Origin of the sequence: Pseudomonas sp. yb_5 (assembly GCF_043103865.1) — a bacterium.
Taxonomy (GTDB): Bacteria; Pseudomonadota; Gammaproteobacteria; order Pseudomonadales; family Pseudomonadaceae; genus Aquipseudomonas; species Aquipseudomonas putida_Y.
This window is the reverse complement of record NZ_JBICKE010000061.1, coordinates 54,845-97,383: the sequence shown is the minus strand read 5'-3', so window position 1 is coordinate 97,383 and position 42,539 is coordinate 54,845. Positions and strand designations below refer to the sequence as shown.

The window sequence follows — 42,539 nt, the reverse complement described above, 5'->3', positions numbered from 1 at the left end:
GAGTCCGACCCCAGATGCGTGTCCACCACCGATCTGCGTAGGAGCGGGTTTACCCGCGAATACGGTGGCGGCGGCAACGGTGAACGGCGGATGGAAATTGGCCAGCAGGCCCTGCCCTCTCGCTCAGGGTCACCACCTGTAGCGAATAGGCTGGAATGGGTAACGCTTCAGGCCGTTTCGGGATAGCTGTACTCGAACACCCGAACCACCTCAGAGGCATGCCACGAGGCGGCCTCCATGCCATCGACCGGCCCGGTAAACCGCCCCAGGCGCTCGACACACTCAAAGAAGCCAGTACGCGGCAAACGGCTGGCGCCTTGGCTGATCACCAGCGAACTGCGTAATGGCTGCTCGGCACGGGCATCCAGCACCGCCAGGTATTCCAGCGCGGCAGTCAGCGTCTGCATGGCCGGGCTGGGCAACTGCAAGCGCTCGATCAGTGCGCGGTATGTCAACAGGTGACGTTGACGACGGGCCAGGTCAAGCTCACCCAGCAGGTTATCCCAGTGCTGACGGCTGATCCTGACCTGGCTCATGATGGCTCGCTCCAGCCAGCCACCCCCAGATGCCAGGCCAGGGCGCGGCGGATGGCAGCATCTGGCTGGCGCTCACCCGATTCGATCATGGCCAGATACGCCGGGCTCACCCCGACATTGCGCGCCAGTTGCTCAGGGGCAATGCCCTTGGCCTGGCGAATCTGGGCGACTTCGTTGAAGGCTGGCAGGGGGGCACTGGCAACAACGCCCTGCGCCTCACCGGAAACCGCCTCGGCAGGTGCCTGCCCTGCAGCCTTGAGCAACGCCTGGTATTGCTCCCAGGGAACGACGGCGTACTCGGGTTGACCGTCCCGGCTGATGACCTGAATACCCATTACAAACCCCTTTAAAAAGGATTACAGCATGTAATCCGTAGGCATAACCCTTATGCCAATTATATTACCAACTCCGAGGTCTGTGCAGTTGAGGTGATATTCAGGCCAGTTTGATTAGCTGTTGCGCTCCAGCCGCAGTGCTTCCGGGGTAGCCGGCAGGCGCTCGACCGCGCGCAGCCGTTCGGGTGCCTGGTTATCGCGCCAGGCCTTGAAACGCGCCAACTCGTCGGCCACGGTTTTCAGCACCCAGCCCAGCACCGCGATGTCATCGAGGAAACCCACCCCCAGCAACCAGTCCGGGATAGCATCGATGGGGCTGACGAAATACAGCAGACCAGCCACGACAGTGACCAGCGCCTTGGGGCTGATGGCGCGGTACTCACCCCTCCACCAGGCCAGGCACAGCGACTGCAGCAGCTTCACATCTTCACGCAGTTGTCCCAGGCGCGGGCCTTTGCGCGCCACCGCGAACAGCAAGGCCGGCAACCGCCCGCGGCTGAGCAGGCGCTCGGCCAAAGGCAGGAAACGAGCAAAATTCCAGGGTGCGCTCATGGAGCCTCCGAGAGGAAAAGGTTATCCACATTTATTGTGGATAACCTTGTGAACAGGGCGAGGTTTCCGACCCCAGGTGCCTGCCAGGCAAGGGGCCCAGTCAGATCGGGCGTTTTTTACACAGTCGTTTCACGCCATGGCTACCTGCGCCGCAAACGATTTGCGTCAGAAACATCCTACTTCTTCACGCTGCATTTCTTCGGACAGTATCAGCTGTTGCTGGTTCGTCCAATCGGCACAAACGAAAACGCCCCATCAATGTGGGGCGTTTTCGACAACCAGCCAATGTTACTTGGCAGGTGCTTCTTCAGGGGCTTCGGCTTGCGGCTCGGCGCCTTGCAACTGGGCCGGGTCCTTGATGGCGATCAGTTCCAGATCGAACACCAGTACCGAGTTGGCCGGGATCAGCGGGCTTGGGCTTTGTGCGCCATAGGCCAGTTCAGCCGGGATGAACAACTTGTACTTCTCGCCGACGTGCATCAGCTGCAAACCTTCGACCCAACCTGGGATCACACCGCTGACCGGCAGGTCGATCGGGCTGCCACGCTCGACGGAGCTGTCGAATACCTTGCCATCGATCAGCTTGCCTTCGTAGTGGACAGTGACCACGTCAGTCGGTTTGGGCTGCGGGCCGTCGGCCTTCTTGACCACTTCGTACTGCAGGCCCGAGGCAGTGGTAACCACGCCTGGCTTCTTGGCGTTTTCTTCGAGGAATTTCTTGCCGGCGGAGGCGGCTTCTTCGCTGGCCTTGGCCAGGCGCTCCTCGGCGCGTTTCTGCAATGCGGTGAAGGCCTCTACCAGCTCTTCGTCCTTGATGCGTTGTTCTTTCTTGCTAACGGCGTCTTCGATGCCGAGGGCGACTGCTTTCGAATCAAGGTCTTCCATGCCTTCCTGAGCCAGGCTCTTGCCCATGTTCAGGCCGATACCGTAGGAGGCTTTCTGCGCCGGAGTCTTCAGCTCGGGGCTGCTGGCTTGTTGATCGCAGCCAGCCAGTACCAGGCCTACCAGGGCAACCGCAGCCGCCAAACGATGCTGTTTCATGCTATTTCCTTGTTCATGCGCCATAAGGGCAATCAGGGTAAAGCCGCGAGCTTAGCAGGCGGCCATGACCAATGGCTACCGGCATAGGAGCGGGTTTTCGTAAGGAAGTTCAGTCGTTAAAAGCTTCTTCATCGAAGGCTTTACAGCCATTGGCCAGTATTGACCCTTTGTGCCGGATTTGCCGTTTTTTTGTGGCCTTTTATTTCTGCGGGTTCTGAGGTCGGAAACACCAGGGCAGGCAGGCCACCGAAAACCTCAAGGATAACGCCCCTCCCGATATTCCCCCGCCACCTCCCGCAGCACCTCACCCACCCACTGCGCCGGCAAACTCATCGGCAAGGCGGCATTGCGGCAAATCCCCACCGACCCTCCCGGCTCACGCACACCCAGGTCAAGCTCGACCAGTTCGCCACGGCGCAGGTCGAGCAGCACAGCATCACGCGGCGCCACCCAGAGGCCATCGCTGCCCAGCAGGTAGCGCCGGCTCAGGGCCAGCGACAGGGTTTCCAGGCGCTGCGCCGGCATCTGGATGCCGCATTGCACGAACAGGCTGTCGGCGTGCTGGCGGATGGTGGTGCCGGCCGGCGGCAGCACCAGCGGGTAACGCCCCACCTGCCCTCGCTCCACGGGCGTGCTGGCCAGCAGCGGGTGACCCGGGCGCACCACCAGGCTCATCGACTCGCTGTACAGGTGCTCGAACGACAACCCCTGGATTTGCGGACTGTCGGTCATGCGCCCCACCACCAGCTCCAGCTCCCCCAGGTGAAGTTGACCAAGCAACTGCGCGCTGACCCCGGTGACCACGCTGATCACCAGCGCTTCATGGCGCTGATGCAGGCGGCACAGTACCTCGGGCATGAGCAGGCCTTCGACCGTGGACAGCACGCCAATGCGCACCTGCGACGGCGCCCGCGCTTCACCGCGCAGGCTGCTGACGCCATCGCGCAGCGCCTGCACACTGGGCCCGGCGTAACGCATGAAGCGGGTGCCGGCTGGGGTCAGCTCGACACCTTGGCGGCTACGCTCGAACAGGCGCGCCTCGAGCAGGTCCTCAAGCTCCTTGAGGGTCTTGGAAATCGCCGGCTGGCTGATCGACAGGATATCGGCCGCCCTGGCCAGGCTGCCCTGCCGGGCAATCTCCAGGAAGCACAGCAAGTGGCGGTATTTGATGCGGGTGTCGAGGTTCATGGCAGCAAGCTTACCGCATCGCTACTTGCGGCGTATCCGGGTCGCGCTGCTGGCGGCGGGATGACCCGAGCGGCAGTCCGAGGATCTGGCGGAAATACCGAGAAAAGCAGGCTTCGTCGGCAATTCAACAAAGCCGCGCCAGCTCGCCCACCGGGGGGGCTGCCATTGAGCAGTTCCCCTGCCGATGGCCCCACAGGTGCAGCGCCGTATTTGAAGGCGGTGCAGACTCTGTGGGAGCGGGCTTGCCCGCGAAGAGGCCGGCACAGGCAGCAAAGGGTTGTCAGGCCAAAGCCAGCTCCACCGCCTTACCCTTCATCCGTACCGGCCATACCCGCAACCGCTGCGCGCTATCCTCCAGGCACTCCCCGCTCAGCAGGCTGAAGTGCTGCTTGTAGAGCGGCGCGGCCACCACCAACTCACCTTGCACGCTGCCCACCAGCCCGCGGCCGATGATGTTGGCGCCGGAGCGCGGGTCGCGGTTTTCCACCGCGTACAGCGGCTGCGCCTGCCCCGGCAGGTAGAACAACGCCACCTGGGCCCCATCGACCCAAACCACGACCCCGGAGTCGGCCACCAGGTCTTGTGCCTGGCACACCGTCTGCCAGTTTTCCTGCGTGTTCACAGCAGCATTGGCCAGGTTCATCAGACAGCCTCCTCGACAGTTGGGATCAGGTGCAGTGGTGCAGCGGGCCGGCGTTGCTCGCGTTCGCGCACGAAGTGCACGTCCGGGTCGCCGCGTCGGTCGTTGACGAAGGTGCGGAAGCGCTTGAGCTTCTCCGGGTCGTTGAGGGCATTGGCCCATTCGCATTCATACTGGTCGACCACATGCTGCATCTGTGCTTCCAGCTCGCTGGCCAGGCCCAGGTTGTCGTCGATGATCACCTGCTTCAGGTAGTCCAGCCCGCCTTCCAGGTTTTCACGCCACACCGAGGTGCGCTGCAGCTTGTCGGCCGTGCGGATGTAGAACATCAGCACGCGGTCGATCAGGCGTACCAGGGTTTCGTCGTCCAGGTCGGTGGCGAACAGCTCGGCATGCCGTGGGCGCATACCGCCGTTGCCGCATACGTACAGGTTCCAGCCCTTGTCGGTGGCGATAACGCCGATGTCCTTGCTCTGCGCCTCGGCGCATTCACGGGTGCAACCCGATACCGCGAACTTGAGCTTGTGGGGGCTGCGCAGGCCCTTGTAGCGATCTTCCAGGCGCAGGGCCATGGCGACACTGTCCTGCACGCCATAACGGCACCAGGTACTGCCCACGCACGACTTCACCGTGCGGGTCGACTTGCCGTAGGCGTGGCCGGTTTCGAAACCGGCCTCGATCAGTTCGCCCCAGATCAGCGGCAGCTCGTGCAACTGGGCGCCGAACAGGTCGATGCGCTGGCCACCGGTGATCTTGGTGTACAGGTCGTATTTCTTGGCCACCTGGCCGATGACAATGAGCTTGTCGGGGGTTATTTCACCGCCGGGAATGCGCGGCACCACCGAATAGGTGCCGTTTTTCTGCATGTTGGCCATGAAGGTGTCGTTGGTGTCCTGCAGCGGCACCAGCGCCGGGTCCATGATCGGCTGGTTCCAGCACGAGGCGAGAATGTTGCCCACCGCCGGCTTGCAGATGTCACACCCCAGATGGCCCTTGCCATGGCGCTCGAGCAGTTCGCTGAAGGTGCGGATACCCTCCACCCGCACCAACCCGTACAACTCCTGCCGGGTGTAGGCAAAGTGCTCGCACAGGCTCTTGTCCACCGCCACGCCGCGGGCCGTCAGCTCGTGCTCGAAGACTTGCTTGAGCAGGGCCGCGCAACCGCCGCAGCCGGTCGCGGCCTTGGTGCAGCCCTTGACCGCAGCGAGGTCGCTGCAGCCGCTGTCGATCGCGGCGCACACCGCCCCCTTGCTGACGTTGTGGCAGGAGCAGATGGTCGCACTGTCGGGCAGCGCATCGGCGCCCAGGGCCGGCGCACCACCGCCTTGCGGCAAGATGAGCGCTGCCGGGTCGGCCGGCAGGGCGATGCCGTTCTGGGCATACTGCAACAGGGTGTCGTAATAGCTGTTGTCGCCGACCAGCACCGCGCCGAGCACGTGCTTGCCGCTGGCATCCACCACCAAACGGCGGTAAGCGCTGTTGGCTTCATCGATGAAGCGATAGCTGCGCGCGCCCTGGGTGGCACCGTGGGCATCGCCGATCGAACCGACATCCACACCCAGCAGCTTGAGCTTGGTCGACATGTCGGCGCCGGTGAACGCCACCGCCGCCTCGCCCATCAGCAGCCCGGCCAGGTTGCGCGCCATGCTGTAGCCCGGGGCGACCAGGCCGAACACGCTGCCGTTCCACGAGGCGCACTCGCCGATGGCGAAGATGCGTGGGTCGCTGCTGCGGCAGTGGTTGTCGATGACCACGCCACCGCGCGCCGCAATGTCCAGACCGCAGCCCCGGCCCAGTGCATCCTGTGGGCGGATTCCGGCGGAGAACACGATCAGGTCGGTTTCCAGGTACTCACCGCCGTCGAAGTTCATGCGGTAGCGGTAGGTTTCACCGGCACTGACCGACTGGGTGGCGCGTGACAGATGCACCCCCACACCCAGTGCTTCGATCTGCGCCTTCAACGCGGCACCGCCCTCGCCGTCCAGCTGTACCGGCATCAGCCGTGGGGCGAATTCCACCACGTGGGCTTCCAGCCCCAGCGACTTGAGGGCGTTGGCCGCTTCCAGACCAAGCAGGCCACCGCCGACCACCACCCCTCGGCGGGCACCGGCTGCGGCAGCACGAATGCCATCGAGGTCGTCCAGGGTGCGGTAGACCAGGCGGGCATTGCCGCTGGAGCCTTCGATCGGCGGCACGAAGGGATAGGAGCCGGTGGCCAGCACCAGTTGGTCGTAGCCATAGCGACCTTCGGCAGTGACGACTTCGCGGCGCTCGCGGTCTATCTCCAGCACGGCCTCACCCAGGTGCAGGAGCACGCCATTGGCGTCATAGAAATCGTGCTCACACAGGGCCAGGGTTTCGGCACAGCTGCCGCCGAAGTATTCGGACAGGTGCACGCGGTCGTACGCGCGTTGGCGCTCTTCGCCGAATACCCGCACCTCGAAGCGCTGCAGGGCGCCGCGACTGACCAGTTGTTCGACGCAATGGTGGCCGACCATGCCGTTGCCGACGATGACCAGTCGCTCTCGTTGCCCGCTGCTCGCTGTTGCCTTCATAAGCCGATCCTCGATCAAAAAAAAAGCGCCTGGAGCCGAAGCTCCAGGCGCCTTTGCCTGTATTCATCACGGTAGGGGGCCCGGGTTGATCGCCGTTGATCAGTGGGCTTTGTTGTATCCGAGGTTAAGCAGGGAGCGTGCCAATCGGGTTGTCTGGGATGCGTGGCTTGCCTGGGTTGCCTGTGTCGGCCTCTTCGCGGGTAAACCCGCTCCTACACTTGCGCTGGGCCCGCCCAGCCAATGCACATTCAAGGTGCACAACACCCCATCTTGGAGCACTTCAGTACACATCGCGCCGATAACGCCTGGCCTTGCTCAAGCCTTCGACATAAGCCGCAGCCGCCGCCGCATCCATCCGGCCATGCTCGGCGACGATCACCCGCAACGCCGCATCCACATCCCTGGCCATGCGCTGCGCATCGCCACACACATAGAAATACGCCCCCGCCTCCAGCCACTGCCACAGCTGCGCACCCTGCTCGAGCATGCGCTGCTGCACATAGATCTTCTCGACCTGGTCCCGCGAGAACGCCGTGTCCAGCCGCAGGTGCCCCGCCGCCTGCCAGGCCTGCAACTGCTCCTGGTAGTAGAAATCGGTCGCTGCGTACTGCTCGCCGAAGAACAGCCAGTTGTCGCCTTTTGCCCCCCGTGCCTCTCGCTCCTCGAGGAACGCCCGGAACGGTGCAATGCCGGTACCAGGGCCCACCATGATCACCGGCACGTTGTCGTCCTCGGGCAAGCGAAAGTGCTTCGACACCTGCGGGAAGATCGCCACCTTCTGCACCTGCGCACGGTCGGCAAGGAAGCTTGAACACACGCCTTTGCGTTCGCCATAACGCACCGTCGATACCGTCAGATGCACCTGACCTGGGTGCGCCAGCGGGCTGGAGCTGATCGAATAGAGCCGCGGCTGCAATGGCTTGAGCAGTTGCAGCCAGCTGGCCAGCGACAACTGCTGGGGGAAGGCGCGCAACACGTCGACCAACTGCCGGCCCCACAGCCAATCTTGCAGCTCGGCCTTGCATTCGGGCTGCAGCAAACGCTGCAGGTCAGGCGCATCGCTGGCAAATGCCTGCAGTTGCTGCGCAGTGACCTTGGCAATTTCCAGGTGTGTTTGCAGGGCTTCGGCCAATGGCATGGCGCAATGACCTTCAAGCTCGACCATCGCCTGGCCATCGAGCTGCATCAGCGTCAGCAGCTCTTCTACCAGGGCCGGGCAGTTGCGCGGCCATACGCCCAGGGCATCGCCGGCCGCATAACTGAAGCCGCTGCCGCTCAGGTCGAAGACCAGCTGGCGGGTTTCCTTGCTGGCGCCGGGGCCATTGAGCAGGCGGTTTTCCAGCACGGTGGCCATCCAGGGTTGCTGCTTGCTGAAGGCCGACACGGGTGCAGGTTCACTCGCCGATGGTGGCGCCGCGGCACTGCCCAGTGCAGGCAACAACGCTTCGAGCCAGCCGGCAAAGGCTTCGTCGAAGTCTGGCTCGCAGTCCACCCGTTGCAGTAGGCGCCGCCCTCCCAGCTCGGCCAGGCGCTGGTCGAGCTTGCGGCCAAAACCGCAGAACTGGTCGTAACTGGAGTCGCCCAGGGCCAGTACGGCATAGGGCAGCCCGTCACAGTGGGTGCCCTCCTCGCCCTGCAAGGCCTGCCAGAAGGCCGCGCCGCTGTCGGGCGCGTCGCCATCGCCAAAGGTGCTGGCGATCAACACCACACTGGCAGCGCCCTGCAACTGGCTTGGGCTGACCGCCTCCAGGCAACTGAGTTGCACGTTCAGACCGGCACCGCGCAGGCGCGCGGCACAGCGTTCGGCCAACTGCTCACCATTGCCGGTCTGCGAGGCCCACAGCACCTGATGCCATGGCGCGGTCCGTGCCGCACTGGGCGCAGTTGCAGGCTGGGCGAACAGCCCGGCCAGCAAACCGTCGACAAACAAACGACGACTGGCAGCCAACGGTGCACTTGCCGGCAGGCGGGGTACGCCCTCGGCGCGGGCCTGCTCCAGGCCCAGCAGGAAACCTTGCAGGTAATGGCGCTCTGCTTCGGCCAGCACCGGAACCGGCAGGGTGTGCAGGCCAAGCAGACGGGACAGGGTGGCGGTCGGCATGCGGACAGGCTCTACAGTGGCAGTGTTCAGATCAAGGGCGTCAATGCGCTCACCTGCGACCCGCTCCAGGGCTACGGCGCAGTGCTTGAAGGCAGGCTGCAGCGACAGCGGGTCGACCGCATCGCAGGTCGCGGCGTTGATCGCCAAGTGCTCGCCGATCAGGTCATTCCAGTGAAACGGCGCAAAACAGTTACCCGGCATGACCCGGTCACTGATGCGCGCCGGCAACACGGCGTGCCCCCGACGCGAGCGAACGGCCACCTGGTCTTTTTCAGCGACACCCAGCCGGGCGGCATCCTCGGGGTGAATCTCAAGGTAGGGGCCGGGCTCCAGTTTGTTCAGCGCCGGCACCTTGCCAGTCTTGGTCAACGTGTGCCATTGGTGCTGCACACGGCCAGTGTTCAGCACCATGGGGTAGTCATCGTCCGGCAATTCCGCTGCCGGTAACCAAGGCCGGGCGAAGAAACGCGCCTTGCCACTGGCGGTGGGAAAAGCCAGTGCCGGCCGCCCACCTTGGGCATCGAGCAAGAGCGCCTGGCTGCTGCCGTCGTTGAGGTAGCGCAGCGGGCTGCGTTGCTGTTGGCTGCCCGGCGCACAGGGCCACTGGCGCGGCTGCGCACGCAACTCGGCATAGCCGATACCGCGCAGGTCATAACCGGTTGAGGGGTTGTGGAAGCGGCGTATTTCCTCATACACCGCTTCGGCATTGGGGTAGTCGAAAGCGTCGGCATAGCCCATGGCACACGCCACGCGGGCAATGATCTGCCAGTCCGGCAAACTTTGCCCGGGCGGCTCGACAGCGCGCGGCATCAGGGTCAGGTTGCGCTCGCTGTTGATCATCACGCCCTCGCCTTCGGCCCACAGCGCGGCCGGCAGCAGGATGTCGGCGTGGCGATTGGTTTCGGTGTCGAGGAAGGCGTCCTGGGTAATGACCAGTTCGGCCTTGCGCAGGCCGTCGATCACTTGCTGGCGGTTGGCGACACTGGCCACCGGGTTGCTGCAGATGACCCAGCAGGCTTTCACTTCACCGGCTTTCATCTGCCCGAACAGGGCCACCGTACCCTCGCCGCCCTCGCTGCGCAGGCTGCCGGGTGGCAGTTGCCACTGTCGTTCGACGAACGCGCGGTCATCTTCCACCAATGCTGAGCGCTGGCCTGGCAAGCCGGGGCCCATGTAACCCATGTCGCGGCCGCCCATGGCATTGGGCTGGCCGGTCAGCGAGAACGGGCCGCTACCGGGGCGGCAGATGGCACCCGTGGCCAAGTGCAGGTTACAGATGGCGTTGCTGTGCCAGGTGCCATGAATGCTCTGGTTCAAGCCCATGGTCCAGCAGCTCATCCAGTTGTTGGCGCTGCCGATCCATTCGGCGGCCTTGATGATATCGGCCTCGGCCAGGCCGGTGATGGCGGCTACACGCTCGGGCGTGTAGTCGTCGAGGAAGGTCGGCAGTTCGTCCCAGCCTTCGGTGTGGCGGGCAATGAAGTCGGGGTTGGTGTGGCCGTTGCGATGCAGCAGGTGCAAGAGGCCGTTGAGCAAGGCCATGTCGCTGCCGGGACGCACCTGCAGAAACAGGTCGGCCTTGTCGGCGGTGGCGCTGCGCCGCGGGTCGACGACGATCAGCCTGGCGCCGGCCTTGACCCGGTCAAGCAGGCGCAGGAACAGGATCGGGTGGCAGTCGGCCATGTTGGCGCCGATCACCAGAAATACGTCGGCGTGCTCGAAGTCCTGGTAACTGCCAGGTGGGCCATCGGCGCCAAGCGAAAGCTTGTAGCCACTGCTGGCGCTGGCCATGCACAGGCGCGAGTTGGACTCGATGTGGCGCGTACGGATAAAGCCCTTGGCCAGCTTGTTGGCCAGGTACTGGGCCTCCAGCGACATTTGCCCGGACACGTACAGCGCCACGGCATCCGGGCCGTGCTGGTCGATGATGGCGCGCAGACGCTCGGCGGTGGCGGCGATGGCCTGGTCCATGCTGGTGCGCACCGGCGGCTGGCTGCGTTGCTGGCGCAGGTAGGCGTCGGCCATGCGCCCGCTGGCACTCAGTGGCAGGTGGGCGGTGAGGCCTTTGGTGCATAGGCGGCCAAAGTTGCTCGGGTGCAGCTTGTCGCCACTGATCTTGCCAACCTTGCCATCGGCAACGCTCATGACGATGCCGCAGCCAACGCCGCAGTAGGGGCAGACGCTGCGTACTTCGCTGTTGGCCATGGGCGGGCTCCTGTGGAAAACGCAAAAAGGCGCCGGCTGCCCCGGCATGCTGATGCAAGCGGGACAACACGGCGCCTTTGTCGTGAAGTGGTGAGGGCTGTCGACGTTGACAGCCCGGGATGAGGGTAGATCAGCAATTTATGGGCCAGCTATACCGGCCCTTTCGCGGGCATGCCCGCTCCCACAGGGATATCGCAAGGCCTGAGAGCGGCGCCGTACCTGTGGGAGCGGGCGCGCCCGCGAAGAGGCCTGCACAGGTTACGCACCATGCGGTGGCAAGCCGGTACCCGCTGGCGCTATGCTGGGGCAATTTCCAGCATGAGCAACTGCCCTCCCCCCATGTCCCAGGTGATCCTCAAGACCCCCGCCCAACTCGACCTGATGCGCCGCGCCGGCCAGTTACTGGCCCAGGTGTTCGCCGAACTCGACAGCTTCATCCGCCCCGGTGTGACCACGATGCAGATCAACGACCGCGCTGAGGCGTTCATCGTCGATACGCTCAAGGCACGGCCGGCAAGCAAAGGCCAGTACGGTTTCCCTTACTCGCTCAATACGTCGGTGGACCACGTGGTATGCCACGGCATCCCCAAGGTCGATGAGGTGCTCAAGGAAGGCGCGATCATCAACGTCGACATCACTTTGGAACAGGGTGGCTACATTGCCGATTCGTCGAAGATGTATGGCATCGGCAAGATCAGCGAAGAAGCCCGGCGATTGGTCGACACTACCTATGACGCGCTGTGGAAAGGCATCGAGCAGGTGCGCCCCGGAGCCACGCTGGGCGATATCGGCCATGCCGTGCAAGCCCATGCCGAGGCGGCGGGTTACAGCGTGGTGCGCGAGTATTGCGGGCACGGTATTGGCCAGCAGATGCATGAAGCGCCAGAGGTGCTGCACATTGGCCGACGTGGTATGGGCATGAAGCTGAAGCCGGGCATGGTGTTTACCATCGAGCCGATGATCAACCAGGGTGGGCGTGGGACGCGCACGCTGAAGGATGGCTGGACGGTGATTACCCGTGACCACAGCCTGTCGGCGCAGTGGGAGCATACCGTGGCGGTGACCGAGGACGGGTTTGAGGTGCTGACGCTGCGGGAAGAAGAGTGCCGCAGCTAGCCCCTTGTTGCAGAGGGGCGGAGACGATTGCATAAAGCAGAAATAAAAAAAGCGACCCTAAGGTCGCTTTCTTTTTTACTTCCGGGTGTTCAGTGGGCCCTGGAAGTGGAATATGGCGCAGCGGACGGGACTCGAACCCGCGACCCCCGGCGTGACAGGCCGGTATTCTAACCGACTGAACTACCGCTGCGCTATACATCGAGTGGTGGGTGATGACGGGATCGAACCGCCGACCCTCTGCTTGTAAGGCAGATGCTCTCCCGGCTGAGCTAATCACCCTTCGTCTCGGTGTGGCGCGCATTCTACGGAGCGCCCCGCACCCTGGCAAGCACTTTTTAAACTTTTTGCAAAAAAAACCTCTGCCCTTTCAAAGACCTAGCGTTGTCGGGCGATTCTTTCATGCATAAGCCACTGCTGGCCCTCTGACAGGGCTGGCCTCAATTCACCGCTCGGAGAATAATGCCCGCCTTATGCATTAAGGAGAGATTGCCCCTCATGTGGTTCAAGAACCTGCTGACCTACCGCCTGACCCAGGAAGTTCCGTTCGAGCCTGAAGCGCTGGAAGCCGCCCTGGCCAGCAAGCCGGCCCGCCCCTGCGCCAGCCAGGAGCTGACCACCTATGGTTTCGTCGCGCCGTTCGGCAAAGGCGAAGACGCTCCCCTGGTGCATGTCAGCGGCGAGTACCTGCTGATTGCCGCGCGCAAGGAAGAACGCATCCTGCCGAGCAGCGTGGTCAACGACGCGGTCAAGGAAAAGGTCGAAGAGATCGAGACCGAGCAAATGCGCAAGGTCTATAAAAAGGAGCGCGACCAGATCAAGGACGAAATCATCCAGGCGTTCCTGCCGCGTGCATTCATCCGCCGCTCGATGATCTTCGCTGCCATTGCCCCGCGCCTGGGCGTGATCCTGGTCAACTCGGCCAGCGCCAAACGGGCCGAAGACCTGCTGTCGACCCTGCGTGAAGTGATGGGCTCGCTGCCGGTGCGCCCGGCCACGGTGAAGATTGCGCCGGTGGCCACCATGACCGACTGGGTCAAATCGCAGCAAGCGGCCGAAGGTTTCTATGTGCTGGACGAGTGCGAACTGCGCGACACCGCCGAAGATGGCGGTATCGTGCGCTGCAAGCGCCAGGACCTGACCGGCGAAGAGATTCAGCTGCACCTGAGCACTGGCAAGGTGGTGACCCAGCTGGCACTGGCCTGGCAAGACAAGCTGTCGTTCGTTCTCGACGACAAGATGGTCATCAAGCGCCTGAAGTTCGAAGAACTGCTGCAGGAGCAGGCCGAGCAGGACGGTGGCGATGAGGCTGCGCAGCAGTTCGACGCCAGCTTCCAGCTGATGATGATGACCTTTGCCGAATTCCTGCCAGCGCTGTTCGAGGCACTGGGTGGGGAAGAGATTCCGCAAGGGGTCTGACGGGTATGAGATGCGGGTGCTGGCTTGGATCGTTTCCACCAGCACCCGCGAATGCGGTGGCGGCGGCAATGGTGAACGGCGGGTGGAGATTGGCCAGCAGGGCCGGCCCTTTCGCGGGTAAACCCGCCCCTACACGACGGCCTGCGCCCAATCACCAATGTGTGTCCACCCCCGATAGGTGTAGGAGCGGGTTTACCCGCGAATACGGTGGTGGCGGCAACGGTGAACGGCGGGTGGAAATTGGCCAGCAGGCGCGGACTTGCCCGGAAGGCCGCAGACAGGCACCATGGTGCCCACTGTGAGGACGACCTCACGACGCACCGCGTGACCACTCCGGGGACGGCCCCATCATTCAAACGATGGAGACACACTCATGTCCTGGATCATCCTGTTTTTCGCCGGCCTGTTCGAGGTCGGCTGGGCCGTCGGCCTCAAATACACCGACGGTTTCACTCGACCGCTCCCCACTGTCCTTACCGTCGGCGCCATGGTCATCAGCCTGGGCCTGCTGGGCCTGGCCATGAAGGAGTTGCCGCTGGGCACCGCCTATGCCATCTGGACCGGCGTAGGCGCAGTCGGTACGGTCATCGCCGGGATCATTCTGTTCGGCGAGTCCATGGCCCTGGTGCGGCTGGTCAGTGTGGCGCTGATCGTCTGCGGCCTTGTCGGCCTGAAAGTCAGCGCCAGCTAACCCCTATCGCAGGTGGCCGCGCAGGCGGCTGACCTGTTCGCGCAACACCTCGGGCTGCGCCGCCTCCACCGGGACGGCGGCGCCCGCCACGATGGTCACCCGCGACCACAGGCGCTTGAAGAAACCTTTGGCCGGGTCACGGCTGAAGAAGCTTCCCCACAACCCCTGCAAGGCCAGCGGAATCACCGGTACCGGCGTTTCTTCGAGGATGCGGCTGACCCCACCCTTGAAGACATCGATTTCGCCATCGCCCGTCAGCTTGCCTTCCGGGAAGATGCACACCAGTTCACCATCAGCCAGGTACTCGGCAATCCGCGCGAAGGCCCGCTCGTACGTCGCCTGGTCTTCGTTACGCCCGGCAATCGGGATGGCACCGGCGGTACGAAACACGAAGTTGAGCACCGGCAGGTTGTAGATCTTGTAGTACATGACAAAGCGGATCGGCCGGCGGATAGCCCCGCCCAGCAGCAACGCATCGACGAACGACACGTGGTTGCACACCAGCAACGCTGCACCCTCATCGGGGATGCGCTCAAGGTCTCGGTGCTGCACGCGGTACATCGAATGGCTGAGCAACCAGATCAGGAAGCGCATGGTGAACTCGGGGACGATCCTGAAGATGTAGGTGTTGACCGCGATATTGAGCAGCGACACCACCAGGAAAAGCTGCGGAATGCTCAGTTCGGCCAAGCCTAGCAGGATGATGGTGAGCACCGCCGACACTACCATGAACAAGGCATTGAGGATGTTGTTGGCAGCGATCACCCTGGCGCGCTCGTCCTCGGCCGTGCGGGCCTGGATCAACGCATACAGCGGCACGATGTAGAAGCCGCCGAACACCCCCAGGCCAACGATCGACAGCAAGATCCACCACGCCTGGCTCATGCCCAGCAATGCCAGCCAGTCGTGCGGCGCTGCTGCAGCCGGCACATCACCAGAGTGCCACCACCACAGCAGGCCGAACAGGGTCAGGCCGAAGGAGCCGAACGGCACCAGGCCGATTTCCACCTTGCGTCCGCTGAGCCGCTCGCACAGCAGCGAGCCCAGGGCGATGCCCACCGAGAACAGTGTCAGCACCAAGGTCACCACCGTGCCGTCACCGTGCAGCCAATCCTTGGCATAGGCCGGGATCTGCGTGAGGTAGATGGCGCCGACAAACCAGAACCACGAGTTGCCGACGATCGAGCGCGACACCGCCGGCGGCTGGCTCAGGCCCATGCGCAAGATCACCCACGACTGCTTGAGGATGTTCCAGTCCAGCGGCATTTGTGGCGAGGCGGCAGCCGCCCGTGGGATCCAGCGGCTGGCGAGGTAGCCGAGCACAGCCGTGCCGACCACGCCACCGGCCACCACCGTTGCGTAGCTGTCGGCCGACATCATCACCCCGGCGCCGATGGTGCCGACTAGGATGGCGAGGAAGGTGCCGGTTTCCACCAGCCCATTACCGCCTACCAGCTCTTCCTCGCGCAGGGCCTGCGGAAGGATCGAGTACTTCACCGGGCCGAACAGCGCCGATTGGGTCCCCATACCGAACAGCGCCACCAGCATCAGCGCCAGATGGTTGGTGACAAAGCCTAGCGCACCAACCGCCATGATCACGATTTCGGCCAGTTTGATTGCACGGATCAGCGCATCCTTGGCGAACTTCTCGCCAAACTGCCCACCCAGTGCCGAAAACAGGAAAAACGGCAGGATGAACAGCAAGGCGCACAAGTTGACCCAGATCGATCGGTCACCATCGCCCAGGCTGAGCTTGAACAAAATCGCCAGGATCAGCGACTGCTTGAACAGGTTGTCGTTGAAGGCACCCAGCGACTGAGTGATGAAAAACGGCAGGAAACGCCGCTTGCCGAGCAAGGTGAATTGCGAAGAGTGACTCATCGTCCTTGGTCCTGAGGGCTTTTCAATTGGAGGCTCGCCAAGCGCGCCGGGCCACAAATCTGCATGGGAAATGCGCTGACTGGCAAGTATCGGCTCAGGCCTGGCCAAGCGAGCGGCGCCATTCCAGAGGTTTGCCAGCGTAGTCTCGGGCCAGGCGCTCGATCACTACCACCGGGCTGTCGGCCGGCAGCTGCAGCAAGCGGCCATGCACCGCGTCGGCCGCTTCGACGGTCAGTGTCTCTTCGGCGTAGGCGACTACCTGACCGCACAGCGCTTTGGAAAACGGGTAGCCAAGGCTGCCACGGCTGTGCACTGACCGCCAACACGCACAGCAAGCCATGGCACCGCGTGATTTGATACACGAAGTCACAAATGATGTAACTCACGGCATATTTATCAATTCGCTCTGAGTTCCTAGAGTTTCTCCATCAGCTGCTCATCACCCAATGCACACTTGATAGAGGAACTTACAATGCCATTCATCAGCGTCCGCATCACTCGTGATGGTGTAACCCGGGAACAAAAGGCTCAGGTGATAAAAGAAATCACTGAAACGATGGAGCGCGTGCTTCATAAAGATCCGAAGTTGACGCACATCGTAATCGAAGAAGTCGACACCGACAATTGGGGTTACTCCGGTATTACAACAACCGAGTACCGAAAATAATTGTCGCCATCACAATCATGAGGCAGACAATTAAACTTAATCCATTGTAGAGAACACATCATGAGCGACTCTCAAAAGGTAATCATCGTAACTGGCGCATCTCAAGGCATCGGTGCTGGGGTGGTGAAAGGGTTCCGAGCCCTCGGCCACAAGGTGGTAGCGACCTCGCGCTCCATTCAACCATCGACCGACCCAGACATCCTGACTGTTGCCGGTGATATTGCGGATCCGGCCACTGCGGAACGAGTGGTGCGCGACGCAGTGGCCCGCTTCGGGCGCATCGATACTCTCGTCAACAACGCCGGGATTTTCGTCGCCAAGCCATTCACCAGCTATACCAAGGAAGACTATGCGCAAGTCGTTGCGACCAATATGAGTGGCTTCTTCTACATCTCCCAGCTCGCCATCGCGGAAATGGTGAAGCGTGGTAGCGGGCATGTGGTCAGCGTCACCACCAGCCTGGTTGATCATGCTATCGACGGCGTTCCGTCGGTAATGGCATCGCTCACCAAAGGTGGCATCAACGCTGCCACCAAATCGATCGCCATTGAATTTGCCAAGCGAGGCATCCGCGCTAACGCCGTGTCGCCTGGCATCATCAAAACTCCGATGCACGGCGCCGAAACTCACGATGCCCTGGGCAAGCTGCATCCCGTCGGCCACATGGGTGAGATCAACGACATCGTTCAAGCGATCCTCTACCTGGACAGCGCTTCATTTGTCACCGGCGAGATCCTGCACGTCGACGGCGGTCAAAGCGCAGGCCATTGATCGACAGTATGCTCATCACCGGCCCGTACGGGTGATGGGCAGATTCACTGTACTATCTGGCCGGGACTACCCACGAGACGACCTCGACGCCAGTTGTACTTTTCCATGCCGGTGCGCGACTCTACCGCAGAGTCCGACGCTCAGCCTCCTGCTAGGCCCTATACGGTGCAAGCCCTATGAAGCGGCATTTTGACGATCTGCAGCTGGGAAGTATCGAGCTGTTTTGCCTGTCTGCGGAAGCGGGCAGCTTTTCTGCCGCTGCTCAGCTCGCTGGTGTTACTCCGGCCGCAGTAAGCAGGTCGATCCTTCGCTTGGAAAAAAGGCTGGGCTCTCGGCTGTTCGCAAGAACAACCCGAAGCATTCGATTGACCGATGCAGGAAAGGATTTTTTCGAGCAGTGCAGCCAGGCGCTCACGCAACTGGTGGAGGCCCAGCAGGCAGTCATGGGCGCTCAAGCAACTCCGTCAGGGCGTCTTCGTATCAGCCTGCCCACGACGTATGGGCACCACCGGATCCTGCCGTTGCTTCCTAAATTTCGCGACCTATACCCTGAGGTGACCGTTGATATCCACCTCGGTAATCGAAATATCGACTTCGTTGCGGAAGGATACGACCTGGCGATTCGAGTACGAGCTCAACCTGATTCCACGATGATTGCCAGGTTGCTGGAAGATGCAAAGCTGGTTGTCGTAGCGTCTCCGCCCTACCTGGAGAAGGTCGGGGCACCGCAGGCACTGGAGGACCTGGACCAGCATGAATGCATCCAATTCGAGCTTCCGAGTAGCGGTAGGCGTATCTCTTGGCTGTTCCGAGAGAACGGCCGAGACCGTGAGGTGTTCACCGCTGGAAGCTATTCCTGTTCCGACGACGTGTTGGGCGGAGTCACACTCGCAAAAAATGGTGCCGGATTGTTCCAGACCTACAAGTTCATCGTGGAACAAGAGCTGGCTGACGGGCGACTCGTCGAAGTATTGACGCCGTTTGGCGGGCGGTCGAGGCCGTACACCTTGTTGTACCCCCACGGTCGTCATGTCCCGCAGAGGGTGCGCGCTTTTGTGGATTTTCTGGTTCAGTATCGTGAAGAGTGGGCCTCGCTCTAGCGCAGAACAGATGTTCCCCCTTTTTTCCCAGCACGCGCTCTCGATGACTTGAGCGATAACCCTACGACAGGGCCAGGTGGCCACTCCTCTTCGAGACATAAATTGCAAGGGCTGTGAAGCAGCCCGAGAACTCCCCACATTCACTCGAACGTGGCCGGTGCTGCCGAAGGGACCGCATGTGGCTTATGCTTGTGCTCGGCACCCCCACAACAAGGACGTGGTAATGCTCGCCGCCATAAAACGCTACCCGCACACCGTTCGCCTGCTGCTCACCACCACCTTCACGCTTACCGTCGCCCGCGCCCTCACCCTGCCCTACCTGGTGGTTTACCTGGCCGACAATTTCCAGCTGCCGATCAGCCAGATCGGTCTGCTGATCGGTGGCGCGCTGATCATCGCCTCACTATTGAGTCTGTATGGTGGCCATCTGGTCGACACCTTGCGCAACCACACGCTGGTCAGCGCCAGTACCCTGCTGTTCGCCCTGGCCTTCGTCGGCGCGGTCGCCAGCCGTTCGGCGCTGCCGTTCTTCTTTTGTCTGGTGTTGATCAACCTGGCCCTGGCAGTGGTCGACATCGCCGCCAAGGCAGGCTTCTGCGCGTTACTGCCGGTGGATGAGCGGGCGGAGGTATTCGCCATCAAGTACACCCTCAGCAACGTCGGCTACGCCGCCGGCCCGTTGCTGGGCGTGGCCATGCTTGAACTGAACGATCATGTGCCGTTCATCGCTTCTGCCACGCTTGGCCTGGCCATGTGCCTGGCTTATTGGCGCCTTGGCGATCGCAGCCTGCAGGCCAGCGTACCGGACAAACCCGCGGCCGGCTTCGGCCAAGTGGCGCTGGGGCTGGCGCGGGATCATCGGCTGGTGTGCTTTACCGTGGGTGGGGTGCTGAGCGCGGTGGTGTTCGGCCAGTTCACCGCCTACCTGTCCCAGTACCTGGTGGTCACCAGCAACCCGGCCGAAGCCGCACGGCTGATCGGCTATCTGGTCACCACCAACGCCGTGACGGTCATTGCCTTGCAGTACCTGATTGGCCGGCGTATCAGCCGCCAGCGCCTGATGCCGTGGCTGTTGGCCGGCATGGGCCTGTTCATCGCCGGCTTGCTGGGTTTTGCGCTGGCGGGCTCGGTACTGGCCTGGTGCCTGGCGATGCTGGTGTTCACGCTGGGCGAAATCATCGTGATTCCGGCCGAGTACATGTTTATCGACCTGATCGCACCGGAGCACTTGCGCGGGGTGTATTACGGCGCGCAAAACCTGTCCAACCTGGGGGCAGCGCTGGGGCCGGTGATGGTGGGGTTCGCACTGGTACACCTGTGGCCGGGGGCGGTCTTCTACCTGCTGGTGTTGTCGGTGATACTGGCAGGGGTGTTCTACGGGTTGGGTACCCGCAGGGGTTGATGTGGCCTGCTCCGGCCTATTCGCGGGTGAACCCGCTCCTACAACCATCGTCTGCGCTGACGAAGCGGCACTTGCGTGCCAGACTGATTGATCGGGACCGCGTTACCTTTTTGCTTCGGAGTCTTCATGTCGTTGTCCAGCGGGCTGATCGCCGTGGTCGCCCTGGCCTATATGGCCATCATGTTCGCCATCGCCTTCTATGGCGACCGCCGCAGCACGCCATTGCCGCCAAAGCTGCGTGCCTGGGTGTACAGCCTGTCGCTGGCCGTATACTGCACCAGCTGGACCTTCTTCGGCGCGGTCGGCCAGGCCGCCGAACAGCTTTGGGCGTTCCTGCCAATCTACCTGGGCCCGGTACTGCTGCTGATCTTCGCCCCTTGGGTGCTGCAGAAGATGGTGCTGATCAGCAAGCAGCAGAACATCACCTCGATCGCCGACTTCATCGCCGCGCGCTACGGCAAGTCGCAGACCCTGGCAGTGGTGGTGGCGCTGATCTGCCTGGTCGGCGTGCTGCCATACATCGCCTTGCAGCTCAAGGGCATCGTACTGGGCGTGAACCTGCTGATCGGGGCCAACGCCGATGCCACCGGCACCCGCGTGCAGGACACTGCGCTGGTGGTGTCGCTGGTACTGGCGCTGTTCGCCATCGTCTTCGGCACCCGCAGCCTGGATGTGACCGAGCACCACCGCGGTATGGTCCTGGCGATTGCCTTCGAATCGCTGATCAAGCTGCTGGCGTTCCTTGCCGTGGGCATCTTCATCGTTTTCAACCTGTATGACGGCTTCGACGACCTGTTCAGCCAGGCCCGCCAGTCGATCCACTTGCAGGACTATTGGAAAGAAACCATCAATTGGCCGTCCATGGTGGTGCAAACCGCCGTGGCGATGATGGCAATCATCTGCCTGCCCCGCCAGTTCCACGTTACCGTGGTGGAGAACATCGAACCGCAGGACTTGCGCCTGGCGCGCTGGGTATTCCCCATGTACCTGGCACTGGCCGCGCTGTTCGTGGTGCCGATTGCCCTGGCCGGACAGATGCTGCTGCCAGGCACGGTGATCTCCGACTCGTTCGTCATCAGCCTGCCGCTGGCCGAGGCGCACCCGAGCCTGGCCCTGCTGGCGTTCATCGGCGGTGCCTCGGCGGCTACCGGCATGGTGATCGTCGAGGCCGTGGCGCTGTCGACCATGGTGTCCAACGACATGCTGCTGCCCTGGCTGCTGCGCCGCAATAACGCCGAGCGGCCTTTCGAAGCGTTCCGTCACTGGATGCTTTCGGTTCGCCGGGTAACCATCGTGGTGATCTTGCTCCTGGCCTATGTCAGCTACCGCCTGCTGGGTTCCACCGCCAGCCTGGCGACCATCGGCCAGATCGCCTTTGCCGCTGTGACCCAGCTCACCCCGGCCATGCTTGGCGCGCTGTACTGGAAGCAGGCCAACCGACGCGGCGTGTTCGCCGGCCTGGCCGCCGGCATTTTCCTGTGGTTCTACACCCTGGTGCTGCCGATTGCCGCGCACAGCCTGGGCTGGTCGTTGCAATTGTTCCCTGGCCTGGCATGGCTGCACGGCAACCCGCTGAACCTGCCGATCAGTCCACTGACCCAAGGCGTAGTGCTGTCACTGGCGGGCAACTTCACCCTGTTCGCCTGGGTTTCGGTATTGTCGCGCACACGGGTTTCCGAGCATTGGCAGGCCGGCCGGTTCATTGGCCAGCAGACCAGCGCGCGACCCAGCAGCAAACCGCTGCTGGCGGTGCAGATCGACGACCTGCTGACCCTGGCCTCGCGCTTTGTCGGTGAAGAGCGCGCACGGCAGAGCTTCATCCGCTTTGCCTACCGCCAGGGCAAGGGCTTCAACCCTAACCAGAACGCCGACGGCGACTGGATCGAGCACACCGAGCGCCTGCTGGCCGGCGTACTCGGTACCTCGTCGACCCGCGCGGTGGTCAAGGCGGCCATCGAAGGCCGCGACATGCAGCTGGAAGACGTGGTGCGCATCGCTGACGAAGCCAGTGAGGTGCTGCAGTTCAACCGCGCCCTGCTGCAAGGCGCCATCGAGAACATCAACCAAGGCATCAGCGTGGTCGACCAGAACTTGCACCTGGTGGCCTGGAACCGCCGCTACCTGGAACTGTTCAACTACCCGGACGGACTGATCAGCGTTGGGCGACCGATTGCCGACATCATCCGCTACAACGCCGAGCGCGGCCTGTGCGGCCCTGGCGAAGCACAGGTGCATGTGGCGCGGCGGCTGCACTGGATGCGCCAGGGCCGCGCGCACTCCTCCGAGCGACTGTTCCCCAATGGCCGGGTGATCGAGCTGATCGGCAACCCGATGCCGGGCGGCGGCTTTGTCATGAGCTTCACCGACATCACCCCGTTCCGCGAGGCCGAGCAGGCACTGCGCGATGCCAACGAACGCCTTGAGCAACGCGTGGCAGAGCGTACCCAAGAGCTTTCGCAGTTGAACCAGGCGCTGTCCGAAGCCAAGAGCCAGGCCGAAGCGGTGAGCAACTCCAAGACCCGCTTCCTGGCCGCCGTCAGCCATGACCTGATGCAACCTTTGAACGCCGCACGACTTTTCTCTGCCGCATTGTCGCAACAGGCCGAGGGCATGAACGAAGAGGCCCGGCAGCTGGTACAGCACATGGACAGTTCGCTGCGCTCGGCTGAAGAGCTGATCAGCGACCTGCTGGACATCTCGCGCCTGGAAAACGGCAAGATCACCCCGGATGCCAAACCCTTCGCCCTCAACGAACTGTTCGACACCCTGGGCGCCGAGTTCAAGCTGCTGGCGGCCGAGAAGGGCCTGGAGTTCCGCCTGCGCGGCAGCCGCCTGCGGGTGGACAGCGACATGAAACTGCTACGCCGGGTGCTGCAGAACTTCCTCACCAATGCCCTGCGCTACGGCAAGAGCCCGATCCTGCTGGGCGCGCGCCGGCAGGGCGAGCGTTTGTGGCTAGAGGTCTGGGACCGTGGCCCGGGCATTGCTGACGACAAGCTGCAGGTGATCTTTCAGGAGTTCAAGCGCCTGGACAGCCACCAGACCCGTGCCGAGAAGGGGCTAGGCCTGGGCCTGGCGATCGCAGACGGCCTGTGCCGGGTGCTGGGGCACCCGCTGGAGGTGCGCTCATGGCCGGGCAAGGGCACGGTGTTCCGCGTCAGCGTACCGATTGCCCGCCAGGCCGCCGCAGCGCCAAGCGCCCCGGTGGAACAACAGGGCGGCCAGCCTCTGGCCGGGCTGCAAGTGCTTTGCGTGGACAACGAAGACAGCATCCTGATCGGCATGAACAGCTTGCTGAGCCGCTGGGGTTGCCAGGTATGGACCGCGCGCAACCAGGCCGAATGCGAAGCCCTGCTGGCCAAGGGCATGCGCCCGCACCTGGCATTGGTGGACTACCACCTGGACGACGGCGAGACCGGCACCGGGCTGATGGGCTGGCTTCGAGCACGGCTGGGTGAGCCGGTACCCGGTGTGGTGATCAGCGCCGACGGCAGCAAGGAAACCATCGCACGGGTACACGCATCAGGCCTGGACTACCTGGCCAAGCCGGTCAAGCCGGCGGCCTTGCGCGCCCTGCTCAATCGCCATCTGAGCCTGGCTCAGTAACCGCTACCTCGGGCAGCGCCTCGTCGGACAGCGCCCGCTCCAGCAAGTCTGCCGGCAAGCTCTTGCTGGCACGGGCGCCCAGAAGCTTCAGCTGCTCGCTGCGGCTGACCAGGTTGCCACGCCCTTCGCACAGCTTGTTGCGCGCTGCGGCATAAGCCTTGTCCACCTGCTGCAAGCGGTTGCCCAGCTCATCCAGATCCTGGATGAACAGCACGAACTTGTCGTAGAGCCAGCCGGCGCGCTCGGCAATTTCGCGGGCGTTCTGCCCTTGACGTTCCTGCTTCCACAGGCTGTCGATGACCCGCAGGGTCGCCAGCAACGTGGTAGGGCTGACAATCACGATCTGCCGGTCGAAGGCCTCCTGGAACAGGTTCGGCTCGGCCTGCAGGGCCGCTGAAAAGGCCGCCTCGATGGGCACGAACAACAACACGAAATCCAGGCTGTGCAGGCCTTCGAGGCGGCTGTAGTCCTTGCTCGACAGGCCTTTGACGTGGCTGCGCAGCGACTGCACATGCTGCTTGAGCGCAGCTTCGTCGTTGCCGGCAACGAACTGCTGGTACGCCGTGAGGCTGACCTTGGCGTCCACCACCACCTGCTTGTTGCCGGGCAGCATGATCAGCACATCCGGCTGGAAACGCTCGCCGTCGGCGCTTTTCAGGCTGACCTGGGTCTGGTATTCGCGCCCCTTTTCCAGGCCGGCATGTTCCAGCACGCGTTCGAGAATCAGCTCACCCCAGTTGCCCTGGGTCTTCTGGCCCTTCAAGGCCTGGGTAAGGTTGGTGGCTTCGTCGGACAGACGCAGGTTGAGCTGTTGCAGGCGCTCCAGCTCCTTGCCCAGCGAGAAGCGCTCGCGGGCCTCTTGTTGGTAGCTTTCCTCCACGCGTTTTTCGAAGGCATGGATGCGCTCCTTGAGCGGGTCGAGCAACTGGCCCAGGTGTTGCTGACTGGTCTGGGCGAAGCGCTGTTCGCGTTCGTCGAAGATTTTGGTGGCCATGTCGGCGAACTGGGCGCGCAAGGTGTCACGGGCCTCCTGCAGGTCTTCCAGGCGTTGCTGGTGGCTTTCCTGCTGTTCACGCAGTTCTGCGTCCAGGCGCGCGGTTTGCGCTTCCAGGCGGCGCAGTTCGGCTTCGCGGTTGGCGCGCTCAAGGCTCCAGGCGTGGGCGGCGTCACGGGCATTGTCGCGGTCGATCTGCAGCAGCTCCAGCTCACGGCCTTGAGCAGCCAACTGGGCCTGTTTGACGGCGTTGGCCTCACTGAGGTCGCTGACCTCGTCGCGGCTGGCGTCCAGTTGCGCCTGCAGACCGGCCTGGGCCAGCTGGGCAGCGTTGAGGCGCTCTTCGAGCAAGGCCTGCTCACCTTGCCGTGCGCCCTGGCGGCGCTGCACCTGCATGACCCACACCAGGCAGGGTATTGCACCTGCCACCAAGCCCAGCAGAATGCTGGCCAGATCCACTGTCATGCTAACCCCGAACGCTCTGATGCAAATTGAGTGCAGCTTATCAGCCTGACTGGCGTGTTGCCTGCATCGGCCTCTTCGCGGGCCTGCCCGCTGCGCAAGCCTGAAGGCAAAGCCCCCACGGTCGCCCGTAGGAGCGGGTTCACCCGCGAAGAGGCCGGCCCTGCTGGCCAATCTCCACCCGCCGTTCACCGTTGCTGCCGCCACCGTATTCGCGGGTAAACCCGCTCCTACCACGGTGATGGACACACATCGGGGATTGCTCGCAAAAGGGCCCGCACAGGCAACGAAGCTCAGGCAGGAAACCACTGTCGCAGCAACCGCCGCGCTTCCTGCGAGCCCTGCCCTGCGGCAAGCTCAAGCCAATAGCGCGCCTGCTCCGGCTCGTTTTGCCGACACAGCCGAGCGTACTCCAACTGCGCCCGACGATCCCCTGCGCGGGCTGCCTGACGCAGCAGCTCATGGCCAATACGCCGGTCGCGGGCATTGCCACAGTCGCGGCACAGCATCTGCCCCAGGCGGCTCTGCGCCACAACCACACCTTGGCGCGCCGGCTGCTTCAACAGGCGCCCGGCCAGGTGCTTGACCTGAGGTTTATCGCCCAGGCGCGGGCTATCGAGCAACCACAGGGCCACTTTCAGGGAAAAGCGTTTGGCGGGAGGTGCAAGTGTCGATGCAACGGGGCTGGCGAGGTGTTTACCGCGAAACTTCATGAGCAACAGGTTTTGGTAACTCGAAAAGCGCGCCACTCTACTCTTTTTTTTTCACCCTGGCCTGTCGATTTCTGGAGTATTGAAAAAAAATTCAATGATCTTTTCTTGACGTTTCCAGGAGGATGACCAACCGGTCTTTTGGAGCATGGGGATTGTCGGACAGTTCATCCCGTTGCTGGCACGCCCGTGCTAGAGCAAGCGCTCGGGACAATCCACAGTTCCTGTGGATAACTCGGTGGACAACCCCCTATCACACCCCTCAAACCCCCGTGAATTGGGGGCTTTGGTCAAACTGACGATTTTTTCACCAGCTAAAAATAGTGTTTTTTTTCATTGACTTAACCACGCAGTCAAGGCATTGGCGAGGCTGCCGGGTGGTGTTATCAAGCCGTTACAAGCGCTGCCCCGAATGTGAACAAGTGCACCATAAACCTTCATTTCCGTGCACGAAAAGGACACATCGGCCCGCATAAAGGCCATTTACCCCCTCTTCACAGCAGCGAGAATTCGCGCCATACTGCGCGGCTCACTTGAACACACATACTGCTTGCCAAACACCTGCACTTCCGGTAAGGTGCCCCTCGTTAGTACCAAGCTGAAAGTCAATTTTGGCCGCAAGCGTCCTTGCAGACTTGTTCCCCCCAAGAGCAGTTCTGCTGAAACAAGGACCGGCCCATTCAATGATTCACTCGCCAGCACTGCGCTGCGCAAGCATGAATCACATGACAGATTGATCAGGATCCCACCTCGACGGCCTAGAACCTTGGCCTCGGCGTGCTGCCTGCCTTCCGAAGTACCTACCAGTCAGCCCAAGCGCCTACATTTGATTGCGCCCCCTCTGGCTGCCCTGTTCCAGTCAGGTTCGTTCGTCCCTTAATAAAGGCGTCACTGGAACGTTTCTATCATGCACGGATCTTATCCCCGTGTTTAAAGCAGGAACCTCCAACAATATGCAAACTCATCATCAGATTCAGGCTGCCATTGGCACCCTCTCCCAGGCCTTCTCGCCGTTGAAGTGCCTTATCGTTGCCCCACGCAAGGGCAGCTTCAGCTTTACCTTGGTAGACGAACACGGCGTTGCCTGCCACACCGAACGCCTGTACCACGAACAGTACAGCCGCAGCGAACCGCTGCAGGCGGTGATCGCCAGGACTCGTCAGTCGCTTACCGCGTGACCGGCGAATGCCGGGGTATTCAAGCGCTGAATCATCCAATCGCAAGACTGCCTGAACGCTCCTGGCGTAATTGCCTTAGGGCATATGGCCCGGAGCATCAGGCAGTAATCGATTTAAAAACAGCTCTTTACACCACGATTATCACACTACACTTCAACTCGAGCGGTGCTTTCCGCTCCCGGCGGGCCTGATCATTCACCAGCTGCCAAGCTCCAGCGCCCGTCCGGCCCTTACCTGCTCGAGGGCATCATGGGTATTGCGGCGAATGAATTGTGTCAGTATGTGATCCGACCCACCCTGGTCTACCTGAACCGTCACTGCGCCAGCGCCGAAGCCTTGTTACTGGGCATCGCCGCCAGTCAGTCAGCCCTCGGCTCAGCCCTGCATGACCGGCGCGGGCACGGCCTTTACCGTATCGGCGAGCAACGTCACCAGGCGCTCTGGGACGAATACCTGGCCCGTGATCCCGACCTAGCCAGCCTGATTCGCGGCCTGGCCAGCCAGCACGCCTTCCTTGGTGGCCCGCACCTGGAGCTCACCGTCAACCTGCGCTATTCCACTGCCATTGCCTGGATGCTCATCGAAGAGCAGGCCACACCATTGCCTGCGGCGGACGATCTACTGGCACTGGCGCGGATCTGGCGACAGATTTTCAACCCCCAGGGTCGCCTGCGCGACTTCACCCACGCCTGGCATGCCTGCATAGATCAGAAATTGCCACAGGCATCTTGAGACGCGTCCTACAACTATACCGGAAAAAAGGGAATTTTGGTCGGATTGTCCTACAAAACCGCTCTAACTCCTGCGATTGAGCCTATAGCGCGGCGCGTGATTTGTTGGTAGCTTTTCGCCCCGGAGATCCCAAGGAGTTTTCTAATAATGAAAAAAGTAATGCTCAAAACCTCCCTCGGCTTAGCCGTTGCGCTTGCTTCCAGCCAACTGCTCGCCAGCGGCTTCGCGCTCAACGAACAGAGCATCAGCAGCATGGGGACAGGTTTCGCGGGACGTTCTTCTTCTGCCGAAGATGCCAGTACCGTATTCGGCAACCCGGCCGGCATGTCCCGCCTCAAGCGCGAACAGTTCACCGTGGGCGGCGCTGCCGTCATCGCCAAGACCGACATATCGGGCCCAGGCAGCAACCTCGGGGGGGAAACCGATGGTGACATGGTGCCTGTCGTTGGCGTACCCATGGGTTACTACGTCAAGCCGATCGATGACCACTGGAGCGTCGGTTTCGGTGTCTACGTACCGTTCGGCCTGGTAACCGACTACGGCAGCGATGATGCCGCGCGCTACTGGGGTAAGAAGAGCCACGTACAGGTTGTCACCTTCCAGCCGACTGTCAGCTATGCCTTCAACGACAAGGTCTCGATCGGTTTTGGCCCGACCATCAACCGCATCGAAGGGGAACTGGGCTCGAGCCTGATCAACCCGTTCACCCCGGGCCGTAACGACGGCGAAGTGAAGATCAAGGGCGACGATACCGCCGTTGGCTACAACATCGGTATTCTGGTCCAGGCCACCGACCGCACCCGTGTCGGTCTTACCTATCACTCGATGGTCGACTACAAGCTCGAGGGCAAGACCCGTGTCAGCACCCCGCTGATCGGGCCATTCAATGGCAACAAGTTTGACGCCAGCCTGAAGATCAAGACGCCTGAATCCGTCGACCTTTCGGTTACCCATGAACTGGACGACCAATGGACCCTGTACGCAGGCAGCACCTGGACGCGCTGGAGCCGCCTGGAAGACATCACCGTGCAGAACGATGTGCCGGTGCCACTGGCAGGTTCGGCGTTCCAGACCATCACCGAAGAGCAGAACTGGCATGACACCTGGGCTCACGCTATTGGTGCATCCTACAAGGTCAACAAGGAGTGGGTACTGCGTACCGGCTTCACCGTCGACCAGTCGCCAACCAACAACCACGATCGTTCGCCGCGCATCCCGACTGGCGACCGCAAGGTGTTCAGCCTGGGTGCCGGCTGGAGCCCGAACGACGACATGACCATTGACGTCGCCTACTCCTACCTGTGGGAGGAGGACACCAAGGTCAATCAGGTCAGCGCGACCAAAGGCAGCTACCAGGCCAAGTACGAGAACAGCGCTCACGGTATCGGTGCATCCCTCACCTACCGCTTCTGATTCTTGCGCGTCACATGAAAACCGCCTTCGTGGCGGTTTTTTTTCATGCCTGCAGTTGCCAGCTGTCGCCCAGGCACTCGCGCAGATAGTCCATGAAAACGCGCACCTTGGTGGTCATGGCAAAGCGATCGGCCAGGCACAGGTAGATGTCCATGGGCTCGGTCTGGGCGTAAGCCTGGCTGCTGTCGCAGTATTCGAACAGCGGCACCAAGGCGCCCGAGGCCAGGTGTGGCCGCACAATGAACTCGGCCAGTCGGGTGATGCCACCATCGTGCAGGGCCATCTGGGTCAGGGCATCGATATCGTCGCTGATCAATACACTGCCGAATTCCGCCTCGAAACGCAGGCCGTCCCGTATGAAGCCCCAGCGCAGGAAGCGGCCATCCACCGGGTAGCGAAACACAAGGCAACGGTGCCCGCGCAAGGCCTCGGGCGTGCCAGGTACGCCAGCACTTTGCAGGTAGCCAGGTGAGGCACAACAAATGAACGGAATGCGGGCGATGCGCCGGGCCAGCAACTGGTCTTCGAGCTGCGGCGCAATGCGCAGGCTCACGTCAACGTCTTCACGGGCATGGTTGACCCGACGATCAGTCGTTACCAACTCTATCGAAAGTAAGGGGTAGCGGGCACTGAAAGCAGGTATCAACGGTGCCAGCACATGGCGCCCGAAGGCAGAGGTCGAGGCAATGCACAACCGCCCCTGAGGCTCGCTGTCGGGTGTTGTCACTGCCTGTTCGGCCAGGACCAGATCACGCTCGATGTGCTTTACACGCTCGTAATACTGAGCACCAGAGGGCGTCAGGGCCATGCTGCGTGTGGTTCGGCTGAGCAGACGCACTTGCAGGTGGCCTTCCAGCCGCGCCAGATTCTGGCTGACGGCTGCCGGGCTAAGGCCGATGTTACGGGCGCCAGCGGCAATGCTACCGGCCTCGACCACCTTGATGAAGCAGCGGATGGCATTGAGCAGGTCCATGGTGAGCTCTTGGATTCGTAATGATTTCTTTATAAAGAACTCAATGCTGCGGGTCTACAGCTGCAGGCGTGCACGTTGCTAATCTGCGCTTCCACTCAGCTTTCAGGAGTTCGCATGAGCAACCTTTCCCGGTCGCGCGGTCGACGCAAATTACACCCGGTCGCTACCCCCTACGTTTTCGCGTTCTTCATGTCGTCGATCATGGCGCTGTTGATGTGCTTTGTGATCACGGCTGCCAATGCCGGGATTACCCCGGAGTATCTGGGCAATGTGCTCAAGGCCTATCAGCTGGCGATGCCGGTGGCATTTGTGTGTGTGCTGGTGGTCCGGCCGGTGGTGATGCGGCTGGTGGCGATTACCGTGCATGCACGGTGAAGTGGCCTGCAGCCAGCCACTTCCTGTTTTTGATCTTGATCTTCACGACTTCAGGAGACCTGCGCTCGGCCTCCTGAAGTCGCAATCTGCATCGCCTGAACTGCCTCGCACTTAGAAGCGGAAGTCGCAGCAAGATCAGCCTGGTTACTGCTGTGAGGCAATGGCCTTTTCGATAGCGGCGCGGAATGCGGGATCATCCGGTTTGGTCAGGCTGGAGAAGTTACCGATCACCTTGCCCTTGCGATCGACAACATACTTGTAGAAATTCCACTTCGGCGCACTGCTCTGGCTGGCCAGCTCCGCGAACAGCGGTATCGCATCCTTGCCCCGCACCGCCTGCGTCTTGGTCATGGTGAAGGTGACGCCGTAGTTGGCATAGCAAACCTTGGCAGTCTTCTCACTGTCGGCGTCTTCCTGCTTGAAGTCATTGGACGGCACGCCGAGCATTTCCAGCCCTTGCTCGTGATATTCCTTGTACGTCGCCTCAAGCCCCTCGAACTGCGGGGCAAAACCGCAATAACTGGCAGTGTTCACCACCACGAGCGGCTTGCCGGCAAAGCGTTCGCACAGCTCGACCTGCCCCTTGCCGCGCAATTCCGGCAGGCTGCCCTGCAACAACGCCGGGCAATCTGCTGCCCAGCTCGATGTACTGGCAAGCAGGGCCAGCACTGGCACCGTCAACCAATGTGCACGCATGACTCGTTTCTCCCGCATGACAACCCTTGAGCTTGCAGGGTAGCGCCTAACACACACTCATGCCCAGTTGCATCAGCGCCATCCCTCCCTGATGCCAGCCCCACCACACCAGTGCCAACAGCAACAGCGCGGCAACCGCCAACAGCCCGCGGAGCAGGTAGCGGTTCATGCTGCCTGGGCCTGAAGGCGTGCAACCGGGCGTTCGCGCACCGGCCAGTTAAGGGCAGCAGCCAGCAAGCTGAGCAGGATGGATATCTGCCAAACCAGGTCGTAGCTACCGGTGCGGTCATACACCACCCCACCCAGCCACCCCCCCAGGAACGCGCCCAACTGATGGAACAGGAACACGATACCGCCCAGCATGGACAGGTTACGCACCCCGAACACGGTGGCCACGGTACCATTGGTCAACGGTACCGTGGACAACCACAGCAGGCCCATGGCAATACCGAACAGATAAGCACTGAACTCGCTCACCGGCGCCCACAGGAACAGCACGATCACCACCGCGCGCAGCAGGTACAAACCGGTCAGCAGGCGCGGCTTGGACATGCGCCCGCCCAACCAGCCAGCGGTGAAGGTTCCGACGATGTTGAACAGGCCGACCAGCGCCAGCACTGTCGTACCGGTGGTCGCAGCCAGGTGCTGGTCAACCAGGTAGGCCGGCAGGTGCACGCCAATGAACACGACCTGGAAGCCACAGACAAAAAAGCCCAGCGCCAGCAACCAGAAGCCGGAGTGCGTGCACGCCTCGCGCAGCGCCTGGCCCAGGGTCTGCTCGGCACCGTGACTGGGTAACGGGCGATCGCGCAGCAGGCCGACGAAAGGCACGATGAACGCCACCATCAGCCCCAGCACCAGCAACGCTGCCGACCAGCCCAGCCACTGAATCAGACCAAGAGTGCCCGGCAACATGGCGAACTGGCCGAATGACCCGGCGGCGCTGGCGATCCCCATGGCCATACTGCGTTTTTCGGCCGGCACAGCACGCCCGACCACACCGAGGATGACCGAGAACGACGTGCCGGACAGGCCAATGCCGATCAGCAACCCCGCACTCAGCGATAACGACCAGGCCGAATCAGCCATGCCCATCAGGATCAAGCCGACGGCATAGAGAATACCGCCGATGATGACCACCCGCGCCGCGCCAAGCCGGTCGGCCAAGGCGCCAGCGAACGGCTGCGCCAGCCCCCAGATCAGGTTCTGCAGGGCAATGGCGAAGGCAAACACCTCACGCCCCCAGCCAAAATCAGCACTCATCGGCGCCAGGAACAGGCCGAAGCCGTGTCGTACGCCCAAAGACAGCGCCAGTATCAAGGCCGCCCCCACCAATACCCATCCGCTGGTTCGCCACACCGAAGTCATTTTCGTTATCTCCCGCTCATCGCAAGGTTTTGCGGGTATATACCCGCTTATAGTCGTATCGATTCAGGCCAGTTGTTTCAGCAGTCGCACCAGCTCATCCCGCTGCCCCACCCCGAGCCGTTCAACCAGCTCTTTCTGCGCCTGCTCCCAAGCTGGGTGGGCAACGTGCAACAGTTGCTTACCCGCTGCGGTCAACAGCACCACGCGGTTACGCTGGTCGTCGCCATCGCCCAGTGCTACCAGCCCATCCGCCTCCAGCACACGCAGATTACGGCCCAGGGTACTGCGCTCAAGTCCCATGGCTTCAGCCAGGACTGTGATGCTGGGTCGGTCGAGCCGTTGCAGGTGACGCAGCAGGGAAAACTGGGCGACATTGACCCCGAAGCCGGCAAGGGCTTCGTCGTAATGCCGGCTCACCCCGCGGGCGGCACGACGCAGGTGGGTACAGATGCATTCACTGGTCAGCATGGATACGTGTATATACCCGCATACTGACTGTTGCAAGAAGTTTCACAAGGGGTGAGAAGCGTCAGTCCGGGTTCAAGCGCCTGCGGATCGGCTCGAACTCAACCGTGGCCTTGCGCGCCAGGGGGTCTGGCGCGCCCTGCTCGACCGCCTGCCAGTAGCGCCACGGCACCTTCGCCGCGCCCAGTTCGTAGTCCATGCCATCCCAGTTGTCTTCACGGAAGCTATAGAACGCCCAGTGCAACCGGTTGCGATCCAGCACGACGAGTACATCTTCAAGATACTGCCGACAACCCGGCAACCTGCGCATGCAGCCAAACTCTCCCACCACCAGGCGAGAACGCGGCAGCCCCATGGCTTCGGCCCATGCCAGCGGCTGGCGCAGGTAGCGTTCGACGCGTTGCCCATCCCACAGCTGGGTCTGCCCGGCAAAAGGTACGGGGCCTGGATAGGCGATGGGATGCTTGCGCGCCATGTTCGGCGCACTGGTAGCGGCATAGGGCTCATACATGTGCACGCTGTACAGCACTCGCGCGTCTTCCAGCGGCGCCGGCCAGTAGCCGAACGCGTCTGCGCCAGCATACCAGCCAGCATCGACCATGATCGGCGTGTCAGCGTCTTCTTCGCGAATGGCCGCTATCAGTTGCCGGTACAGCAAGGGCAGATCGCGCGCACCGCCCTGCGCTTGCGCATACCACTGCTGCATCTGCCCGAGTTCGGCATGTTCATCCAGGCCACCCTGTTTCTCCGGTGCTGGCTCATTGATCAGGTTGTAGGCCGCGATGGCCGGATGACTTTTCAGTTCGCGCGCCATATCTCGCCAGAACGCCGCAGCCTGGGACCAGTAGCGTTTGTCTTGCCACAGGCGATCATCGAACTGGCCCTGGTTGTTTTGCGACCAGCGCATACCCGGTAGCGAGAGTGGCGCGATGACCACCTTGAGCCCCGCCTGGTGCGCCCGGTCGAGGGTGGCACGCAGCACCGCCAGGTCGGCTTCGGGCAGGCCGTCATAGGTATCGGCGCTGCCGAGGAGGAAATCACGTTTCACCGGTTGCCATTTGTCGTACGACAGCCGCACCCAGGTAGCGCCGTACCCCCTCAGGGCATCGAAGTAGGCCTGATCGGGTGGCAGCCGGTTGAAACTGTTGCCGCCGTGGCGTGGGGTGTCCCAGAACGCCATGAGATCTGCAGCAGTGGCTGGGAGGGTGGACAGGACCAATAGACTGGCAAAGATCCAGTGACGCACGGGAAGCCTACCTGATTGCTGGGGGGAGGCTGAGGATACGCCGACAAGCAAGAGGCAGGCGCTACCGGACCGTTTCTGGAAGTTACTGGCCCCCTCCCCCCCTATGGCCTGCTGCGAAAGCACTGCAAAGCGGCCCCGAAAGGGCCGTCCAGCTCAAAGCCCCAGCGCCAAACCGAGTACGACGGCCAGCTCCAGCAGCTCCAGCAACGCACCGGCGGTATCACCGGTGGTCCCGCCCAGGCGCCGGCACATCAGATGCCGCAACCAGGCAAACACCGCCAGCGCCAGCAGCACGCTCCATCCGCCCAGGAAGAGGCAGAACAGCCCACAAACCAGCAACACCCACCCCGCCGCGCACCGGGGCATATGTTCGGCCAACGCCTGGCCCAACCCGCCAGGTCGCACATAAGGTGTACAAAGGAACAGACCCAACATAGCCGCCCGCCCGATTAACGGCGCCAGCAGCAATTGCGCCCCGACGCCCTGCCCGACCAGCACCCACAATGCGCAAAACTTCAGCAGCAACACCAAGACCAGGGTGACCACGGCTATCGGCCCACTGCGCGGGTCTTTCATGATCAGCAAGGTGCGTTCACGGTCGCCGAAACCACCTAGCCAGGCGTCGGCACTGTCCGCCAGGCCATCCAGGTGCAAGGCACCACTGAGCAGTACCCACAACGTCAGCAGCAAAGCCGCGTGCAGCGGCGGCGGCGTGCCCTGAAGCAGATGGCTGGCCAACCACAGCAGCAAGCCGAACAGCAGCCCGACCAGCGGGTAGTACAGCAGCGAACGCCCCACCTCACGCGGTGCCGGCATGCCCGGCAGGCTAACCGGCAGGCTGCTGAGAAACTGCAAGGCGATCCAGAACGGCAACATCTCAGGGTGCCTCGACCAGTTGCCCATCGCCACCCGGCACCAGCCGCATCAACGCGCCATGGCCAACCTCGACCTGCAGCAACTGCTCCCTGGGCAAGCCACGGGCACGGGCCAGTAACAGCCGCATCACGCCACCATGGGTCACCAGCAGCACGCGCTTGCCGGCATGCTGAAGGCGCAAACGCTCGACAGCCGCCAGCACCCGTTCGGCAAACGCCTCGACCGGCTCGCCATTGGGCGGTGTGAAGGCGTAAGGGTCGGCCCAGAAACGGCCCAGTGCATCGGCCTGGTGCTCCATGATCTGCGCGGCACTTTGGCCCTCCCAATCACCGAAGTGCAGTTCCTGCAGGGCGGGCTCACGCTGCACTGGCAGGTTCAACTGCGCACCCAGCTCATCGGCGAAACGCCCACAGCGCTGCAGCGGCGAGCTGACCAGCACCTGCCATGGACCGGCGTCGGCCACGGCGCGGCGCATCTGCACCCAGCCCTTGTCGGTCAAGGCATCATCAAGGCTGCCACGCAGGCCGCCCTGTTCCGTTTCACCATGGCGCAGCAAGTCGAGGATCATGCCGGGCGGTCCGCCACCGCGGCCTCGGCAAAGGTCGCCATCTGCCCATGCAGCGCACAGGCCAGGCGCAACAGCGGCACCGCCAGGGCAGCGCCACTGCCCTCACCCAGACGCAAGCCCAAGGCCAGCAAGGGTTCGGCCTGCAGCGCAGCAAGCAAGGTCTTGTGGCCGGGCTCAGCGCCCTGGTGAGCGAACAACAACCAGGCCCGACACTGCGGGTTGAGGCGCACTGCCACGAGCGCAGCGACACTGCAGATAAAGCCATCCACCAGCACCGCGACACCCGCCTGCGCGCAACCGAGGTAGGCACCGGCCAACGCCGCGATCTCGAAACCGCCAACACAAGCCAGTGCCTGCAACGGGTCTTCAGCGCGCAAGCCATGCAGTCGCAGCGCCCTCTCGATGACTTCGGCCTTGTGCTGCACCCCGGCGTTGTCCAGGCCGGTGCCTGGGCCGCTCAGCGCCGACGCCGGGCACCCTAGCAGAACACTGGCCAAAGCGGCGGCGGCGGTGGTGTTACCAATGCCCATCTCACCACCGATGAACAGCTGTGCGCCCTGTTCGGCAGCGCGCTGGGCACTGTCGCGGCCGGCCTGCAAAGCCGCTTGCAGCTGGTTTGCGGTCATCGCGGGTTGGCGGGCAAAGTTGGCAGTACCGGTGCCCAGGCGCAGATGGCGCACGCCGGGCAGCTCCAGCTGCGCGTCAATGGTGCCCAGGTCGACCACGTCCAGGCTGGCCTGCAGCTGCCGCGCCAGCACACTGATCGCCGCGCCCCCGCCGACGAAGTTACATAGCATCTGCCCGGTCACCGCCTGCGGATAGGCCGAGATGCCCTCTTCGACCACGCCGTGGTCACCGGCAAAAATGCTGATGGCTACCTTATCCAGCGTTGGCCGTTCAAGCCCCTGAAGGCCAGCCAACTGAATGGCCAGCTCTTCAAGTTGGCCAAGCGAGCCAGCAGGTTTGGTCAGTTGCTGCTGACGGGCGCGGGCCTGGTCCATGGCGGCGTTGTCGAGGGGTTGGCAGGCGTCACGCCACCAGGCTTGGGTCATAGTGCAGGTCCTTTGAGGATTAAGGGCAGGCCGGCCACGGTCAACACGACACGCTGACAGCGTTCGGCCACGGCCTGGTGCAGCCAGCCGGCCAGGTCGACATAGCGCCGGGTCAGCTCGCCCATGGGTACGACGCCCAGGCCGGTTTCGTTACTGACCAGGATAAGGGTGCCAGGTAACTGCTCCAGGCACGCCAGCAGGGCATCACGCTCCTCGGCCAGGCGCTGGTCGTCGTCCAGCATCAACAAATTGGTCAGCCACAGGGTCAGGCAATCCACCAGCAGGCAGCGCCCTTCGGCCGCCTCGGCGCGCAGTACCGCAGCCAGGGCCAAGGGCTCTTCGATCAACCCCCAGTCATCCGGCCGACGCTGGCGATGCAGCAACACACGTTCGTTCATTTCACCATCCAGCGGCTGGCTGGTGGCGATGTAGGTCACCGGCAAGCCGCTGGCACTGGCCAACTGTTCAGCCAGGCGGCTTTTGCCAGACCGGGCACCACCGAGGATCAGGTTACGCATATCAGGCCACCCCACACAGCTGGCGCAATTGTGCGGTGTCCAGGTGCTTTTCCACCAGATCGGCCAGGCGCTCGATGTCGTGTTCGCGCAACGCTTCGTAGTCGATAACCTGCACATCCTCCAGCCCGGCCCAGCGCAATAGCGCGGCACACGACTGGCTGCCTTCGAACAGGCCATGCAGGTAGGTGGCGAGGATCTGGCCATCGGCACTGACTGCTCCATCATGGCGGCCATCAGCCAGTTGGACCGCGGGTTGCTCCAGAGCAGGCCCGGTGGTCACGCCAGCATGAATTTCATAACCGGTTACCGTTGCCGTCCCAAGGCTCAGTGTGCCGGCAACATTTCGCAGTTGCTTTTCGGCTTCGAGCACCGTGGCATAGTCGAGCAGGCCGAGCCCCAGGCTTGAACCTGCGGCCCCCTCCAGCCCCAGCGGATCATGCACTTCGCGCCCCAGCATCTGCAGGCCACCGCAGATACCGATCAGCTTGCCGCCATAACGCAGATGCCGCTCGATAGCCTTGTCCCAACCGCGCTCGCGCAGTTGTGCCAGGTCGCCGCGCACGCTCTTGGAGCCCGGCAAGATGATGAGGTCGGCAGCCGGAATCGGCTGGCCCGGGCCGATGAACTGCAAGTCCACCTGCGGGTGCAGGCGCAGCGGGTCGAAGTCGGTGTGGTTACTGATACGCGGCAGCACTGGCACGATCACCTTGAGCACACGCGCGTGCTTGACGCCCTGGCGCACATCGATGCCGTCTTCGGCTTCCAGGTGCAGGTCAGTAACGTAAGGCAGGACGCCCAGCACCGGTTTGCCGGTGCGTTGTTCCAGCCAGTCCAGCCCTGGCTGCAGCAGGGCGATATCGCCACGGAAGCGGTTGATGACAAAACCTTTGACCCGCGCCTGTTCAGTGGGCGACAGCAATTCCAGCGTGCCCACCAGATGGGCGAACACTCCACCTCGGTTGATGTCGGCCACCAGGATCACCGGGCAATCCACCGCCTCGGCAAAGCCCATGTTGGCGATATCGCCGGCACGCAGGTTGATCTCAGCCGGCGAGCCCGCGCCCTCGACCATGACCACCGGGTACGCGGCACTCAGGCGCTGGTGAGAAGCCAGCACAGCCTGCATGGCCGTGGTCTTGTAGTCGTGGTAGGCCACTGCATTCATGCTGGTGACCGCGCGACCGTGGATGATGACCTGGGCGCCGGTGTCGCTGTTGGGCTTGAGCAGCACCGGGTTCATGTCGGTGTGCGGCTGTAGCCGGCAGGCCTGGGCCTGCACCGCCTGGGCACGGCCGATTTCACCGCCATCAGCCGTCACCGCGCTGTTCAGCGCCATGTTCTGTGGCTTGAATGGCACCACAGCGACACCCTGGCGCAACAGCCAGCGGCACAACGCGGTCACCAGTGTGCTCTTGCCTGCGTCGGAGGTGGTGCCTTGCACCATGAGGGTCGTCATGCCGTTTCCTTTTGATAAGCCGCCAAGGCGTGGGCCAGGCGCTGTTCGTCCGCGGCGCAGGCAGGCAACCCCAGGCGCACGGCCGCTGGCTGTTCGAACAACCGTACAAGGATGCCGCGCCGGGCGAGAAATTCATGCAGTCGCGCAGCGTGCTCGCTACGCACGTACTGGAACAGGTCGCAGCCGCCGCTGGGCGCCAGGCCGGCCCTGCGCAACATGTGCGCAAGCCGCTGGCTGGCAGCAGCACAGCGTTCGGCCTGCGCACGCTGGGCAGCTTGATCAGCCAGACTGGCCTGGGCCAGTACCCGGGTCGGGCCATTGACCGTCCAGGGTCCGAGCAGCTCGGCCAGGCGCAGCAGCAAGCTGCGTTCGGCGGCAACGAAGCCCAGGCGCACGCCGGCCAGGCCGAAGAACTTGCCAAACGAGCGCAGCACGATCAGTCCCGGGCGTTCGGCGCAGTCCACCACGCTGTCCGCCGGGGTGTTATCCATGAATGCTTCGTCGACCAGCAGCCAGCCACCGCGGGCAGCCAGGCGAGCATGCCAAGCCAGCAGACGTTCGCGCGATACCCGGTGGCCGGTCGGGTTGTTGGGGTTCACCAGCACCAGCACGTCGAGGCCGTCGAGCGCAGCCTCAACTTGCGCTTCATCCAGCGCCAGCAGTTGGTGCCCCGCCCGTTGCCAGGCATAGGGATGTTCGGCATAGCACGGCGTCAGCACGCCTACCCGGGCGGCTGTACGCAGCAGCGGCAAGGCCTGGATCGCGGCCTGGGAGCCGGCGACCGGCAGCAACTGGCGGGCGCCGTAATACGCGCGCGCGGCGTCCTCCAGGCCGTCCTCGGTTTCCGGCAGACGGGCCCAGGCGTCGACGGGAATCGGCGGGATCGGGAATGGCCAGGGCGCAATGCCGCTGGACAGGTCGAGCCACTGCTCACGGGGGATACCGTATTGCTGCACCGCGCGAAGCAGGCGGCCACCATGTTCAAGCATTGATATAGGCCCCCAGGCAAATCACCAGCAGCCACAGCCACACGCCGCGCTGCACCAGTTGCCAGCCGCGCTCGATGGCATCGGCATCAGCCACTGGCCCCTCGCCCAGGCGCGGCCGCTCATGCAGTTCGCCGTGGTACACCGCCGGGCCACCCAGCGCCACGCCCAGCGCACCGGCGCCAGCAGCCATCACCGGCCCGGCGTTGGGGCTGTCCCACAGCGGCCCCTGCTTGCGCCAGCAGGCCAGGGCCAGACGAGTTTTGCCCAACAGGGCATACGTCAGGGCCACCAGCCTTGCAGGTATATAGTTGAGCACATCGTCGATGCGCGCCGCGCACCAGCCAAAGCGCTCGAAACGTTCGTTACGGTAACCCCACATGGCATCCAGCGTGTTGCTAAGGCGGTACAGCACCACGCCGGGCGCACCGGCCACCACAAACCAGAACAACGCGGCGAACACTGCATCGCTGCCGTTCTCCAGCACCGACTCGGTGGCCGCTCGGGCCACCGCTGGTTCGTCCAGTTCGCACGTTTCGCGGCTGACCAGGTAGCCAACCCGGCGCCGCGCCTCCGCCAGATCGCCCTGGCGCAAAGCGTTGGCCACCGGCAGCACATGCTCGCCCAGGCTGCGCAGCCCCACGGCGCAGTAAAGCGCCAGCACGTCAACCAGCCAGCCGATATACGGCAGCCACGAAAGGATCAGTGCCACCAGGGTCAGCGGCACCACCGCCAGGAACCACGCACTCACGCCGTGGCTGCGCCAGCCACGCCCGCCAGCATTCAGACGGCGCTCAAGGTTGCCGGCCATGTTGCCGAAGGCCACCAAGGGGTGGCGGCGCTGTGGTTCGCCCAGCAAGGCGTCCAGGGCCACCCCGGCCACGGTCAGCAAGGCCACGCTCATTGACGCTCTCCCCATTGGTTTTCGTAAAGCATTTCACTCAGGGGCCGCTCTTCGGCCCAGCTTTCCTGCACCAACATCGGCACCGGATAGAACTCGGCGACCGGCCCAAGGCACAGTACCGCCACCGGCTTGGCACCGCCGGGCATGCCCAGCAACGTGGCCAACGCCTGCGGGTCGAACAGCGACACCCAGCCCATGCCCAGCCCTTCGCCACGCGCGGCCAGCCACAGGTTCTGGATGGCACAGGCCAGCGAGGCCAGGTCCATCTCCGGCAGGGTGCGGCGGCCGAAGATGTGTGGTTCGCGGTTGTCCATCAAGGCCGCCACCAGCAGCTCGGCACAATCGTTTATGCCCTCCACTTTCAGCTTCATGAAGGCATCGGATCGCTCGCCCAATGCCTCGGCCGTGCGTATCCGCTCCGCCTCCACCAAGGCCTGGACGCGCCCGCGCAGGTCACGCCGGGTGATACGGATAAATCGCCACGGCTGCATAAGCCCCACACTGGGCGCCTGATGCGCGGCGGCCAGCAGGCGGCCAAGCAGCTCGGGCGCTACCTGGCCACCGGCGAAATGGCGCATGTCGCGGCGCTCGCCGATGGCCCGGTAGATTGCGGCGCGCTCGGCGTCGCTATAGGCGTGATCATTCATGGTCGCAACAGCGCCGCCGCCGCATCCGGGCAGGAAGGGAAATAGAAGTGCACGTAGGAGGCCGTGAGCCGGCCCAGACGATAAACCGCCTCGTTGCCTCGCCCACCGTTGGGGCTCAGACCGCGGGCAATCGGTTCCAGCGCAGTACTGGTCAGCGAATGGTGATAGGTGTGACCGCGCAAGGTCCCTTCCGGCAGCTCCACCGCCTGCAGCGCCAGGGCGGCCAGGCGCTTCTGCATGGTCGCCTCGCCCGGCAGCAGGCCGAGCAGTTCGGCACGTTCACCGGCCACGTCAGTCAAGGCATCGAGCAGGTACAGCATGCCGCCGCACTCGGCCAGCAATGGCTTGCCCTGCGCGTGGTGGGCGCGGATCGCTTCGCACATCGGTGCGTTGGCGGCCAGCGCATGGTGATGCAGCTCTGGATAACCACCCGGCAGATACAGGCTGTCTACTGCCGGCAGTTCGCGGTCGTGCAGCGGCGAGAAGAACACCAGCCTGGCACCAAGGTTGCGCAGCAGGTCGAGGTTAGCGCCATACGTGAAGGCGAACGCTTCGTCCCGCGCCACGCCAATGCGCACACCGGCCAGCGAGGCAACGCAGGCTTGCGGTTCGGGTTCGGCAAAGCTTACTGGCGGCGGCAACGCCGCATCGCAACTGGCGCCCAGCGCTTCGGCAGCAGCGTCCAGCCGGGTGTCCAGGTCATTCAGCTCGCTGGCCTGCACCAGGCCCAGGTGGCGGCTAGGCAGCTCGATGCCGCGCTCGCGGGACAAGCCGCCATACCAGCGCAAGCCTTCGGTCAGGCTGCCTTCCAGCAGTTGCGCATGGCGCAGGCTACCGACCCGATTGGCCAGCACGCCGGCGAACGGCAGGTCGGCCTGGTACCGCGCCAAGCCCAGGGCCAGGGCGCCGAAGGTCTGGGCCATGGCTGTGCCGTCGATCACCGCCAGCACCGGCACGCCAAAGTGGCGCGCCAGGTCGGCGCTCGAAGGGGTGCCGTCGAACAGCCCCATCACCCCTTCGATGAGGATCAGGTCAGCTTCGCCGGCTGCTTCCCACAGCAGACGACGGCTTTCCTCCGCACCGATCATCCACAGATCCAGCTGATACACCGGCGCGC

At 63.1% G+C, this 42,539-nt stretch carries 38 protein-coding genes, 2 tRNA genes and 2 pseudogenes (1 of these 42 cut by a window edge); 12 read left to right on the top strand and 30 right to left on the bottom strand.

Features of this window, described 5'->3' with window-relative positions; all coding sequences use genetic code 11:
- Positions 1-167: 167 nt before the first annotated feature.
- From ACF8GF_RS09405 to ACF8GF_RS09365, 9 genes and pseudogenes are all read right to left on the bottom strand, one after another.
- Complete coding sequence (locus tag ACF8GF_RS09405; RefSeq protein WP_003252539.1) at positions 168-536, bottom strand: hypothetical protein; 369 nt, start codon at positions 534-536, stop codon at positions 168-170.
- The gene (locus ACF8GF_RS09400; protein WP_176685014.1) at positions 533-871 is read right to left on the bottom strand and encodes a helix-turn-helix transcriptional regulator; all 339 of its coding nucleotides are present in this window, start codon (positions 869-871) and stop codon (positions 533-535) included. The genes ACF8GF_RS09405 and ACF8GF_RS09400 overlap by 4 nt, the downstream gene beginning before the upstream one ends.
- A 114-nt stretch (positions 872-985) precedes the next feature.
- Entirely contained in the window at positions 986-1,423 is a 438-nt protein-coding gene (locus tag ACF8GF_RS09395) for a YkvA family protein (RefSeq protein WP_176685013.1), read from the bottom strand.
- Positions 1,424-1,711: 288 nt separating this feature from the next.
- A complete protein-coding gene (locus tag ACF8GF_RS09390; protein WP_010952765.1) occupies positions 1,712-2,464 on the bottom strand; it encodes an FKBP-type peptidyl-prolyl cis-trans isomerase in 753 nt (250 codons plus the stop codon).
- A gap of 255 nt (positions 2,465-2,719) precedes the next feature.
- Positions 2,720-3,652 carry a pca operon transcription factor PcaQ gene (pcaQ, locus tag ACF8GF_RS09385; RefSeq protein ID WP_209964107.1) on the bottom strand — a complete coding sequence of 311 codons (933 nt, stop codon included), beginning with the start codon at positions 3,650-3,652 and terminating at the stop codon, positions 2,720-2,722.
- Between the two features lie 10 nt (positions 3,653-3,662).
- A pseudogene (locus tag ACF8GF_RS09380) lies at positions 3,663-3,806 on the bottom strand (AraC family transcriptional regulator); the annotation flags it as partial.
- A gap of 126 nt (positions 3,807-3,932) precedes the next feature.
- Positions 3,933-4,295 (bottom strand): nitrite reductase small subunit NirD, encoded by a 363-nt coding sequence (gene nirD / locus ACF8GF_RS09375; protein WP_392488022.1) that lies wholly within the window; start codon positions 4,293-4,295, stop codon positions 3,933-3,935.
- Positions 4,295-6,847, bottom strand: a complete 2,553-nt coding sequence (nirB, locus tag ACF8GF_RS09370; RefSeq protein ID WP_392488021.1) for a nitrite reductase large subunit NirB — start codon at positions 6,845-6,847, stop codon at positions 4,295-4,297. Before nirB ends, nirD begins: the two co-directional genes overlap by 1 nt.
- Before the next feature lie 280 nt (positions 6,848-7,127).
- Positions 7,128-11,153, bottom strand: a complete 4,026-nt coding sequence (locus ACF8GF_RS09365) for a molybdopterin-dependent oxidoreductase (RefSeq protein ID WP_392488020.1) — start codon at positions 11,151-11,153, stop codon at positions 7,128-7,130.
- 267 nt (positions 11,154-11,420) lie between these two features.
- Between ACF8GF_RS09365 and map the strand changes: the two genes are divergently transcribed.
- Positions 11,421-12,269, top strand: a complete 849-nt coding sequence (gene map, locus ACF8GF_RS09360; protein WP_392488019.1) for a type I methionyl aminopeptidase — start codon at positions 11,421-11,423, stop codon at positions 12,267-12,269.
- Positions 12,270-12,382: 113 nt separating this feature from the next.
- On the opposite strand, the gene ACF8GF_RS09355 is transcribed toward map, so the two are convergent.
- Together ACF8GF_RS09355 and ACF8GF_RS09350 are read right to left on the bottom strand one after the other, a co-directional pair.
- A tRNA-Asp gene (locus tag ACF8GF_RS09355) sits at positions 12,383-12,459 on the bottom strand.
- A 13-nt stretch (positions 12,460-12,472) separates the two neighbouring features.
- A tRNA-Val gene (locus tag ACF8GF_RS09350) sits at positions 12,473-12,548 on the bottom strand.
- Positions 12,549-12,764: 216 nt separating this feature from the next.
- Here ACF8GF_RS09350 and rdgC point away from each other — a divergent pair.
- Positions 12,765-13,685, top strand: coding sequence for a recombination-associated protein RdgC (rdgC, locus tag ACF8GF_RS09345; protein WP_209964092.1), 921 nt, complete (start codon positions 12,765-12,767; stop codon positions 13,683-13,685).
- 373 nt (positions 13,686-14,058) lie between these two features.
- Entirely contained in the window at positions 14,059-14,376 is a 318-nt protein-coding gene (gene sugE / locus ACF8GF_RS09340) for a quaternary ammonium compound efflux SMR transporter SugE (RefSeq protein ID WP_010952753.1), read from the top strand.
- 3 nt (positions 14,377-14,379) lie between these two features.
- Here the strand turns inward: sugE and ACF8GF_RS09335 are convergent, their stop codons facing one another.
- Together ACF8GF_RS09335 and ACF8GF_RS09330 are read right to left on the bottom strand one after the other, a co-directional pair.
- Entirely contained in the window at positions 14,380-16,257 is a 1,878-nt protein-coding gene (locus tag ACF8GF_RS09335) for a 1-acyl-sn-glycerol-3-phosphate acyltransferase (RefSeq protein WP_176685466.1), read from the bottom strand.
- 94 nt (positions 16,258-16,351) lie between these two features.
- Positions 16,352-16,570: pseudogene (locus tag ACF8GF_RS09330) on the bottom strand (UTRA domain-containing protein); the annotation flags it as partial.
- Between the two features lie 159 nt (positions 16,571-16,729).
- Between ACF8GF_RS09330 and ACF8GF_RS09325 the strand changes: the two are divergent.
- The 5 genes from ACF8GF_RS09325 to ACF8GF_RS09305 all read left to right on the top strand — a co-directional run bounded on the left by ACF8GF_RS09325 (position 16,730) and on the right by ACF8GF_RS09305 (position 23,803).
- Entirely contained in the window at positions 16,730-16,924 is a 195-nt protein-coding gene (locus tag ACF8GF_RS09325) for a 4-oxalocrotonate tautomerase family protein (RefSeq protein ID WP_392488018.1), read from the top strand.
- Between the two features lie 60 nt (positions 16,925-16,984).
- The gene (locus ACF8GF_RS09320) at positions 16,985-17,695 is read left to right on the top strand and encodes an SDR family NAD(P)-dependent oxidoreductase (protein ID WP_339535970.1); all 711 of its coding nucleotides are present in this window, start codon (positions 16,985-16,987) and stop codon (positions 17,693-17,695) included.
- A 176-nt stretch (positions 17,696-17,871) separates the two neighbouring features.
- Positions 17,872-18,795, top strand: a complete 924-nt coding sequence (locus ACF8GF_RS09315) for a LysR family transcriptional regulator (RefSeq protein WP_176685469.1) — start codon at positions 17,872-17,874, stop codon at positions 18,793-18,795.
- A gap of 223 nt (positions 18,796-19,018) precedes the next feature.
- Complete coding sequence (locus ACF8GF_RS09310; RefSeq protein ID WP_176685470.1) at positions 19,019-20,197, top strand: MFS transporter; 1,179 nt, start codon at positions 19,019-19,021, stop codon at positions 20,195-20,197.
- Positions 20,198-20,323: 126 nt separating this feature from the next.
- Positions 20,324-23,803: a NahK/ErcS family hybrid sensor histidine kinase/response regulator gene (locus tag ACF8GF_RS09305; RefSeq protein ID WP_392488017.1), complete on the top strand. Its 3,480-nt coding sequence runs from the start codon at positions 20,324-20,326 to the stop codon at positions 23,801-23,803.
- Here the strand turns inward: ACF8GF_RS09305 and rmuC are convergent.
- Complete coding sequence (gene rmuC / locus ACF8GF_RS09300) at positions 23,775-25,148, bottom strand: DNA recombination protein RmuC (protein ID WP_176685504.1); 1,374 nt, start codon at positions 25,146-25,148, stop codon at positions 23,775-23,777. The two genes, ACF8GF_RS09305 and rmuC, sit on opposite strands and share 29 nt — an antisense overlap.
- 404 nt (positions 25,149-25,552) lie before the next feature.
- On the bottom strand, positions 25,553-25,972 hold the full coding sequence (locus tag ACF8GF_RS09295; protein WP_176685472.1) for a tetratricopeptide repeat protein: 420 nt from the start codon (positions 25,970-25,972) through the stop codon (positions 25,553-25,555).
- A 950-nt stretch (positions 25,973-26,922) separates the two neighbouring features.
- On the opposite strand from ACF8GF_RS09295, the gene ACF8GF_RS09290 reads away from it, so the two are divergent.
- From ACF8GF_RS09290 to ACF8GF_RS09280, 3 genes are all read left to right on the top strand, one after another.
- Positions 26,923-27,147 (top strand): hypothetical protein, encoded by a 225-nt coding sequence (locus ACF8GF_RS09290; RefSeq protein WP_176685473.1) that lies wholly within the window; start codon positions 26,923-26,925, stop codon positions 27,145-27,147.
- Positions 27,148-27,396: 249 nt separating this feature from the next.
- Positions 27,397-27,879 carry a hypothetical protein gene (locus ACF8GF_RS09285; RefSeq protein WP_176685474.1) on the top strand — a complete coding sequence of 161 codons (483 nt, stop codon included), beginning with the start codon at positions 27,397-27,399 and terminating at the stop codon, positions 27,877-27,879.
- Positions 27,880-28,026: 147 nt separating this feature from the next.
- Positions 28,027-29,292 (top strand): OmpP1/FadL family transporter, encoded by a 1,266-nt coding sequence (locus tag ACF8GF_RS09280; RefSeq protein WP_392488016.1) that lies wholly within the window; start codon positions 28,027-28,029, stop codon positions 29,290-29,292.
- A gap of 43 nt (positions 29,293-29,335) precedes the next feature.
- Here ACF8GF_RS09280 and ACF8GF_RS09275 read toward each other — a convergent pair whose 3' ends face one another.
- On the bottom strand, positions 29,336-30,265 hold the full coding sequence (locus ACF8GF_RS09275; RefSeq protein ID WP_392488015.1) for a LysR family transcriptional regulator: 930 nt from the start codon (positions 30,263-30,265) through the stop codon (positions 29,336-29,338).
- 114 nt (positions 30,266-30,379) lie between these two features.
- Here ACF8GF_RS09275 and ACF8GF_RS09270 point away from each other — a divergent pair, with 114 nt between their 5' ends.
- A complete protein-coding gene (locus ACF8GF_RS09270) occupies positions 30,380-30,640 on the top strand; it encodes a DUF2798 domain-containing protein (RefSeq protein WP_176685477.1) in 261 nt (86 codons plus the stop codon).
- Between the two features lie 144 nt (positions 30,641-30,784).
- Here the strand turns inward: ACF8GF_RS09270 and ACF8GF_RS09265 are convergent, their stop codons facing one another.
- The 14 genes from ACF8GF_RS09265 to ACF8GF_RS09200 form a co-directional block, all read right to left on the bottom strand.
- Positions 30,785-31,336, bottom strand: a complete 552-nt coding sequence (locus ACF8GF_RS09265; protein WP_014592086.1) for a glutathione peroxidase — start codon at positions 31,334-31,336, stop codon at positions 30,785-30,787.
- A 46-nt stretch (positions 31,337-31,382) separates the two neighbouring features.
- Complete coding sequence (locus ACF8GF_RS09260) at positions 31,383-31,505, bottom strand: hypothetical protein (protein ID WP_256122397.1); 123 nt, start codon at positions 31,503-31,505, stop codon at positions 31,383-31,385.
- On the bottom strand, positions 31,502-32,704 hold the full coding sequence (locus ACF8GF_RS09255; protein WP_218115526.1) for an MFS transporter: 1,203 nt from the start codon (positions 32,702-32,704) through the stop codon (positions 31,502-31,504). Before ACF8GF_RS09255 ends, ACF8GF_RS09260 begins: the two co-directional genes overlap by 4 nt.
- Positions 32,705-32,767: 63 nt before the next feature.
- The gene (locus ACF8GF_RS09250; RefSeq protein ID WP_084850372.1) at positions 32,768-33,172 is read right to left on the bottom strand and encodes a MarR family winged helix-turn-helix transcriptional regulator; all 405 of its coding nucleotides are present in this window, start codon (positions 33,170-33,172) and stop codon (positions 32,768-32,770) included.
- 61 nt (positions 33,173-33,233) lie between these two features.
- Complete coding sequence (locus tag ACF8GF_RS09245; RefSeq protein ID WP_392460841.1) at positions 33,234-34,349, bottom strand: glycoside hydrolase family 5 protein; 1,116 nt, start codon at positions 34,347-34,349, stop codon at positions 33,234-33,236.
- Positions 34,350-34,568: 219 nt separating this feature from the next.
- Positions 34,569-35,291 (bottom strand): adenosylcobinamide-GDP ribazoletransferase, encoded by a 723-nt coding sequence (locus ACF8GF_RS09240; protein WP_392460833.1) that lies wholly within the window; start codon positions 35,289-35,291, stop codon positions 34,569-34,571.
- 1 nt (position 35,292) lies between these two features.
- Positions 35,293-35,859, bottom strand: coding sequence for a histidine phosphatase family protein (locus tag ACF8GF_RS09235; RefSeq protein WP_392460832.1), 567 nt, complete (start codon positions 35,857-35,859; stop codon positions 35,293-35,295).
- Positions 35,856-36,911, bottom strand: coding sequence for a nicotinate-nucleotide--dimethylbenzimidazole phosphoribosyltransferase (gene cobT / locus ACF8GF_RS09230; protein WP_176685480.1), 1,056 nt, complete (start codon positions 36,909-36,911; stop codon positions 35,856-35,858). Before cobT ends, ACF8GF_RS09235 begins: the two co-directional genes overlap by 4 nt.
- On the bottom strand, positions 36,908-37,429 hold the full coding sequence (gene cobU / locus ACF8GF_RS09225; RefSeq protein WP_176685481.1) for a bifunctional adenosylcobinamide kinase/adenosylcobinamide-phosphate guanylyltransferase: 522 nt from the start codon (positions 37,427-37,429) through the stop codon (positions 36,908-36,910). The genes cobT and cobU overlap by 4 nt, the downstream gene beginning before the upstream one ends.
- A 1-nt stretch (position 37,430) precedes the next feature.
- On the bottom strand, positions 37,431-38,885 hold the full coding sequence (locus ACF8GF_RS09220) for a cobyric acid synthase (RefSeq protein ID WP_392488014.1): 1,455 nt from the start codon (positions 38,883-38,885) through the stop codon (positions 37,431-37,433).
- Entirely contained in the window at positions 38,882-39,874 is a 993-nt protein-coding gene (gene cobD, locus ACF8GF_RS09215) for a threonine-phosphate decarboxylase CobD (RefSeq protein WP_392460830.1), read from the bottom strand. Before cobD ends, ACF8GF_RS09220 begins: the two co-directional genes overlap by 4 nt.
- Positions 39,867-40,775: an adenosylcobinamide-phosphate synthase CbiB gene (gene cbiB, locus ACF8GF_RS09210; RefSeq protein ID WP_392488013.1), complete on the bottom strand. Its 909-nt coding sequence runs from the start codon at positions 40,773-40,775 to the stop codon at positions 39,867-39,869. The genes cobD and cbiB overlap by 8 nt, the downstream gene beginning before the upstream one ends.
- Positions 40,772-41,422 carry a 5,6-dimethylbenzimidazole synthase gene (bluB, locus tag ACF8GF_RS09205; protein ID WP_392488012.1) on the bottom strand — a complete coding sequence of 217 codons (651 nt, stop codon included), beginning with the start codon at positions 41,420-41,422 and terminating at the stop codon, positions 40,772-40,774. Before bluB ends, cbiB begins: the two co-directional genes overlap by 4 nt.
- Positions 41,419-42,539 carry the 3' portion of a cobyrinate a,c-diamide synthase gene (locus tag ACF8GF_RS09200; RefSeq protein WP_392460829.1) on the bottom strand. The gene runs 175 nt beyond the window's last position, so 1,121 of the gene's 1,296 nt are visible here — the last part of the coding sequence; the start codon falls outside the window, past its right edge; its stop codon occupies positions 41,419-41,421. Before ACF8GF_RS09200 ends, bluB begins: the two co-directional genes overlap by 4 nt.

What these genes read in the sequence shown, in the direction of transcription:
- ACF8GF_RS09265 (WP_014592086.1), bottom strand. Translation starts at nt 31,336, where the DNA reads ATGCGTGCACATTGGTTGACGGTGCCAGTGCTGGCCCTGCTTGCCAGT.
- ACF8GF_RS09235 (WP_392460832.1), bottom strand. Translation starts at nt 35,859, where the DNA reads ATGATCCTCGACTTGCTGCGCCATGGTGAAACGGAACAGGGCGGCCTG.
- ACF8GF_RS09270 (WP_176685477.1), top strand. Translation starts at nt 30,380, where the DNA reads ATGAGCAACCTTTCCCGGTCGCGCGGTCGACGCAAATTACACCCGGTC.
- ACF8GF_RS09310 (WP_176685470.1), top strand. Translation starts at nt 19,019, where the DNA reads ATGCTCGCCGCCATAAAACGCTACCCGCACACCGTTCGCCTGCTGCTC.
- ACF8GF_RS09335 (WP_176685466.1), bottom strand. Translation starts at nt 16,257, where the DNA reads ATGAGTCACTCTTCGCAATTCACCTTGCTCGGCAAGCGGCGTTTCCTG.
- ACF8GF_RS09320 (WP_339535970.1), top strand. Translation starts at nt 16,985, where the DNA reads ATGAGCGACTCTCAAAAGGTAATCATCGTAACTGGCGCATCTCAAGGC.
- ACF8GF_RS09280 (WP_392488016.1), top strand. Translation starts at nt 28,027, where the DNA reads ATGAAAAAAGTAATGCTCAAAACCTCCCTCGGCTTAGCCGTTGCGCTT.
- ACF8GF_RS09395 (WP_176685013.1), bottom strand. Translation starts at nt 1,423, where the DNA reads ATGAGCGCACCCTGGAATTTTGCTCGTTTCCTGCCTTTGGCCGAGCGC.
- cobD (WP_392460830.1), bottom strand. Translation starts at nt 39,874, where the DNA reads ATGCTTGAACATGGTGGCCGCCTGCTTCGCGCGGTGCAGCAATACGGT.
- ACF8GF_RS09365 (WP_392488020.1), bottom strand. Translation starts at nt 11,153, where the DNA reads ATGGCCAACAGCGAAGTACGCAGCGTCTGCCCCTACTGCGGCGTTGGC.
- bluB (WP_392488012.1), bottom strand. Translation starts at nt 41,422, where the DNA reads ATGAATGATCACGCCTATAGCGACGCCGAGCGCGCCGCAATCTACCGG.
- ACF8GF_RS09275 (WP_392488015.1), bottom strand. Translation starts at nt 30,265, where the DNA reads ATGGACCTGCTCAATGCCATCCGCTGCTTCATCAAGGTGGTCGAGGCC.
- map (WP_392488019.1), top strand. Translation starts at nt 11,421, where the DNA reads ATGCGGTGGCAAGCCGGTACCCGCTGGCGCTATGCTGGGGCAATTTCC.
- ACF8GF_RS09260 (WP_256122397.1), bottom strand. Translation starts at nt 31,505, where the DNA reads ATGAACCGCTACCTGCTCCGCGGGCTGTTGGCGGTTGCCGCGCTGTTG.
- ACF8GF_RS09250 (WP_084850372.1), bottom strand. Translation starts at nt 33,172, where the DNA reads ATGCTGACCAGTGAATGCATCTGTACCCACCTGCGTCGTGCCGCCCGC.
- pcaQ (WP_209964107.1), bottom strand. Translation starts at nt 3,652, where the DNA reads ATGAACCTCGACACCCGCATCAAATACCGCCACTTGCTGTGCTTCCTG.
- cbiB (WP_392488013.1), bottom strand. Translation starts at nt 40,775, where the DNA reads ATGAGCGTGGCCTTGCTGACCGTGGCCGGGGTGGCCCTGGACGCCTTG.
- ACF8GF_RS09405 (WP_003252539.1), bottom strand. Translation starts at nt 536, where the DNA reads ATGAGCCAGGTCAGGATCAGCCGTCAGCACTGGGATAACCTGCTGGGT.
- ACF8GF_RS09245 (WP_392460841.1), bottom strand. Translation starts at nt 34,349, where the DNA reads ATGGCGTTCTGGGACACCCCACGCCACGGCGGCAACAGTTTCAACCGG.
- ACF8GF_RS09400 (WP_176685014.1), bottom strand. Translation starts at nt 871, where the DNA reads ATGGGTATTCAGGTCATCAGCCGGGACGGTCAACCCGAGTACGCCGTC.
- rdgC (WP_209964092.1), top strand. Translation starts at nt 12,765, where the DNA reads ATGTGGTTCAAGAACCTGCTGACCTACCGCCTGACCCAGGAAGTTCCG.
- sugE (WP_010952753.1), top strand. Translation starts at nt 14,059, where the DNA reads ATGTCCTGGATCATCCTGTTTTTCGCCGGCCTGTTCGAGGTCGGCTGG.
- ACF8GF_RS09315 (WP_176685469.1), top strand. Translation starts at nt 17,872, where the DNA reads ATGAAGCGGCATTTTGACGATCTGCAGCTGGGAAGTATCGAGCTGTTT.
- ACF8GF_RS09285 (WP_176685474.1), top strand. Translation starts at nt 27,397, where the DNA reads ATGGGTATTGCGGCGAATGAATTGTGTCAGTATGTGATCCGACCCACC.
- ACF8GF_RS09220 (WP_392488014.1), bottom strand. Translation starts at nt 38,885, where the DNA reads ATGACGACCCTCATGGTGCAAGGCACCACCTCCGACGCAGGCAAGAGC.
- ACF8GF_RS09240 (WP_392460833.1), bottom strand. Translation starts at nt 35,291, where the DNA reads ATGTTGCCGTTCTGGATCGCCTTGCAGTTTCTCAGCAGCCTGCCGGTT.
- ACF8GF_RS09325 (WP_392488018.1), top strand. Translation starts at nt 16,730, where the DNA reads ATGCCATTCATCAGCGTCCGCATCACTCGTGATGGTGTAACCCGGGAA.
- nirB (WP_392488021.1), bottom strand. Translation starts at nt 6,847, where the DNA reads ATGAAGGCAACAGCGAGCAGCGGGCAACGAGAGCGACTGGTCATCGTC.
- ACF8GF_RS09290 (WP_176685473.1), top strand. Translation starts at nt 26,923, where the DNA reads ATGCAAACTCATCATCAGATTCAGGCTGCCATTGGCACCCTCTCCCAG.
- cobT (WP_176685480.1), bottom strand. Translation starts at nt 36,911, where the DNA reads ATGACCCAAGCCTGGTGGCGTGACGCCTGCCAACCCCTCGACAACGCC.
- ACF8GF_RS09305 (WP_392488017.1), top strand. Translation starts at nt 20,324, where the DNA reads ATGTCGTTGTCCAGCGGGCTGATCGCCGTGGTCGCCCTGGCCTATATG.
- cobU (WP_176685481.1), bottom strand. Translation starts at nt 37,429, where the DNA reads ATGCGTAACCTGATCCTCGGTGGTGCCCGGTCTGGCAAAAGCCGCCTG.
- ACF8GF_RS09255 (WP_218115526.1), bottom strand. Translation starts at nt 32,704, where the DNA reads ATGACTTCGGTGTGGCGAACCAGCGGATGGGTATTGGTGGGGGCGGCC.
- nirD (WP_392488022.1), bottom strand. Translation starts at nt 4,295, where the DNA reads ATGAACCTGGCCAATGCTGCTGTGAACACGCAGGAAAACTGGCAGACG.
- ACF8GF_RS09390 (WP_010952765.1), bottom strand. Translation starts at nt 2,464, where the DNA reads ATGAAACAGCATCGTTTGGCGGCTGCGGTTGCCCTGGTAGGCCTGGTA.
- ACF8GF_RS09295 (WP_176685472.1), bottom strand. Translation starts at nt 25,972, where the DNA reads ATGAAGTTTCGCGGTAAACACCTCGCCAGCCCCGTTGCATCGACACTT.